At 52.3% G+C, this 57,671-nt stretch carries 51 protein-coding genes (1 of these 51 running past the window's edge); 37 read left to right on the top strand and 14 right to left on the bottom strand.

Translation table 11 applies throughout. The features are described 5' to 3' along the window. The 5 genes from rbsB to kup all read right to left on the bottom strand — a co-directional run. On the bottom strand, positions 1 to 712 hold the 5' portion of the coding sequence (rbsB, locus tag ACLW56_RS20615; protein ID WP_330985569.1) for a ribose ABC transporter substrate-binding protein RbsB. Its footprint begins 179 nt before the window's first position; only the first 712 of its 891 coding nucleotides appear in the window; the start codon lies at positions 710 to 712; its stop codon lies beyond the left edge, outside the window. A gap of 27 nt (positions 713 to 739) precedes the next feature. Then, a complete protein-coding gene (gene rbsC, locus ACLW56_RS20610; RefSeq protein WP_330985568.1) occupies positions 740 to 1,705 on the bottom strand; it encodes a ribose ABC transporter permease in 966 nt (321 codons plus the stop codon). A gap of 5 nt (positions 1,706 to 1,710) precedes the next feature. Further along, positions 1,711 to 3,216: a ribose ABC transporter ATP-binding protein RbsA gene (gene rbsA, locus ACLW56_RS20605; protein WP_330985576.1), complete on the bottom strand. Its 1,506-nt coding sequence runs from the start codon at positions 3,214 to 3,216 to the stop codon at positions 1,711 to 1,713. 7 nt (positions 3,217 to 3,223) lie between these two features. Next, positions 3,224 to 3,643, bottom strand: coding sequence for a D-ribose pyranase (rbsD, locus tag ACLW56_RS20600; RefSeq protein ID WP_330985567.1), 420 nt, complete (start codon positions 3,641 to 3,643; stop codon positions 3,224 to 3,226). A gap of 212 nt (positions 3,644 to 3,855) precedes the next feature. Beyond that, complete coding sequence (gene kup, locus ACLW56_RS20595) at positions 3,856 to 5,727, bottom strand: low affinity potassium transporter Kup (RefSeq protein WP_330985566.1); 1,872 nt, start codon at positions 5,725 to 5,727, stop codon at positions 3,856 to 3,858. A gap of 218 nt (positions 5,728 to 5,945) precedes the next feature. Between kup and ravA the strand changes: the two genes are divergently transcribed. Together ravA and viaA are read left to right on the top strand one after the other, a co-directional pair. Beyond that, complete coding sequence (gene ravA / locus ACLW56_RS20590; protein ID WP_330985565.1) at positions 5,946 to 7,442, top strand: ATPase RavA; 1,497 nt, start codon at positions 5,946 to 5,948, stop codon at positions 7,440 to 7,442. After that, entirely contained in the window at positions 7,442 to 8,893 is a 1,452-nt protein-coding gene (gene viaA / locus ACLW56_RS20585; RefSeq protein WP_330985563.1) for an ATPase RavA stimulator ViaA, read from the top strand. Before ravA ends, viaA begins: the two co-directional genes overlap by 1 nt. On the opposite strand, the gene asnA is transcribed toward viaA, so the two are convergent. Beyond that, positions 8,894 to 9,886, bottom strand: a complete 993-nt coding sequence (asnA, locus tag ACLW56_RS20580; RefSeq protein WP_330985562.1) for an aspartate--ammonia ligase — start codon at positions 9,884 to 9,886, stop codon at positions 8,894 to 8,896. It abuts the gene before it with no gap. 151 nt (positions 9,887 to 10,037) lie between these two features. On the opposite strand from asnA, the gene asnC reads away from it, so the two are divergent. The 28 genes from asnC to ACLW56_RS20440 all read left to right on the top strand — a co-directional run bounded on the left by asnC (position 10,038) and on the right by ACLW56_RS20440 (position 41,353). Beyond that, on the top strand, positions 10,038 to 10,496 hold the full coding sequence (gene asnC, locus ACLW56_RS20575) for a transcriptional regulator AsnC (protein WP_045853727.1): 459 nt from the start codon (positions 10,038 to 10,040) through the stop codon (positions 10,494 to 10,496). A 91-nt stretch (positions 10,497 to 10,587) separates the two neighbouring features. Continuing rightward, a complete protein-coding gene (mioC, locus tag ACLW56_RS20570; protein WP_330985561.1) occupies positions 10,588 to 11,037 on the top strand; it encodes an FMN-binding protein MioC in 450 nt (149 codons plus the stop codon). A gap of 375 nt (positions 11,038 to 11,412) precedes the next feature. Next, positions 11,413 to 13,302, top strand: coding sequence for a tRNA uridine-5-carboxymethylaminomethyl(34) synthesis enzyme MnmG (mnmG, locus tag ACLW56_RS20565; protein ID WP_330985560.1), 1,890 nt, complete (start codon positions 11,413 to 11,415; stop codon positions 13,300 to 13,302). Between the two features lie 109 nt (positions 13,303 to 13,411). Continuing rightward, positions 13,412 to 14,035 carry a 16S rRNA (guanine(527)-N(7))-methyltransferase RsmG gene (gene rsmG, locus ACLW56_RS20560; RefSeq protein WP_330985559.1) on the top strand — a complete coding sequence of 208 codons (624 nt, stop codon included), beginning with the start codon at positions 13,412 to 13,414 and terminating at the stop codon, positions 14,033 to 14,035. A 616-nt stretch (positions 14,036 to 14,651) separates the two neighbouring features. Next, on the top strand, positions 14,652 to 15,032 hold the full coding sequence (gene atpI / locus ACLW56_RS20555; protein ID WP_330985558.1) for a F0F1 ATP synthase subunit I: 381 nt from the start codon (positions 14,652 to 14,654) through the stop codon (positions 15,030 to 15,032). 8 nt (positions 15,033 to 15,040) lie between these two features. Then, positions 15,041 to 15,856, top strand: a complete 816-nt coding sequence (gene atpB / locus ACLW56_RS20550) for a F0F1 ATP synthase subunit A (protein ID WP_330985557.1) — start codon at positions 15,041 to 15,043, stop codon at positions 15,854 to 15,856. 49 nt (positions 15,857 to 15,905) lie between these two features. Beyond that, on the top strand, positions 15,906 to 16,145 hold the full coding sequence (gene atpE / locus ACLW56_RS20545) for a F0F1 ATP synthase subunit C (protein WP_000429386.1): 240 nt from the start codon (positions 15,906 to 15,908) through the stop codon (positions 16,143 to 16,145). A gap of 35 nt (positions 16,146 to 16,180) precedes the next feature. Further along, entirely contained in the window at positions 16,181 to 16,651 is a 471-nt protein-coding gene (gene atpF, locus ACLW56_RS20540; protein WP_330985556.1) for a F0F1 ATP synthase subunit B, read from the top strand. A gap of 14 nt (positions 16,652 to 16,665) precedes the next feature. Then, positions 16,666 to 17,199 carry a F0F1 ATP synthase subunit delta gene (gene atpH / locus ACLW56_RS20535; RefSeq protein WP_330985555.1) on the top strand — a complete coding sequence of 178 codons (534 nt, stop codon included), beginning with the start codon at positions 16,666 to 16,668 and terminating at the stop codon, positions 17,197 to 17,199. Positions 17,200 to 17,211: 12 nt separating this feature from the next. Then, complete coding sequence (gene atpA / locus ACLW56_RS20530) at positions 17,212 to 18,753, top strand: F0F1 ATP synthase subunit alpha (protein ID WP_330985554.1); 1,542 nt, start codon at positions 17,212 to 17,214, stop codon at positions 18,751 to 18,753. A gap of 50 nt (positions 18,754 to 18,803) precedes the next feature. Beyond that, positions 18,804 to 19,667, top strand: coding sequence for a F0F1 ATP synthase subunit gamma (atpG, locus tag ACLW56_RS20525; protein ID WP_330985553.1), 864 nt, complete (start codon positions 18,804 to 18,806; stop codon positions 19,665 to 19,667). Positions 19,668 to 19,693: 26 nt separating this feature from the next. Then, positions 19,694 to 21,076, top strand: a complete 1,383-nt coding sequence (atpD, locus tag ACLW56_RS20520; protein WP_330985552.1) for a F0F1 ATP synthase subunit beta — start codon at positions 19,694 to 19,696, stop codon at positions 21,074 to 21,076. Between the two features lie 20 nt (positions 21,077 to 21,096). After that, complete coding sequence (locus tag ACLW56_RS20515) at positions 21,097 to 21,516, top strand: F0F1 ATP synthase subunit epsilon (protein ID WP_330985551.1); 420 nt, start codon at positions 21,097 to 21,099, stop codon at positions 21,514 to 21,516. A gap of 533 nt (positions 21,517 to 22,049) precedes the next feature. Then, positions 22,050 to 23,420, top strand: coding sequence for a bifunctional UDP-N-acetylglucosamine diphosphorylase/glucosamine-1-phosphate N-acetyltransferase GlmU (gene glmU, locus ACLW56_RS20510; RefSeq protein WP_330985550.1), 1,371 nt, complete (start codon positions 22,050 to 22,052; stop codon positions 23,418 to 23,420). A gap of 227 nt (positions 23,421 to 23,647) precedes the next feature. After that, on the top strand, positions 23,648 to 25,477 hold the full coding sequence (gene glmS / locus ACLW56_RS20505) for a glutamine--fructose-6-phosphate transaminase (isomerizing) (RefSeq protein ID WP_330985549.1): 1,830 nt from the start codon (positions 23,648 to 23,650) through the stop codon (positions 25,475 to 25,477). Positions 25,478 to 25,770: 293 nt separating this feature from the next. Continuing rightward, positions 25,771 to 26,811: a phosphate ABC transporter substrate-binding protein PstS gene (pstS, locus tag ACLW56_RS20500; RefSeq protein ID WP_330985548.1), complete on the top strand. Its 1,041-nt coding sequence runs from the start codon at positions 25,771 to 25,773 to the stop codon at positions 26,809 to 26,811. A gap of 123 nt (positions 26,812 to 26,934) precedes the next feature. Beyond that, positions 26,935 to 27,894 carry a phosphate ABC transporter permease PstC gene (gene pstC / locus ACLW56_RS20495; protein WP_330985547.1) on the top strand — a complete coding sequence of 320 codons (960 nt, stop codon included), beginning with the start codon at positions 26,935 to 26,937 and terminating at the stop codon, positions 27,892 to 27,894. After that, positions 27,894 to 28,784 carry a phosphate ABC transporter permease PstA gene (gene pstA / locus ACLW56_RS20490; protein WP_330985546.1) on the top strand — a complete coding sequence of 297 codons (891 nt, stop codon included), beginning with the start codon at positions 27,894 to 27,896 and terminating at the stop codon, positions 28,782 to 28,784. Before pstC ends, pstA begins: the two co-directional genes overlap by 1 nt. 137 nt (positions 28,785 to 28,921) lie before the next feature. Further along, positions 28,922 to 29,695: a phosphate ABC transporter ATP-binding protein PstB gene (gene pstB / locus ACLW56_RS20485; protein WP_330985575.1), complete on the top strand. Its 774-nt coding sequence runs from the start codon at positions 28,922 to 28,924 to the stop codon at positions 29,693 to 29,695. A 12-nt stretch (positions 29,696 to 29,707) separates the two neighbouring features. Next, entirely contained in the window at positions 29,708 to 30,433 is a 726-nt protein-coding gene (phoU, locus tag ACLW56_RS20480) for a phosphate signaling complex protein PhoU (protein WP_097162475.1), read from the top strand. 274 nt (positions 30,434 to 30,707) lie between these two features. Further along, the gene (gene bglG, locus ACLW56_RS20475; protein WP_330985574.1) at positions 30,708 to 31,544 is read left to right on the top strand and encodes a transcriptional antiterminator BglG; all 837 of its coding nucleotides are present in this window, start codon (positions 30,708 to 30,710) and stop codon (positions 31,542 to 31,544) included. A 146-nt stretch (positions 31,545 to 31,690) separates the two neighbouring features. Next, on the top strand, positions 31,691 to 33,550 hold the full coding sequence (bglF, locus tag ACLW56_RS20470; RefSeq protein ID WP_330985545.1) for a PTS beta-glucoside transporter subunit IIABC: 1,860 nt from the start codon (positions 31,691 to 31,693) through the stop codon (positions 33,548 to 33,550). 20 nt (positions 33,551 to 33,570) lie between these two features. Beyond that, positions 33,571 to 34,971, top strand: coding sequence for a glycoside hydrolase family 1 protein (locus tag ACLW56_RS20465; protein ID WP_330985573.1), 1,401 nt, complete (start codon positions 33,571 to 33,573; stop codon positions 34,969 to 34,971). Positions 34,972 to 35,062: 91 nt separating this feature from the next. Then, positions 35,063 to 36,676 carry a carbohydrate porin gene (locus ACLW56_RS20460; protein ID WP_330985544.1) on the top strand — a complete coding sequence of 538 codons (1,614 nt, stop codon included), beginning with the start codon at positions 35,063 to 35,065 and terminating at the stop codon, positions 36,674 to 36,676. Positions 36,677 to 36,706: 30 nt separating this feature from the next. After that, positions 36,707 to 37,879, top strand: coding sequence for an esterase family protein (locus ACLW56_RS20455; protein ID WP_330985543.1), 1,173 nt, complete (start codon positions 36,707 to 36,709; stop codon positions 37,877 to 37,879). Positions 37,880 to 38,140: 261 nt separating this feature from the next. After that, the gene (locus ACLW56_RS20450; protein WP_330985542.1) at positions 38,141 to 39,049 is read left to right on the top strand and encodes a chitinase; all 909 of its coding nucleotides are present in this window, start codon (positions 38,141 to 38,143) and stop codon (positions 39,047 to 39,049) included. A gap of 235 nt (positions 39,050 to 39,284) precedes the next feature. After that, the gene (locus ACLW56_RS20445) at positions 39,285 to 40,601 is read left to right on the top strand and encodes an MFS transporter (RefSeq protein WP_330985541.1); all 1,317 of its coding nucleotides are present in this window, start codon (positions 39,285 to 39,287) and stop codon (positions 40,599 to 40,601) included. Next, the gene (locus ACLW56_RS20440; protein WP_330985540.1) at positions 40,601 to 41,353 is read left to right on the top strand and encodes a GolD/DthD family dehydrogenase; all 753 of its coding nucleotides are present in this window, start codon (positions 40,601 to 40,603) and stop codon (positions 41,351 to 41,353) included. The genes ACLW56_RS20445 and ACLW56_RS20440 overlap by 1 nt, the downstream gene beginning before the upstream one ends. A 34-nt stretch (positions 41,354 to 41,387) precedes the next feature. Here ACLW56_RS20440 and yieH read toward each other — a convergent pair whose 3' ends face one another. Continuing rightward, positions 41,388 to 42,053 (bottom strand): 6-phosphogluconate phosphatase, encoded by a 666-nt coding sequence (gene yieH / locus ACLW56_RS20435; RefSeq protein WP_330985539.1) that lies wholly within the window; start codon positions 42,051 to 42,053, stop codon positions 41,388 to 41,390. Positions 42,054 to 42,222: 169 nt separating this feature from the next. Here yieH and adeP point away from each other — a divergent pair, with 169 nt between their 5' ends. Further along, positions 42,223 to 43,557 (top strand): adenine permease AdeP, encoded by a 1,335-nt coding sequence (adeP, locus tag ACLW56_RS20430; RefSeq protein ID WP_330985538.1) that lies wholly within the window; start codon positions 42,223 to 42,225, stop codon positions 43,555 to 43,557. Between the two features lie 100 nt (positions 43,558 to 43,657). Here the strand turns inward: adeP and ACLW56_RS20425 are convergent, their stop codons facing one another. Both ACLW56_RS20425 and ACLW56_RS20420 read right to left on the bottom strand, forming a co-directional pair. Further along, positions 43,658 to 44,224, bottom strand: a complete 567-nt coding sequence (locus ACLW56_RS20425) for an NADPH-dependent FMN reductase (protein WP_415378030.1) — start codon at positions 44,222 to 44,224, stop codon at positions 43,658 to 43,660. 30 nt (positions 44,225 to 44,254) lie between these two features. Then, positions 44,255 to 45,004, bottom strand: a complete 750-nt coding sequence (locus ACLW56_RS20420) for a hypothetical protein (protein WP_330985537.1) — start codon at positions 45,002 to 45,004, stop codon at positions 44,255 to 44,257. 546 nt (positions 45,005 to 45,550) lie between these two features. Between ACLW56_RS20420 and ACLW56_RS20415 the strand changes: the two genes are divergently transcribed. After that, complete coding sequence (locus tag ACLW56_RS20415) at positions 45,551 to 45,934, top strand: DUF6232 family protein (protein ID WP_330985536.1); 384 nt, start codon at positions 45,551 to 45,553, stop codon at positions 45,932 to 45,934. A gap of 76 nt (positions 45,935 to 46,010) precedes the next feature. On the opposite strand, the gene mnmE is transcribed toward ACLW56_RS20415, so the two are convergent. From mnmE to rpmH, 5 genes are all read right to left on the bottom strand, one after another. Continuing rightward, positions 46,011 to 47,375, bottom strand: a complete 1,365-nt coding sequence (gene mnmE, locus ACLW56_RS20410; RefSeq protein WP_330985535.1) for a tRNA uridine-5-carboxymethylaminomethyl(34) synthesis GTPase MnmE — start codon at positions 47,373 to 47,375, stop codon at positions 46,011 to 46,013. 97 nt (positions 47,376 to 47,472) lie between these two features. Beyond that, positions 47,473 to 49,116, bottom strand: a complete 1,644-nt coding sequence (gene yidC / locus ACLW56_RS20405; RefSeq protein WP_330985534.1) for a membrane protein insertase YidC — start codon at positions 49,114 to 49,116, stop codon at positions 47,473 to 47,475. 2 nt (positions 49,117 to 49,118) lie between these two features. Continuing rightward, positions 49,119 to 49,376 carry a membrane protein insertion efficiency factor YidD gene (gene yidD, locus ACLW56_RS20400; protein WP_330985533.1) on the bottom strand — a complete coding sequence of 86 codons (258 nt, stop codon included), beginning with the start codon at positions 49,374 to 49,376 and terminating at the stop codon, positions 49,119 to 49,121. Then, on the bottom strand, positions 49,340 to 49,699 hold the full coding sequence (gene rnpA / locus ACLW56_RS20395) for a ribonuclease P protein component (protein WP_330985532.1): 360 nt from the start codon (positions 49,697 to 49,699) through the stop codon (positions 49,340 to 49,342). The genes yidD and rnpA overlap by 37 nt, the downstream gene beginning before the upstream one ends. 17 nt (positions 49,700 to 49,716) lie before the next feature. After that, positions 49,717 to 49,857 carry a 50S ribosomal protein L34 gene (gene rpmH / locus ACLW56_RS20390; protein ID WP_003849659.1) on the bottom strand — a complete coding sequence of 47 codons (141 nt, stop codon included), beginning with the start codon at positions 49,855 to 49,857 and terminating at the stop codon, positions 49,717 to 49,719. A 606-nt stretch (positions 49,858 to 50,463) separates the two neighbouring features. On the opposite strand from rpmH, the gene dnaA reads away from it, so the two are divergent. The 5 genes from dnaA (at position 50,464) to ACLW56_RS20365 (ending at position 57,635) form a co-directional block, all read left to right on the top strand. Then, positions 50,464 to 51,864: a chromosomal replication initiator protein DnaA gene (dnaA, locus tag ACLW56_RS20385; protein WP_330985531.1), complete on the top strand. Its 1,401-nt coding sequence runs from the start codon at positions 50,464 to 50,466 to the stop codon at positions 51,862 to 51,864. A gap of 4 nt (positions 51,865 to 51,868) precedes the next feature. Further along, a complete protein-coding gene (gene dnaN, locus ACLW56_RS20380) occupies positions 51,869 to 52,969 on the top strand; it encodes a DNA polymerase III subunit beta (RefSeq protein ID WP_330985530.1) in 1,101 nt (366 codons plus the stop codon). After that, positions 52,969 to 54,042 (top strand): DNA replication/repair protein RecF, encoded by a 1,074-nt coding sequence (recF, locus tag ACLW56_RS20375; protein WP_330985529.1) that lies wholly within the window; start codon positions 52,969 to 52,971, stop codon positions 54,040 to 54,042. Before dnaN ends, recF begins: the two co-directional genes overlap by 1 nt. Positions 54,043 to 54,070: 28 nt before the next feature. After that, positions 54,071 to 56,485, top strand: a complete 2,415-nt coding sequence (gyrB, locus tag ACLW56_RS20370) for a DNA topoisomerase (ATP-hydrolyzing) subunit B (RefSeq protein ID WP_330985528.1) — start codon at positions 54,071 to 54,073, stop codon at positions 56,483 to 56,485. A 214-nt stretch (positions 56,486 to 56,699) separates the two neighbouring features. Continuing rightward, positions 56,700 to 57,635, top strand: a complete 936-nt coding sequence (locus tag ACLW56_RS20365) for an IS110 family transposase (RefSeq protein ID WP_330984163.1) — start codon at positions 56,700 to 56,702, stop codon at positions 57,633 to 57,635. The last annotated feature ends 36 nt before the right edge of the window (positions 57,636 to 57,671 follow it).

Here is a 57,671-nt window from a genome sequence, read left to right as displayed (position 1 = left end):
CGACGACCATCACATCTGACTTACCGGCTGTCTGCAATGCACGCAGTGCGCCAAGCGCCATTTCATCGTTCTGAGCGAAGACCGCTTTCACGTCAGGGTGCGCGGTCAGCAGGTTCTGCATGACGTTCAGACCTTTGGTGCGGTCGAAGTCTGCCGGCTGGCTCGCCAGAACATCAAATTTGTGAGCAGCAACAGCCTGCTGGAAGCCTTCACCACGTTCACGGGCAGCGGAAGTCCCGGCAATGCCCTGCAGCTCGATAACCTTCGCGCCTTCACCTGCTTTCTTGGCGATGTAATCACCCGCGATTTTGCCGCCCAGCACGTTATCAGAAGCGATATGGCTGACCACTTCACCTTTGGCCGCCTGGCGGTCGAGCGTGATAACAGGAATTTTCGCCTGGTTTGCCATCTTCACGGCATTACCTACAGCGTCAGAGTCGGTTGGGTTGATCAGCAGGATTTTGGTGCCGCGTACGGTCAGGTCCTGTACGTTCGCCAGCTCTTTCGCCGGGTTGTTCTGGGAATCCAGCACCACCAGGTTGTAGCCCAGTTTGTCCGCTTCTTTCTGCGCGCCCTCTTTCAGGGAAACGAAGAACGGGTTGTTCAGGGTAGAGATAACCAACGCAATGGTGTCTTTCGCCATCGCGTTAGCACTGACGGTAGCGCTCAGTGCCACGGCGGAAACGAGGGTAGCCAGTTTTTTCATGTTCATATCTGAGAGGTCCTGTTATGTCAGTTATTACTGCTTTTTGTTGTCTACCAGCACCGCCAGCAATATCACCACCGCTTTGACGATCATCTGGTAATAGGAGGAAACACCTAACAAATTCAAACCATTATTGAGGAAACCGAGGATTAATGCGCCGATCAGCGTCCCAACTATGCGACCTTTACCGCCCGCAAGACTGGTGCCGCCAAGCACGACGGCCGCAATCGCATCCAGCTCGTAGCCTGTTCCCGCAGTAGGCTGCGCAGAAGAGAGGCGCGCCACTTCGATAATGCCCGCGAGAGAAGCCAGCAGACCACAAAGTGAATAGACGATGATTTTGACTTTGTTGACGCTGATGCCCGACAGACGTGTCGCCGCTTCGTTACCGCCAAGAGCATAGATATATCGGCCCAGACGAGTGTGATGCAGCATGTACCAGGCCGCGATAAACACAATCGCCATGATCCACACAGGCGTTGGAATACCCAGCGGGCGGCCAATACCAAACCAGCCGAACACATCTGCGTTGTCAGTAAAGCCGGTATTCACCGGGCTGCCGTTGGTGTAGACCATCGTCACACCGCGTAGCAGAAGCATCATCACCAGCGTGGCGATAAACGCCTGCACTCGGCCCTTTGCCACAATCACGCCAGTCACTGCGCCAATCGCCGCACCTAAGGCAAGTGCCGCCGCAACAGCCACCAGCGCATTCACTTCGATACCCACAATCGAGGCGGCCACCGCACCAGTCAGCGCCAGCAGCGATCCCACAGACAAATCGATACCGGAGGTGAGGATAACCAGCGTCATCCCGACCGCCATAATGGCGTTCACGGAAGTCTGTTGCAGGATATTGAACAGGTTATTGACGGTAAAAAAGTTCGGGCTCAGGGTGGAGACAATCGCTATCAGCACCAGCAGCGCGATCAGCGATTTTTGCTCCAGCAGCCACGCTTTGGTGAAATAGCGGCGACCAGAAACAGCCTGGGTAGTCATCTTTTTTACTCCTGATTCACACGATTAAGCTTGCCCACAGCGGCAGCCATCAATACTTCCTGAGTGGCCTGCTCGCGCGTGAATTCACCGCCGAGATGCCCTTCATGCATCACCATGATGCGATCGCTCATGCCCAGCACTTCCGGCATCTCAGACGAGACAAGGATGATGCTCAGGCCATCGGCTTTAAACTGGTTGATAAGCTGGTAGATCTCTTTTTTCGCCCCGACGTCAACGCCGCGCGTTGGCTCATCGAGGATCAGCACTTTCGGGCGCGTCATCAGCCCACGGGCAATGGCGACCTTTTGCTGATTGCCGCCGGAAAGCAGACCAATCGCCTGTTCCATGGACGGGGTTTTGACGTTAAACAGACGGATAAAATCACTCACCGTCTGCTGTTCATCTTTGTGTTTCAGGCTGCCGCCGCTGTGGCTGAAATAGCGCAACGCGGTCAGCGACATGTTCTCTTTAACTGACATGCCAAGCACTAAGCCATCGCGTTTACGGTCTTCAGAGATATAAACGATGCCGTTAGCCAGACCATCCTGTGGTGATTTGGTCACCACTTCATGGCCATCAAGTGTCACATACCCGCTGCTACGCGGTAGCGCGCCGTAAAGCACTTTCATCAGCTCGGTACGCCCGGCGCCCATCAACCCGGCCACGCCGAGGATCTCGCCTTTACGCAGCGTAAAGCTGACGTTTTCCACGCCTGGCCCACAAAGGTTATCCACCTTCAGGAGAACGTCGCCCGGCGCTTTATCGAGACGCGGATACTGATCTTCAAGTTTGCGCCCGACCATCATCTCAATCAGCGTGTCTTCGGTGAGGCTGGACACTTCACGCTCGGCGATAAACTGCCCGTCGCGGAAAACTGTCACGTCATCGCAGATTTCGAAGATCTCTTTCATGCGATGGGAAATATAGACAATGCCGCGCCCTTGCGATTTCAGCTCGCGAATGACGCGGAATAAGGACTCGGTTTCAGTGTCGGTGAGCGCATCCGTCGGTTCATCCATGATGATGACCTTCGACTCAAAGCTCAGGACCTTGGCAATTTCGACCATCTGCTGATCGCCAATCGACAGTTCACCCACCAGCCTGTCACTTTTAAAGCGCAGGTTGAGTTTCGCCAGCAGCTTGTCAGCTTCGGCGTACATGGTTTTCCAGTCGATTTTGCCGAAGCGGTTAACGAACTCGCGGCCTAAGAAAATGTTCTCAGCGATGGAAAGCTGCGGGATCAGGTTCAGTTCCTGATGAATGATGCCAATTCCGGCTTCCTGCGATGACTTCGGCCCGGTAAAGGTGGTTTCCTTTCCCAGCCACAACAGTGAACCGGCATCTTTGCTGTAGATCCCGGTCAGCACTTTCATCATCGTGGATTTGCCAGCGCCGTTCTCACCGACCAGCGCCATCACGCGGCCAGCGTACACATTCAGTGAAGCGCCGGAGAGGGCTTTTACGCCCGGGAAGGATTTGTCGATCCCTTTGAGTTGCAGTAATGCGTCCATGATGGCCTCAGAAGGTGACGCCAGCACAGAGAATGATATTCGCATACGGGGAACACTCCCCGCTGCGAATCACCGCCTGGCTTTCTGCGGTTTGTCGTTTGAACTGCTCGTGTGTGGTGTAACGAATGTCAATGGTGTTTCCCTGGTGTTGCTGCAGTTGCTCCAGGTGACGGAGCAACGTTTCGTGGAGCTGCGGATTATGGGTTTTGATTTCCGCGGCGAGAATTGCCGTCTCAACCTGCATCTCTGATGTCACCACCTCCAGCACCTGCATAAAACCAGGCACTCCCTGGGTTAAAGCCATATCAATGCGCTGCGTGCTGTGAGGGATCGGCAGACCCGCATCACACACCACCAGCGTATCAGTATGCCCAAGGCGAGAAATGACCGAGGAGAGTTCAGCGTTGAGTACAGTACCTTTCTTCATGTTTTGCTCCACTAGCGAAACGTTTCGCTGGAGTAAGTTTACTCTGAAGAAAGCTCAGAAAACCACCATCAGGTTATAGAAATGTGATCGGCATCGAAACGTTTCGAGGTAGAGTGCAAAACCTTCTCTTTGGAGAAGGTTTTTAGTATTTGCTCCCTCTCCCCGTGGGAGAGGGTCGGGGAGAGGGCATCAGACCGCACCAGATAAAGACGTTAAATCTCAACCTGCGTCCCAAGCTCAATCACACGGTTTGGCGGGATCTCAAACTGATCTGGCGCACGGAGAGCGTTGCGTTGCAGCAGCAGGTAGAGCTTGCCACGCAGGCGCAGATACCACGGACGATCGTTGCCGATAATCAGCGACTCATGCGACATGAAGAACGAGGTTTCCATCATCCGGCAGCTTAAACCTTCCAGACCACAGCGATGGAACACTTCTTCCACGTTCGGCGTTTCACGCCAGCCGTAGCTTGCGACCACTCGCCAGAATGACGGCGACAGCTGTTCAATCTGCACACGACGCACGTTGTGAACGTATGGTGCATCTTCAGTTCGCAGCGTCAGCAGGATCACACGCTCATGCAGCACTTTGTTGTGCTTGAGATTATGCAGCATCGCAAAGGGAATGACGTTCAGGGCGCGAGACATATACACCGCAGTGCCAGGCACGCGAACAGGTGGCGATTTCTCAAGGGAAGCAATCATCGCTTCAAGCGAGTTACCATGCTCATGCATGCGACGCAGCAGGCGGAAACGCTCGCTCTTCCAGGTGGTCATCACCATGAACATCACCAGGCCGAGGGTCAGCGGCAGCCAGCCACCGGACATCAGTTTGTCGAGGTTCGCCGAGAACAGCGGCACGTCAATACACAGGAACGCAATCAGAATCAGGCCGACGAAGTACTTGTTCCAGTGCCAGTTTCGGTAAGCCACGGTCGTGGAGAGAATCGAGGTCAGTACCATGGTACCGGTGACAGCGATACCGTATGCCGCCGCCAGGTTGCTGGAGTGCTCGAAGCTCACGATAACCAGCACCACCGAGACATACAGCAGCCAGTTAATGAACGGGATATAAATTTGCCCGGACTCCATTTCTGAAGTGTGGATGATGCGCATCGGCGAGAGATAACCCAAACGCACGGCCTGACGGGTTAATGAGAACACGCCAGAAATCACCGCCTGAGAGGCGATGACGGTCGCCAGGGTGGCGATAATCAGCATCGGGATCAGCGCCCACTCAGGAGCCAGCAGGAAGAACGGGTTTTTTATCGCTTCCGGGTGTTTCAGCAGTAGCGCGCCCTGACCGAAGTAGTTCAGCACCAGCGAGGGCAGCACCACGCTAAACCAGGCGATACGAATGGGCAGTTTGCCGAAGTGCCCCATATCCGCATACAGCGCCTCAACACCGGTAATGGAAAGCACCACTGCACCCAGCGCCACAAACGACACGGTTTTGTATTCAAGGAAGAAATGGACGGCCCAATAAGGATTCAGAGCCTGCAACACTTCCGGGTTCGCAATGATGCTGCGTGCACCCAGCACAGCCAGCAGCAGGAACCAGATAAGCATGATCGGCGCGAACAGTTTCCCCACCAGCGCAGTCCCGTGCTTCTGGATCATGAACAGCAGGGTTAATACGGCGATAGAAATGGGGACTATCCAGCTATCAAGCTGAGGGGCGATGATTTCAAGCCCTTCAATAGCCGACATCACCGAGATGGCCGGGGTTATCACCACCTCGCCATAGAAGAAGCTGCCGCCAATAAGGCCGAGGATCACCAGCACAGACGTCATTCTTGCCGAGGTATTTCGCCCGGCCAATGACATCAACGTCAAAATACCGCCTTCACCGGCGTTATCTGCGCGCATCACGAAGGTGATGTATTTCAGGGAAACTGTAAAAATCAGCAGCCAGAAAATCAGCGACAGGAAGCCGAACACGGCATCACGTTCTACACCAAATCCAAACTGGCCTGAGAGACATTCTCTCAATGTATAAAGTGGGCTGGTACCGATATCACCGTAGACCACGCCGATTGCCGCCAGCGTGATGGCCGGCAATGAATGCTTATTATCAGTGCTCATAGACTCGTCTTTCGTTTATAAGACAAATGTGTACCCTGATCCCTGGCTCACAAAAGGCGCACAGTATGCACGATTAATCACAAAATCGTACTCCAAATTGACCCCACGTTATCCCTGCTCAAAGAAAAAACTGCGGTTTTTCCCACGATGACCCATTGCCCACAACCCGCTATAATCGCCTGATAGCTGGATAATTAGCGGAAGGATACCCCTCTATTATGGCGCAATCACACTTATTAGCAGAAAGAATTTCCCGCCTCAGTGGAGCCCTCGAAAAAGGGCTTTTTGAGCGCAGTCACGCCATCCGGTTGTGCCTGTTAGCCGCACTGAGCGGCGAAAGTGTCTTTCTGCTGGGGCCGCCCGGCATTGCCAAAAGCCTGATCGCCCGCCGCCTTAAATTCGCCTTCCAACACGCTCGCGCCTTTGAATACCTGATGACCCGTTTCTCCACACCCGAAGAGGTGTTTGGCCCGTTATCCATTCAGGCGTTGAAAGATGAAGGTCGCTATGAGCGCTTAACCACAGGCTATCTGCCAGAAGCTGAAATCGTGTTTCTGGATGAGATCTGGAAAGCGGGTCCGGCAATCCTGAACACCCTGCTCACCGCCATAAACGAACGCAGTTTCCGAAACGGCGCCAGCGAAGAAAAAATCCCGATGCGCCTGCTAGTAGCGGCCTCCAACGAATTGCCAGAAGCAGACAGCAGCCTGGAAGCGCTTTATGACCGCATGCTGATTCGCCTGTGGCTGGACAAGGTACAGGACAAAGGCAACTTCCGCTCGCTGCTGATAAACCAGCAGGATGAAAGCATTAACCCCGTGCCTGAAAGCCTTCAGGTCACAGACGAAGAATTCATCCAGTGGCAGAAGGACATCGGCAACGTTAAGCTGCCCGACGCTATTTTTGAACTGGTCTATCACCTGCGTCAGCAGCTGGATACTCTGCCAAACGCGCCTTATGTTTCTGACAGACGCTGGAAAAAAGCGATCCGCCTACTGCAGGCCTGTGCCTTTTTCAGTGGCCGCGAGGCGATCGCGCCCATTGATTTGATCCTGCTGAAAGATTGCCTGTGGCACGATGCGGAAAGCCGCCAGCTCATGAAACAGCAACTGGATAATTTGATGACCGGGCACGCCTGGCAACAGCAGGCCATGTTGCTCAAACTCGGAGCTATTACCCAACGGCGTTTGCAAATCCAGCAACAGCAGAGTGACAAAACAGCGCTGAAAGTCACTCGCCTGGGCGGCATGTTCAGCCGCAAACCGCACTATGAGCTGCCTGGTGATTTGCAGGACGCAACGCTCACGCTGTTACTTCAGCAGCCGCTGAAACTGCACGATATGAATGTGGTGCACATCACCGTCGAGCGTCAGGCGCTAGCTCATTGGCTGGAAAAAGGCGGTGAGATCCGCGGCAAGCTCAACGGCATTGGTTTCGCTCAGGTGTTGAATATGGAAGTCGACACCAGCCTGCATCTGCTGCTGCGTGACGTCAGCCTGCAGGGTTCGCGGCTTGCGCTCCCTGGAACCAGCACTCCGGAGAACATGCCGGGTGAAATAAAACAACAACTGGATACACTGGACGACGAATGGCATCAGCAGCACACCCGCTTTAGCGAACAGCAAAAATGCCTGTTCGTTCACGGCGAGTGGCTGGGCAGAATTGAGGCAAGCCTTCAGGATGTCGGCGATCAGATCAAACAGGCTCGCCAGTAATGCTCACCCTCGACACACTGAACGTGATGCTGGCCGTCAGCGAAGAAAGCATGATCGAAGAGATGATCATCGCCCTGCTGGCTGCCCCTCAGTTGGCGATTTTTTTTGAGAAGTTTCCACGGCTGAAAAATGCCCTGACCGAAGATATCCCCCGTTGGCGGGAGTCACTGAAAAGTCGACTGAAGGAAACGCATATTCCTCAGGAACTGAGTGACGAGGTGATGTGCTATCAGCAAAGCCAGACGCTTTCTACGGCGCAATTTATTGTGCAGCTCCCGCAAATCCTCGCCCTTTTACACAAGCTCCAGTCGCCGTTTGCCGCTCAGGCACAACAGCTGGTGGACAATAACGCCACGTTCACCTCAGCGCTACATACACTGTTTTTGCAGCGTTGGCGGCTCAGCCTGGTCGTTCAGGCGACAACACTCAACCAGCAACTACTGGAAGACGAGCGTGAACAACTGCTCAGCGAAGTGCAGGAAAAGATGACCCTCAGCGGACAACTCGAGCCGATTTTAGTTGAAAATGATGCCGCAGCAGGCCGCCTGTGGGACATGAGCGAAGGGCAACTGAAGCGCGGCGACTGGCAGCTGATTGTCCGATACGGTGATTTTCTGACGGAACAGCCGGAGCTGATGCGCCTGGCCGAACAACTGGGCCGTTCGCGCGAAGCCAAATCCGTGCCACGCAAAGATGCGCCAATGGAAACGTTTCGTACACTCGTGCGTGAACCAGCCACAGTGCCGGAACAGGTTGATGGTTTGCAGCAGAGCGACGATATCCTGCGCCTGCTTCCACCCGAACTGGCAACGCTTGGGATAACCGAACTGGAATACGAGTTTTACCGGCGGCTGGTGGAGAAGCAATTGCTCACTTACCGTCTGCACGGTGACGCCTGGCGAGAGAAAATCAGCGAGCGTCCTGTTGTTCATCAGGACTTTGATGAGCAGCCGCGCGGGCCATTTATTGTTTGCGTGGATACCTCAGGTTCAATGGGAGGCTTTAACGAACAATGTGCAAAAGCCTTCTGTCTGGCATTGATGCGCGTGGCGCTGGCGGACAATCGCCGCTGCTACATCATGCTGTTTTCCAGTGAAGTGGTGCGCTACGAACTGACCGGGCCGCAGGGGCTGGAACAGGCGATTCGCTTTCTGAGCCAGCGCTTTCGCGGCGGCACGGATATCGCCAGCTGCTTCCGCGCGATTATCGAACGGATGCAGGGTCCGGAATGGACGGATGCCGATGCGGTGGTGATTTCAGACTTTATCGCCCAGCGATTACCGGACGACGTGGTGAATAAGGTGAGCGAATTGCAGCGTGTGCATCAACATCGCTTTCATGCCGTCGCGATGTCACAACATGGAAAACCCGGCATCATGCGCATCTTTGATCACATCTGGCGCTTTGATACCGGGTTACGGAGCCGCCTGCTGCGGCGCTGGCAACGCTAATTAAAGAAGAGAACCCACGCTTTCACGAACCTGCTGCGGCCACACACCACACTGCACCTGGCCGATGTGCGGCAGTTGCAGCAGCAGCATGGTCAAACGAGACTGGCCAATCCCCCCGCCGACGGTCTGCGGCATCTCACCGCGAAGCAGCGCCTGGTGCCACTCTAACTGCAGGCGATCGTCATCCCCAGTAAGTGCTAACTGACGTTTCAGCGCTTCGGCATCCACACGAATCCCCATCGAGGAAAGCTCAAACGCATCTTCCAGTACCGGGTTCCACACCAGAATATCGCCATTCAGACCAGCCAAACCGGTTTCACCTTGGGTGCTCCAGTCATCATAATCCGGGGCGCGGACGTCGTGACGCTGACCGTCAGACAAGTTGCCGCCGATGCCAATCAGGAAAACAGCACCCAGCTCTTTCGCAATGGCGCGTTCACGCCCTTTGGCATCCAGACCCGGGTAACGGCTCAGTAATTCCTGGCTGTGCACAAAGTGGATCTGCTCTGGCAGGAACGGTACCAGACCAAACTCTTTGCTCACCGCGGCTTCCGTCGCTTTGATCCCAGCGTAAATCGCTTCTACTGTTGCTTTCAGCGTGCCGGTATGACGTTCACCGTCGCCCATTACGCGTTCCCAGTCCCACTGGTCAACATAGACTGAATGGATGGGGGTAAGACGGTCTTCATCGGGGCGAAGGGCTTTCATGTGCGTGTAGAGCCCTTCGCCCGCGCTGAAGTCGTGTTGGCCGAGCGTCTGACGTTTCCATTTCGCGAGGGAATGCACCACCTCGAACTGGGCGTCAGGCAAGGTTTTCACTTTTACCTGTACCGCTTTCTCGCAACCAGACAGGTTGTCCTGGGTACCATCTCCCACCCGACTTAAGATCGGTGCCTGAACTTCAATGAGTCCAAGTCTGTCTTCGAGCTCACGTGAAAAATGGGACTTAACGAAACTGATCTGGCGTTGTTTTGCGATGTAAGCGGTTTTCATTTTTATACTCTCCTGCGTCCTGTGCCTTTGATTAAGCAACAGAAAGCAGGCGTAATTCAATAATCATCAATCAAAAAGCCACCTTCGATTTTGATTCGCTAAAATCAGGCGCTAAAATAGAAGGAATCATCAATTATCATAAGAATATCCTATGGAAAATTATCAGATCGACAATCTGGATCGCGGCATCCTTGAAGCCCTGATGGCCAATGCGCGCACAGCCTATGCAGAACTCGCCAAGCAATTTGGCGTAAGCCCGGGCACCATTCACGTCCGCGTAGAGAAAATGAAGCAGGCGGGCATCATTACCGGGGCGCGTATTGACGTGAACCCGAAGCAGCTCGGTTACGACGTTTGTTGCTTTATTGGCATCATCCTCAAAAGCGCCAAGGACTACCCCTCAGCGCTTGCACGGCTCGAAAGCCTGGATGAGGTCACGGAGGCGTATTACACCACCGGCCACTACAGCATCTTTATTAAAGTGATGTGTCGCTCGATCGACGCCCTTCAGCAGGTACTTATCAACAAGATCCAAACAATCGATGAAATTCAGTCCACCGAGACGCTCATCTCCCTGCAGAACCCGATCATGCGTACCATTCGCCCATGATCGGGCTTTTTAATCCCACATCTTTCCACAGGTAGATCCCAGCTCACACACAGCGTACAATGTGCCACTCAGGAATAATGGGTGGACTTTCATGGCAGACATTACACTTATCAGTGGCAGTACGCTCGGCGGTGCCGAATACGTTGCGGAACATCTGGCTGAAAAGCTGGAAGACGCCGGTTTCTCCACTGAAACGCTGCACGGCCCTCTGCTTGAGGAGCTGAATGCAAGGGGTGTCTGGCTGGTGGTGAGCTCCACGCACGGTGCGGGAGATATTCCCGATAACCTTCTTCCTTTATATGAAGCATTGCAGGAACAGAAACCAGATCTCTCCGCCGTACGTTTTGGTTCTGTCGGTATCGGCAGCCGTGAGTACGACACCTTTTGTGGGGCGATCGATAAAATCGATGCCGCTTTGATCGCCTGTGGCGCGAAGCAGGTGGGTGAAACACTGAAGATCAACATCCTTGATCATGACATTCCGGAAGATCCGGCCGAGATTTGGCTCGATGAATGGAAGAATGTGATCGGAGAATTGTAAAGATCGCGTTTTTTTGTGTGGATAACTCTGGTTAAAAGCACTGATCAACCGGTAGTTATCCAAAGTATAAGGTTTGGCTAGTTTTCGCCCTGTGCATAACCCTTCATTTTGATCCCAGCTTATACGGACCAGGATCACCGATCATTCACAGCCAGTGATCCTTCTTAAGCGTTTGATCTAAAAAGCCGGATCCACCTTATCCACAGAAGGTGGCGATCCTAATAAGAGATCATAGTAAAACAGATCTCTAAATAAAAAGATCTTCTTTTAATTACCCAGGATCCCGGGTGCTTTCTCCGACACGCAAAGTTGAGTAGAATCCACGGCCCGGGCTTCAATCACTTTTCAAACCGCTTAAATGCGAGGCAGAACACCATGTTTTATCAGGATCCTTTTGACGTCATCATCATTGGCGGGGGTCATGCAGGTACTGAGGCCGCGATGGCCGCAGCACGTATGGGTCAGCAAACCCTGCTGTTGACACACAATATCGACACGCTGGGGCAGATGAGCTGCAACCCGGCTATTGGCGGCATTGGGAAAGGACACCTGGTAAAAGAAGTGGATGCGCTTGGCGGCTTAATGGCCACGGCAATCGATCAGGCCGGTATCCAGTTTAGGATACTAAACGCCAGCAAAGGTCCTGCCGTTCGTGCCACCCGTGCTCAGGCCGATCGCGTGTTGTATCGTCAGGCGGTACGCACTGCGCTGGAAAACCAGCCTAACCTGATGATCTTCCAGCAGGCTGTCGAAGATCTGATTGTGGAAAACGATCAGGTTGTCGGTGCCGTGACCCAGATGGGTCTGAAGTTCCGTGCGAAAGCCGTGGTGCTGACTGTCGGCACTTTCCTTGACGGAAAAATTCATATTGGACTGGATAACTACAGCGGTGGCCGTGCTGGCGATCCGCCTTCCATTCCACTGTCTCGCCGTTTGCGTGAGTTGCCGCTACGCGTTAGCCGCTTAAAAACAGGGACGCCGCCGCGTATTGATGTGCGCACCATCGATTTCAGTGTGTTGGCTCAACAGCATGGCGATAACCCGATGCCGGTGTTCTCGTTCATGGGCAATGTTGCGCAACATCCTCGCCAGGTTCCGTGCTATATCACGCATACCAACGAGAAAACGCACGACGTTATTCGCAATAACCTCGATCGCAGCCCGATGTATGCTGGCGTGATTGAAGGGATTGGTCCGCGTTACTGCCCGTCGATTGAAGACAAGGTGATGCGTTTTGCCGATCGTAACCAGCACCAGATTTTCCTTGAGCCAGAAGGCCTGACGTCTAACGAAATCTACCCGAACGGGATTTCCACCAGCCTGCCGTTTGACGTGCAGATGCAGATCGTTCGTTCAATGGAAGGGATGGAAAACGCGAAGATCGTCCGTCCAGGCTACGCTATTGAGTACGACTTCTTCGATCCACGCGATCTGAAACCGACGCTGGAGAGTAAATTCATTCAGGGTCTGTTCTTTGCCGGGCAGATTAACGGCACCACTGGTTACGAAGAAGCTGCTGCACAAGGCTTGCTGGCGGGTCTTAATGCCGCTCGTTTCTCTGCTGACAAAGAAGGTTGGGCGCCACGCCGCGATCAGGCTTACCTTGGCGTGCTGGTCGACGACCTGTGCACACTGGGCACCAAAGAACCGTACCGCATGTTTACCTCTCGCGCGGAATATCGCTTGATGCTGCGTGAAGACAACGCCGATTTACGTCTGACAGAACAAGGCCGCGAGCTGGGTCTGGTTGATGACGAACGTTGGGCGCGTTTCAACGAGAAACTGGAAAGCATCGAACGTGAGCGTCAGCGCCTGAAATCCACCTGGGTGACGCCAACCTCTGAAGCTGCGGCTGAAGTGAATGCTCAATTGAGCGCACCGCTTTCTCGCGAAGCCAGTGGGGAAGATTTGCTGCGTCGTCCGGGCGTAACCTACGAGCAACTGGTTCAGTTGACGCCGTTTGCCCCGGGTCTTGAAGATCCACAGGCTGCTGAGCAAGTGGAGATTCAGGTTAAGTACGAAGGTTACATCGCGCGTCAGCAGGATGAGATTGATCGTCACCAGCGCAATGAGAATACGCTTCTGCCGGCCACGCTGGATTACCGTCAGGTTTCCGGCCTGTCCAATGAAGTTATCGCCAAGCTCAACGATCATAAACCGTCCTCCATCGGTCAGGCATCACGTATTTCCGGCGTTACGCCTGCAGCCATTTCGATTCTGTTGGTCTGGCTGAAGAAGCAGGGCATGCTGCGTCGCAGTGCTTAACATATTTCGTTGTATTCTGGCGGGGGCGCGTTGCTAACCCGCCCTACAGATTAGTAGGCCCGATCAGCGTAAGCGCCATCGGGCAAAATATTCAGGCAGGGATCTCTCAGTGCTTAACAAACTTTCTCGTCTGCTCGCTGAAGCAGGCATTTCGTTGTCCGCAAACCAGCAGCAACAGCTGGTGGCCTACGTCGAACTGCTCCACAAATGGAACAAAGCGTACAACCTGACTTCTGTACGCGATCCGAACGAGATGTTGGTGCGTCATATTCTCGACAGTATCATCGTCGCCCCTCATCTGAAGGGCTGCCGCTTTATTGATGTGGGCACAGGCCCAGGCCTGCCAGGTATTCCGCTGGCCATTGTTCTGCCGGAGGCGCATTTCACGCTGCTGGACAGCCTTGGTAAGCGCGTACGTTTCCTGCGTCAGGTTCAGCATGAGTTGAAACTCGACAACGTAGAGCCAGTGCAGAGCCGCGTTGAAGAATTTCCGGCTGAGCCGCCGTTTGACGGGGTGATCAGTCGGGCGTTTGCCTCGCTCAATGACATGGTGAGCTGGTGTCATCACTTACCGGGCGAGCAGGGGCGTTTTTATGCGTTGAAAGGGTTGGTGCCTGATGATGAAATCGGTCAGCTGCCGGCAGGGTTTACGGTAGAAGATATCGTAAAACTCCAGGTTCCACAGCTTGATGGCGAGCGCCATTTGGTTACGATTAAGCCAACTACAATTTAATTTTTATCAAAAAATGTGAACTTTAATCGTACAGGTAAGTGTTAAATTTGTACGGGGAAAGCAGTGATACGTTCAGTTACATTTAACGAGTCGGTCACTGCTTTTTTGCTTTTTGTTAACCCTGGAGGGTTTGGTTAACCCTAAAAATAGTCAGCACCGAAAATATCAGGCTGCTAAAAGTCGGCAAACTGAATCGTTGTCTCATGTTAAATTTTTATTATGAATGTCAATGAATGGTTTTCGGTCTGTATAGGGCTGTTTTAAAAAGAGTCAGGATAATTTGTTTTGTATTTCAAAAAGATGACTTACAGGAATTTTTTCTGTGCGCATTTTCTATTACGGTGAAAATGTTTTTTTTGTGATCGAATGCACGCTTTGGTGTGAGGTTTTTCGCGTCATTTGCAGTTTTAATCGATTGTTCACCGTTTAATGAAAAATTGAAAAAGAGTCGCGTCGAAAAAAATTTAAACATTTATTCACCTTTTCGCTACTTATTGTTTGAATTCACGGGGCGTCACCGTATAATTTGTCCGCTTTTTGAAGCTTGACTCAGAGCCTCAAAGGACGTTTTATACGACACGCGGCATACCTCGAAGGGAGCAGGAGTAAAAACGTGATGTCTGTGTCGCTCTTGAGTAGAAACGTTGCTCGTAAGCTTCTGTTCATTCAGCTTCTGGCAGTAATGGCAAGTGGATTGCTGTTTAGCCTCAAAGACCCCTTCTGGGGCATCTCCGCCGCATGCGGAGGTTTGGCGGTTGTCGTGCCAAACGCATTGTTTATGATTTTTGCCTGGCGTCATCAGGCGCATACACCTGCCAAAGGCCGCGTGGCCTGGTCTTTCGCCTTCGGCGAAGTGTTCAAGGTGTTGCTGACCTTTGCCCTCCTGGTGGTGGCGCTGGCGGTCTTTAAGGTGGTATTTTTGCCGCTGATAGTGACGTGGGTTTTGGTGCTGGTGGTACAAATTCTGGCTCCAGCTGTAATCAACAACAAAGGGTAAAAGGCATCATGGCTTCAGAAAATATGACGCCGCAGGAATACATAGGTCACCATCTGAATAACCTTCAGATGGACCTGCGTACTTTCTCGCTGGTGGATCCGCATAACCCCCCGGCCACCTTCTGGACGATCAACATTGACTCCATGTTCTTCTCGGTGGTGCTGGGTCTGTTGTTCCTTGCCATGTTCCGCAGCGTTGCGAAAAAAGCGACCAGCGGCGTACCAGGGAAATTCCAGACGGCTATCGAAATGGTCATCGGCTTCGTCCATGGCAGTGTCAAAGACATGTACCACGGCAAGAGCAAGCTGATTGCGCCACTGGCACTGACCGTCTTCGTCTGGGTCTTCCTGATGAACCTGATGGACCTGCTGCCAATCGACCTGATTCCGTGGTTTGGCGAGAATGTTCTTGGCTTGCCTGCTCTGCGCGTGGTGCCGTCTGCGGACGTGAACATCACCCTCTCTATGGCGCTGGGCGTATTTATCCTGATTCTTTTCTACAGCATCAAAATGAAAGGCGTTGGCGGCTTTGTTAAAGAGCTTACCCTGCAGCCGTTCAATCACTGGGCGTTCATTCCGGTCAACCTGATCCTGGAAGGCGTCAGCCTGCTGTCCAAACCGGTTTCTCTTGGTCTGCGACTGTTCGGCAACATGTACGCAGGTGAGCTGATTTTCATTCTGATCGCGGGCCTTCTGCCGTGGTGGTCACAGTGGCTTCTTAATGTGCCTTGGGCCATTTTCCACATCCTGATTATCACGCTGCAAGCCTTTATTTTCATGGTTCTGACGATCGTCTATCTGTCGATGGCATCTGAAGAGCACTGATTTTTTACCAACACTACTACGTTTTAACTGAAACAAACTGGAGACTGTCATGGAAAACCTGAATATGGATCTGCTGTACATGGCTGCCGCTGTGATGATGGGTCTGGCGGCAATCGGTGCTGCGATCGGTATCGGCATCCTCGGGGGGAAATTCCTGGAAGGCGCAGCGCGTCAGCCGGATCTGATTCCTCTGCTGCGTACTCAGTTCTTTATCGTTATGGGTCTGGTGGATGCTATCCCAATGATCGCGGTAGGTCTGGGTCTGTACGTGATGTTTGCTGTCGCGTAGTAAGTCGCCGTTAATTTTTTAAGAGGTATTGTGCTGTGAACATGAACGCAACAATCCTCGGCCAGGCCATCGCGTTTATTCTCTTTGTCTGGTTCTGCATGAAGTACGTATGGCCGCCATTAATGGCAGCCATCGAAAAACGTCAGAAAGAAATTTCCGACGGTCTGGCTTCCGCAGAACGCGCTAAGAAAGATTTGGACCTTGCACAGGCCAACGCGACCGACCAGCTGAAAAAAGCGAAAGCAGAAGCCCAGGTGATTATTGAACAGGCTAACAAACGCCGTTCTCAGATCATGGACGAAGCGAAAGCTGAAGCAGAACAGGAACGTAGCAAAATCGTTGCCCAGGCGCAGGCTGAGATCGACGCCGAGCGCAAACGTGCTCGCGAAGAACTTCGCAAGCAGGTCGCGATTCTGGCTGTTGCTGGTGCCGAGAAGATCATCGAACGTTCCGTGGATGAAGCTGCTAACAGCGACATCGTGGATAAACTTGTCGCTGAACTGTAAGGAGGGAGGGGCTGATGTCTGAATTTGTAACGGTAGCTCGCCCCTACGCCAAAGCAGCTTTTGACTTTGCGGTCGAAAACCAAAGCGTAGACAGCTGGCAGAATATGCTGGGGTTTGCCGCCGAGGTCACGAAAAACGACCAAATCGCGGAGTTACTTTCTGGCGCTCTGGCGCCGGAAACGCTCGCAGATGCGTTTATCGCTATTTGCGGTGAGCAGCTCGACGCTAACGGCCAGAACCTGATTCGGGTGATGGCGGAAAACGGTCGTCTGAAAGCGCTCCCGGATGTTCTTGAGCAGTTCGCGCATTTACGCGCGCTGAGTGAAGCTACCGCTGAAGTCGAAGTGACTTCTGCCTCCGCCCTCAGTGACGAACAGCTTGCGAAAATCACCGCCGCGATGGAAAAACGTCTGTCACGCAAAGTTAAGCTGAATTGCAAAATCGATAAGTCTGTAATGGCAGGTGTCATCATCCGTTCGGGTGATACAGTGATTGATGGTAGCGTACGCGGCCGTCTTGATCGCCTTGCAGACGTCTTGCAGTCTTAAGGGGACTGGAGCATGCAACTGAATTCCACCGAAATCAGCGAACTGATCAAGCAGCGCATTGCTCAGTTCAATGTTGTGAGTGAAGCTCACAACGAAGGTACTATTGTTTCTGTAAGTGACGGTGTTATCCGCATCCACGGCCTGGCCGACTGTATGCAGGGTGAAATGATTTCCCTTCCGGGTAACCGTTACGCTATCGCACTGAACCTGGAGCGCGACTCCGTCGGTGCTGTTGTGATGGGCCCGTACGCTGACCTTGCCGAAGGCATGAAAGTGAAGTGTACGGGTCGTATTCTTGAAGTGCCAGTCGGCCGTGGCCTGCTGGGCCGCGTGGTGAACACCCTGGGTGCGCCAATCGACGGTAAAGGTCCGCTTGAACACGATGGCTTCTCGCCAATCGAAGTGATTGCACCGGGCGTTATCGATCGTCAGTCCGTAGACCAGCCTGTTCAGACCGGTTATAAGTCTGTTGATGCCATGATCCCAATCGGCCGTGGCCAGCGAGAGCTGATCATCGGTGACCGTCAGACCGGTAAAACCGCGATGGCAATCGATGCGATCATCAACCAGCGCGACTCCGGCATCAAATGTGTGTACGTGGCTATCGGCCAGAAAGCGTCCACCATTTCCAACGTGGTTCGTAAACTGGAAGAGCACAACGCCCTGGCTAACACCATCGTTGTTGTGGCAACCGCTTCTGAATCTGCTGCACTGCAATACCTGGCGCCCTATGCCGGTTGTGCAATGGGTGAATACTTCCGTGACCGCGGTGAAGATGCGCTGATCGTTTACGATGACCTGTCCAAACAGGCTGTTGCTTACCGTCAGGTTTCCCTGCTGCTCCGTCGTCCACCAGGACGTGAAGCCTTCCCGGGCGACGTGTTCTACCTCCACTCCCGTCTGCTGGAGCGCGCATCCCGCGTTAACGCGGAATACGTTGAGAACTTCACTAAAGGTGAAGTGAAAGGTAAAACCGGCTCCCTGACTGCGCTGCCGATTATCGAAACGCAGGCAGGCGACGTTTCCGCGTTCGTTCCGACCAACGTCATTTCCATTACCGATGGTCAGATCTTCCTGGAAACCAACCTGTTCAACTCCGGTATTCGTCCGGCGGTTAACCCGGGTATCTCCGTATCCCGTGTGGGTGGTGCTGCTCAGACCAAAATCATCAAGAAACTGTCCGGTGGTATTCGTACCGCGCTGGCACAGTATCGTGAACTGGCGGCATTCTCTCAGTTTGCATCCGATCTGGACGAAGCAACCCGTAAACAGCTGAGCCACGGTCAGAAAGTGACCGAGCTTCTGAAGCAGAAACAGTATGCCCCTATGTCTGTAGCACAGCAGGGTCTGGTTCTGTTCGCGGCTGAACGCGGTTACCTCGAAGATGTGGAACTGGCGAAAATCGGTAGCTTCGAAGCCGCTCTGCTGGCTTACGTCGACCGTGACCATGCTCCGCTGATGCAAGAAATCAACCAGACTGGTAACTATAACGACGAAATCGAAGGCAAGCTGAAAGGCATCCTCGATTCCTTCAAAGCAACCCAGTCCTGGTAACGTCTGGCGGCTTGTCTTAGGGCAGGCCGCAAGGCATTGAGGAGAAGCTCATGGCCGGCGCAAAAGAGATACGTAGTAAGATCGCAAGCGTCCAGAACACGCAGAAGATCACTAAAGCGATGGAAATGGTCGCCGCGTCCAAAATGCGTAAATCGCAGGAACGCATGGCAGCCAGCCGTCCTTATGCTGATACCATGCGCAAAGTGATTGGTCACCTTGCCACCGGTAATCTGGAATATAAGCACCCATACCTGGAAGAACGCGACGTTAAGCGCGTGGGCTACCTGGTGGTGTCCACTGACCGTGGTCTGTGCGGCGGTTTGAACATTAACCTGTTCAAAAAAGTGCTGGCAGATATGAAAGCATGGTCCGATAAAGGCGTTCAGAGCGAACTCGCGATGATCGGCTCCAAGGGCGTGTCTTTCTTTAATTCCGTTGGCGGTAACGTGGTTGCTCAGGTCACAGGCATGGGGGATAACCCTTCCCTGTCTGAACTGATCGGCCCGGTAAAAGTGATGTTGCAGGCCTATGATGAAGGCCGTCTGGACAAGCTTTACGTTGTCAGCAACAAATTTATTAACACCATGTCTCAGGTTCCGACCATTACTCAGCTGCTGCCGCTGCCGGCATCAGAAGACGAGGAACTGAAGCGTAAATCCTGGGATTACCTGTACGAACCTGATCCGAAGGCGCTGCTGGACACCCTGCTGCGTCGTTATGTCGAGTCTCAGGTTTATCAGGGCGTGGTAGAAAACCTGGCCAGCGAGCAGGCCGCACGTATGGTGGCGATGAAAGCCGCGACCGACAATGGCGGCAGCCTGATTAAAGAGCTGCAGTTGGTATACAACAAAGCTCGTCAGGCCAGCATTACTCAGGAACTCACCGAAATCGTCGGTGGTGCATCCGCGGTATAACCAGGTTAATTCGTAGAGGATTCAAGATGGCTACTGGAAAAATTGTCCAGGTAATCGGCGCCGTGGTTGACGTCGAATTCCCTCAGGATGCCGTACCGCGCGTGTACGATGCTCTTGAGGTACAAAATGGTAACGAGAGCCTGGTGCTGGAAGTTCAGCAGCAGCTCGGTGGTGGTATCGTTCGTACCATCGCAATGGGTTCTTCCGACGGTCTGCGTCGTGGTCTGGAAGTGAAAGACCTCGCTCACCCGATCGAAGTCCCGGTAGGTAAAGCAACGCTCGGTCGTATCATGAACGTCCTGGGCCAGCCTATCGATATGAAAGGCGACATCGGTGAAGAAGAGCGTTGGGCTATCCACCGCGCGGCACCTTCCTACGAAGAGCTCTCAAGCTCTCAGGAACTGCTGGAAACCGGTATCAAAGTAATGGACCTGATTTGCCCGTTCGCTAAGGGTGGTAAAGTCGGTCTGTTCGGTGGTGCGGGTGTAGGTAAAACCGTAAACATGATGGAGCTTATCCGTAACATCGCGATCGAGCACTCCGGTTACTCTGTGTTTGCGGGCGTGGGTGAACGTACTCGTGAGGGTAACGACTTCTACCACGAAATGACCGACTCCAACGTTCTGGATAAAGTATCCCTGGTTTACGGCCAGATGAACGAGCCACCAGGAAACCGTCTGCGCGTAGCGCTGACCGGCCTGACCATGGCTGAGAAATTCCGTGATGAAGGTCGTGACGTCCTGCTGTTCGTCGACAACATCTACCGTTATACCCTGGCCGGTACTGAAGTCTCCGCACTGCTGGGTCGTATGCCTTCAGCGGTAGGTTATCAGCCGACCCTGGCGGAAGAGATGGGGGTTCTGCAGGAACGTATCACCTCCACCAAAACCGGTTCTATCACCTCCGTTCAGGCGGTATACGTACCAGCGGATGACTTGACTGACCCATCCCCAGCCACCACCTTTGCTCACTTAGATGCAACCGTGGTACTGAGCCGTCAGATCGCGTCTCTGGGTATCTACCCGGCCGTTGACCCGCTGGATTCCACCAGCCGTCAGCTGGACCCACTGGTGGTTGGTCAGGAACACTACGACACCGCGCGTGGCGTTCAGTCCATCCTGCAGCGTTACCAGGAACTGAAAGACATCATCGCGATCCTGGGTATGGACGAACTGTCCGAAGAAGACAAACTGGTGGTAGCACGTGCGCGTAAAATTCAGCGCTTCCTGTCCCAGCCATTCTTCGTAGCAGAAGTCTTTACCGGTTCCCCAGGTAAATTCGTCTCGCTGAAAGACACCATCCGTGGCTTTAAAGGCATCATGGACGGCGAATACGACCACCTGCCGGAGCAGGCGTTCTATATGGTTGGCACCATCGACGAAGCTGTTGAGAAAGCCAAAAAACTTTAACGCCTTAATCGGAGGGTGATATGGCAATGACTTACCACCTGGATGTCGTCAGCGCAGAGCAACAGATGTTCTCTGGTCTGGTCGAGAAAATTCAGGTAACGGGTAGCGAAGGTGAACTGGGGATTTACCCGGGTCACGCCCCGCTGCTCACCGCCATTAAGCCTGGTATGATTCGCATCGTGAAGCAGCACGGACACGAAGAGTTTATCTACCTGTCCGGCGGCGTTCTTGAAGTGCAGCCAGGTACGGTCACCGTACTGGTTGATACCGCGATTCGCGGTCAGGATCTCGACGAAGCGCGAGCCCTGGAAGCGAAACGTAAAGCGGAAGAGCACATTAAGAGCTCACACGGCGACGTGGATTACGCTCAGGCGTCCGCGGAACTGGCCAAAGCGATCGCCAAACTGCGCGTTATCGAGTTGACCAAAAAAGCGATGTAACACCGGCTTGAAAGCACAAAGGCCAGTCTGGTTTCCAGGCTGGCTTTTTTATTGGATGTAACCATTAAGTGTGAGTTATGTCACATAGATGTTGATCTGTACGAAAACCCGGCGTAGACTCTTTTTTGTGATCTAAATCACAAATTAATTGTGCTATGCAGGAATTACAATGAAACGCTTTCATAAAATCATCGCGCTGTTCAGCAACCTGAGCCTCTAAGCCTCTGTATTGCTAGACAAAAAGAATAAGAGAAGGTCGCCGAAAGGCGGCCTTTTTGTTTTCTGGCGTCCAGCCACTAGCTTGATTCAGGCTTCGAAAGAACAACGAAAGCAGAGACATAGGGGCTAAACTTCGGATTATGGGTCTTTTTTTCGAGACAAAGGGCGTTACGATCACCGAAAATACCCCAATAAATCCGTTTTTCACTTTCGTATTGACGGTTTTCTCTGCATTCCGTTTTATGATGAAAAATATGTAGAAATTTCAATGCGAAAGGTTTTAACTTCTCACTCAAACACCTGTCAGGATGCGTATGTCAAACAGTGCGATGAGCGTAGTAATCCTTGCCGCTGGCAAAGGTACTCGCATGTATTCCGATCTCCCAAAAGTGCTGCACACGTTGGCAGGCAAGCCGATGGTGCAACATGTTATTGATGCAGCTGATGATTTAGGCGCTTCGCAGGTTCACCTGGTTTATGGTCACGGCGGCGATTTACTGAAGCAGACCCTGACAGAAGGCAATCTGAACTGGGTCCTTCAGGCTGAACAGCTCGGTACGGGCCATGCTATGCAGCAGGCAGCTCCGTTCTTCGCCGACGATGAAGACATCATGATGCTGTACGGCGACGTACCGCTGATCTCCGTTGAAACGCTCGAACGCCTGCGTGCAGCCAAACCGCAGGGCGGTATCGGTTTGCTAACGGTTAAACTGGATGACCCGACCGGATATGGCCGTATCACCCGTGAAAACGGCAAAGTGACGGGCATCGTTGAGCATAAAGATGCGACTGACGAACAGCGCCAGATTCAGGAAATCAACACCGGTATCCTGATTGCTGGTGGAGCAGACCTGAAGCGCTGGCTCGGCAAGCTGGATAACAACAACGCGCAGGGCGAATTCTATATTACGGACATCATCGCGATGGCGTACCAGGAAGGGCGTGAGATTGCCGCCGTTCATCCGGATCGTCTGAGCGAAGTTGAAGGTGTGAACAACCGTCTTCAGCTTTCCCGTCTGGAGCGTGTGTATCAGAGCGAGCAAGCAGACAAACTGCTGCTGGCGGGCGTAATGCTGCGCGATCCAGCGCGTTTTGATTTGCGTGGTAACCTGACACACGGGCGTGACGTCGAAATTGATACTAACGTTATCGTTGAAGGTAACGTCACACTCGGCCACCGCGTAAAAATTGGTACTGGCTGTGTGATTAAAAACAGTGTGATTGGCGATGACTGCGAAATCAGCCCGTATTCCGTGGTGGAAGATGCTCATCTCGAAGCAGCCTGTACGATTGGACCGTTTGCTCGTCTGCGTCCTGGCGCTGAACTGCTGGAAGGCGCGCACGTCGGCAACTTCGTTGAGATGAAAAAAGCGCGTCTCGGTAAAGGTTCTAAAGCTGGCCATTTGAGCTATCTCGGTGATGCTGAAATTGGCGATAACGTGAATATCGGCGCAGGCACTATTACCTGCAACTACGATGGCGCGAACAAATTCAAAACCATCATTGGTGATGATGTGTTTGTTGGCTCGGATTCACAGCTGGTGGCACCGGTCACCATCGGTAAAGGCGTAACCATTGCTGCGGGCACAACGGTGACACGCAACGTTGCGGATAATGAACTGGTTTTAAGCCGTGTGCCGCAGGTTCATAAGCAGGGCTGGCAGCGTCCGGTGAAGAAGAAGTAAAAATGTGGCGGGTGGCGCTTCGCTGACCCGCCCTACAGATTTGTAGGCCTGATAAGGCGTAGCCGTCATCGGGCAAACAGGGTGAGGGGGTAACATAATCCTCCGCCCCAAATAGCACTACCCATAAAAATAACCCCACTCTCTACAAGGCTCGGGGCTCCGGAAAAAACCGGAAAACACAGGTCAGCGACAACGCATGGCATTATGCCAATTCAGGAAATCTAACTATGTGTGGAATTGTTGGCGCAGTCGCGCAGCGTGATATTGCTGAAATCCTTCTCGAAGGGCTTCGTCGTCTGGAATACCGTGGTTATGACTCTGCCGGTCTGGCGGTGGTCGACAACGAAGGGCACATGACCCGTCTGCGTCGCCTCGGTAAAGTACAAATGTTGTCCGCAGCGGCAGAGGAACAGCCTCTCCACGGCGGCACCGGTATTGCGCACACGCGCTGGGCAACCCATGGCGAGCCGTCTGAAGGTAACGCCCATCCTCATGTTTCCGACCACATTGTTGTGGTGCATAACGGCATCATCGAAAACCACGAACCGCTGCGCGAACTGCTGCAGTCCTGTGGTTATGTGTTTGCCTCCGAAACTGACACCGAAGTGATTGCTCACCTGGTTCACTGGGAGCTGGAGCAGGGTGGAACGCTGCGTGAAGCTGTACTGCGCGCGATCCCACAGCTGCGTGGCGCTTACGGAACCGTGGTGATGGACACCCGCCATCCGGACACCCTGCTGGCCGCTCGTTCAGGCAGCCCGTTGGTGATTGGTTTAGGGATGGGTGAAAACTTTATCGCTTCCGATCAGCTGGCATTGTTGCCCGTTACGCGTCGCTTTATCTTCCTGGAAGAGGGCGATATTGCTGAAGTGACTCGCCGCAGCGTGACCGTGTTTGCCAAATCCGGCGAACAGGTAAAACGCCCGGACATCGAATCGAATCTGCAGTATGACGCGGGTGACAAAGGCATCTACCGTCACTACATGCAGAAAGAGATCTACGAACAGCCGAATGCGATCAAAAACACCCTGAGCGGGCGTATCAGCCACGGCCTGGTCGATCTCAGCGAGCTTGGCGCGAACGCCAATGAAATGCTGTCAAAAGTTGAGCATATTCAGATTGTTGCCTGCGGGACGTCCTACAACTCCGGGATGGTTTCTCGTTACTGGTTTGAATCGCTGGCTGGCGTACCGTGCGATGTCGAAATCGCATCCGAATTCCGCTACCGCAAATCTGCCGTGCGTCGCAACAGCCTGATGATCACCCTTTCGCAGTCTGGCGAAACGGCAGATACGCTGGCGGCTCTGCGTTTGTCTAAAGAGCTCGGATACCTTGGATCACTGGCGATTTGTAACGTGCCGGGCTCCTCGCTGGTGCGTGAATCCGATCTGGCGCTGATGACCAAAGCAGGCACTGAAATCGGTGTCGCCTCAACCAAAGCGTTCACCACACAATTAACCGTGTTGCTGATGCTGGTGGCGAAACTGGCCAACCTGAAAGGTCAGGATGCGTCGATTGAGCAGGACATCGTTCACGGTCTGCAGGCTCTGCCAAATCGTATCGAGCAGATGCTCTCGCAGGATAAACGCATTGAAGCGCTGGCGGAGGATTTCTCCGACAAGCATCACGCGCTGTTCCTTGGCCGTGGCGATCAGTATCCGATTGCCCTTGAAGGCGCGCTGAAGCTCAAAGAGATCTCCTACATTCACGCGGAAGCGTATGCCGCAGGTGAACTCAAACATGGTCCACTGGCGTTGATTGATGCCGACATGCCGGTGATTGTGGTGGCGCCAAATAACGAGCTGTTAGAAAAACTGAAATCCAACATTGAAGAAGTCCGCGCCCGTGGCGGCGTGCTGTATGTCTTCGCCGATCAGGATGCCGGTTTTACCAGCAGCGACAACATGCACATCATTGAGATGCCGCATGTTGAGGAAGTCATCGCCCCAATCTTCTACACCGTGCCGCTGCAATTGCTGGCCTATCACGTCGCGCTGATTAAAGGCACTGACGTAGACCAGCCGCGCAACCTGGCAAAATCGGTCACCGTTGAGTAATACAACACCGCCTCATCCTCTCGGATGGGGCGATTTTTTTTCCCTTCCCTTTATGACAATCTGTCATTTTCAGCTAACGTTTGCAGTGTCACAAAAAGAAAATTTAACTGAAATCTTATCGTCATAATGCTTTATAAATTAATGATATTGTTTGATTATTTTGATTTTATTTACCCTAAACTTTCCATGTCATAAAACTGTCATAATTCGTACATTTAACTGTCACCTGTTTGTCCTATTTTGCTCAACGTAGCCACTTAAACAACGATTTACGAAATCCTGCAGGAGACATTATGAACGTTATGCGTACCACTGTCGCAACTGTTGTCGCCGCGACCTTATCGATGAGCGCTTTCTCTGCCTTCGCAGCGGCAAGCCTGACGGGCGCTGGTGCAACCTTCCCTGCGCCGGTGTATGCCAAATGGGCAGATACCTACCAGAAAGAGACCGGTAACAAGGTCAACTATCAGGGTATCGGCTCCTCCGGCGGCGTTAAGCAGATTACCGCTAAAACGGTGGATTTCGGCGCTTCTGATGCCCCGCTGTCTGACGACAAGCTGGCTCAGGAAGGTCTGTTCCAGTTCCCAACCGTCATCGGCGGTGTGGTGCTGGCGGTTAACCTGCCGGGCTTCAAATTCGGTGAGCTGGTGCTGGACGGTAAAACCCTGGGTGACATCTATCTGGGCAAAATCAAGAAGTGGGATGACGAAGCGATTACTAAGCTGAACCCAGGCAAGAAACTGCCTTCTCAGAACATCGCCGTTGTGCGTCGTGCTGATGGTTCCGGTACTTCCTTCGTGTTCACCAGCTACCTGGCTAAAGTCAACGAAGAGTGGAAATCCAAAATCGGCGCGGGCTCAACTGTGAACTGGCCGACGGGTCTGGGCGGTAAAGGTAACGATGGCATCGCGGCCTTCGTACAGCGTTTGCCGGGTTCCATCGGTTATGTTGAATACGCTTACGCTAAGCAGAACAACCTGGCTTATACCAGGCTGGTTTCTGCCGACGGCAAAGCCGTTAGCCCAACGGAAGAAAGCTTCGCTAACGCGGCGAAAGGCGCGGACTGGAGCAAATCTTTCGCTCAGGACCTGACTAACCAGAAAGGCGATGGCGTGTGGCCAATCACTTCCACCACCTTCATCCTGGTCCACAAAGAGCAGGCTAAGCCTGAGCAGGGTACCGAAGTGCTGAAGTTCTTCGACTGGGCCTATAAAAACGGCGCCAAAGAAGCGAACGCACTGGATTACGCTTCGCTGCCAGACAGCGTGGTTGAGCAGGTTCGTGCTGCATGGAAGACCAACGTGAAAGACAGCAGCGGTAAAGCGTTGTATTGATTTAGCATACTGACGAAAATGGCGGGTGGCGTAAGCTAACCCGCCCTATGGTTTGACTGTAGGCCGGATAAGCGTTAGCGCCATCCGGCAATTTCGTAAACGTCTTAACGGAAAGAGTAATTTATGGCTGCAACCAAGCCTGCATTTAACCCACCGGGTAAAAAGGGTGACCTCATTTTCGGCGCGCTGGTAAAACTGGCTGCGCTGATTGTGTTATTGATGCTGGGTGGCATCATCGTTTCCCTGATTGTTTCCTCCTGGCCGAGCATTCAAAAGTTTGGTTTTTCCTTCCTCTGGACCAAAGAGTGGGATGCGCCGAATGACATCTACGGTGCCCTTGTCCCGATTTATGGCACGCTCGTCACCTCCATTATTGCCCTGCTGATTGCGGTTCCTGTCAGTTTTGGTATTGCCCTGTTCCTGACGGAACTGGCACCAAATTGGCTGAAGCGTCCGCTGGGTATTGCGATTGAACTGCTGGCTGCTATCCCGAGTATCGTGTACGGGATGTGGGGTTTGTTCATTTTCGCGCCGTTATTTGCGACTTACTTCCAGGAACCGGTGGGCAACGTGCTCTCCGCTATTCCGTTTGTCGGAGCCCTTTTCTCCGGCCCGGCGTTTGGTATCGGTCTGCTGGCGGCAGGCGTTATCCTCGCTATCATGATTATTCCTTACATCGCCGCAGTGATGCGCGATGTGTTCGAACAAACCCCGGTGATGATGAAAGAGTCGGCCTACGGCATCGGCTGTACCACCTGGGAAGTTATCTGGCGTATCGTTCTGCCGTTCACCAAAAATGGGGTGATTGGCGGCGTCATGCTGGGCTTAGGTCGTGCATTGGGTGAAACCATGGCGGTGACCTTTATCATCGGTAACACCTACCAGCTCGACAGCGCTTCGCTGTACATGCCGGGCAACAGCATTACCTCGGCGCTGGCAAATGAGTTTGCCGAAGCGGAATCCGGCCTTCACGTCGCGGCGCTGATGGAACTGGGTCTGATCCTGTTTGTGATCACCTTTATCGTTCTGGCTATCTCCAGGCTGATGATTAAACGCCTCGCGAAAAACGAGGGGGCACGCTAATGGCTACGCTTGAAATGCAAACCACTCCTGAGCTGATCGAATCCCGCCGCAAAATGCAGGCGCGCCGTCGCATGAAAAACCGCATCGCCCTGACGCTGTCGATGGCGACCATGGCGTTCGGCCTGTTCTGGCTGGTGTGGATCCTGTTTTCGACCGTCACGCGCGGTATCGACGGTATGTCGCTGGCGCTGTTTACCGAAATGACGCCGCCGCCGAACACCGCGGGCGGTGGCCTGGCAAACGCCCTGGCCGGTAGCGGCCTGCTGATCCTCTGGTCGACCGTTATCGGGACGCCGTTGGGGATTATGGCCGGGATTTATCTGGCGGAATATGGCCGCAAATCGTGGGTTGCGGAAGTGATTCGTTTCATCAACGATATCCTGCTTTCCGCGCCGTCTATCGTCGTTGGCCTGTTCGTCTACACCATCGTGGTGGCGAAGATGCAGCACTTCTCCGGCTGGGCGGGCGTGATTGCGCTGGCGCTGCTGCAGGTGCCGATTGTTATTCGTACCACTGAGAACATGCTCAAGCTGGTGCCGGACAATCTGCGTGAAGCGGCATATGCCCTGGGCACGCCGAAGTGGAAAATGATTTCCGCCATCACGCTGAAAGCTTCCATTTCCGGGATCATGACCGGTGTGCTGCTGGCGGTGGCGCGTATCGCCGGTGAAACCGCTCCGCTGTTGTTTACCGCGCTCTCCAACCAGTTCTGGAGCACCGACATGATGCAGCCGATTGCCAACCTGCCGGTGACCATTTTCAAATTTGCCATGAGCCCGTTTGCCGAATGGCAACAGCTGGCCTGGGCCGGGGTGCTGATCATTACCCTGTGCGTCCTGTTGCTGAACATTCTGGCACGCGTCATTTTCGCGAAGCAGAAACACGGTTAAAAACTGCCGGATGGCGGCATAACTGCCTTATCCGGCCTGCAACACCGTAGGCCTGATAAGCGTAGCGCCATCAGGCATGATGAATGATTCATTTTTACAGCGTGGCGGATGCGGCGCTGAATGAGGAAGAGATTGAGATGAGTATGGTTGAGACGACCCCGGGTAAGCTTTCAGTTCGCGATTTGAACTTCTACTACGGCAAGTTCCATGCCCTGAAGAACATCAACCTGGATATCGCCAGGAACCAGGTGACGGCGTTTATCGGTCCGTCGGGTTGTGGTAAATCCACGCTGCTGCGTACGTTCAACAAAATGTTTGAGCTGTACCCGGATCAGCGTGCTGAGGGTGAAATTCTGCTGGATGGCGACAACATTCTGACCAACACTCAGGATATCGCCCTGCTGCGTGCCAGGGTCGGGATGGTGTTCCAGAAGCCGACGCCGTTCCCGATGTCGATTTATGACAACATCGCTTTTGGCGTACGCCTGTTTGAAAAGCTGTCCCGTGCGGACATGGACGAGCGCGTGCAGTGGGCGTTGACCAAGGCCGCATTATGGAACGAAACTAAAGATAAGCTGCATCAGAGCGGGTATTCTCTCTCCGGCGGTCAGCAGCAGCGTCTGTGCATCGCGCGCGGGATTGCGATTCGCCCGGAAGTGTTGCTACTGGATGAGCCCTGTTCAGCGCTGGACCCGATTTCCACAGGGCGTATCGAAGAGCTGATCACTGAGCTGAAACAGGATTACACCGTGGTTATCGTGACCCACAACATGCAGCAGGCGGCGCGTTGCTCCGACCATACCGCGTTTATGTATCTCGGCGAACTGATTGAATTTAGCGATACTGATTCGCTGTTCACCAGGCCTGCGAAGAAACAAACTGAAGACTACATTACTGGCCGCTACGGTTGATCGGAGTTAACCATGGATAATCTTAACCTCAACAAACACATTTCTGGCCAGTTCAACGCAGAGCTGGAGCATATCCGCACTCAGGTGATGACCATGGGCGGGCTGGTGGAGCAGCAGCTTTCTGATGCGATCACCGCCATGCACAACCAGGATCAGGAACTGGCGAAGCGAGTTATCGACGGCGACAAGCAGGTCAACATGATGGAAGTGGCGATTGATGAAGCCTGCGTGCGCATCATCGCTAAACGTCAGCCAACCGCGAGCGATTTGCGTCTGGTAATGGCCATCATCAAAACTATTGCTGAGCTGGAACGTATTGGTGACGTTGCGGACAAAATCTGCCGCACCGCGCTGGAGAAATTCTCCCAGCAGCACCAGCCGTTACTGGTTAGCCTGGAATCGCTGGGCCGCCACACCGTACAGATGCTGCATGACGTGCTGGATGCGTTTGCGCGTATGGATCTTGACGAAGCGGTGCGTATTTACCGCGAAGACAAGAAAGTGGATCAGGAGTATGAAGGCATTGTCCGTCAGCTGATGACCTACATGATGGAAGACTCCCGCACCATTCCAAGCGTGCTGACCGCGCTGTTCTGCGCCCGCTCTATCGAGCGTATCGGTGACCGCTGCCAGAACATCTGCGAATACATCTTCTACTTCGTGAAAGGGCAGGATTTCCGTCATGTTGGCGGCGATGAGCTGGATAAGCTGCTGGCAGGGAAAGACCCGAAAGAGTGATTGATAAAACATAACCCCAATTAATAAATCATTGGGGTTATGTATATTTCAGTACTATTCTGAAAATCGTCACCAAAAAGCATAAAAGCGAAGATAATCACACTCCGTAAACTCACTCATTGATTTCCCCTTCTGTATGCATACACTCCCTATAGTTTAATTTTATTCTCACCGTTAAATGACTGGATTGTTACTGCTTTTGCAGGCAAAACCTGGTTGAGTCAGTCGTTATCTGGCGCAACCGGATTATTTGTTTTCAGAAGAGGTCCTGCTCATCATGATGTTAATCACAAAAGTATTAAACAATAATGTTCTGGTGATTGTGGACCACAATCACTGTGAAAAAGTCGTGATGGGGCGAGGTCTGGGTTTTCAAAAACAGTCTGGTGGCTATGTTGATGCCGGGAAAATTGAAAAAGAATATGTGTTAAGCAGTCATGAACTGACAGGGAAATTAAGTGAGCTGCTTAGTCGAATTCCTCTGGAAGTCATGACTACCTGCGACAAAATTATCTCACTGGCGAAAACCCGGCTGGGAAAACTCCAGGACAGTATCTATATCTCTCTTACCGATCACTGTCAGTTTGCCCTTGAGCGCCATGCTAAGAATATCGCACTGCCCAACGCATTGATCTGGGATATCCAACGGCTGTACCCTAAAGAGTTTCAGTTGGGGGAGGAAGCGTTAGATATTATTGAATGCCGGTTAGGTGTCCGGCTGCCAAAAGATGAAGTGGGTTTTATTGCGATGCATTTTGTGAGTGCACAAATGTCCGGGAGTATGGATATTGTTACCGGGATCTCACAGCTTATGCGCGATATATTACAGTTCATTAAGTTTCATTTTAAACTTGAATATGATGAAAGCAGTTTGAGCTATCAACGGCTAGTGACACACCTTAAATTTTTTTCTTATCGCATTCTCGAATTTAATGCCATTGCCAACGATGATGTTATTTTGCAGCAGGCCGTGAAAAGCCGCTATTTTGATGCATGGCAATGTGCAGAGCGCGTAGCTATTTTTATTGGTTTGCACCACAACCGGAAAGTCACTACTGAAGAAATTATGTTCCTGGCTATCAATATTGAACGTGTCCGAAAGGAGCGTTGAGCCATATTAGTCGGTTAGTGAAGCATTCATCATAAAGGATTGTTACCGCATGACGCGGGCAAAACCTGAAGGAAATTGTCTTAGGCACAGGCAATTTCCCTCAGGTTTTTTTTTGGTCATTGCCGTGGAACGGTTGAGGAAAAGGTATGAAGGAATTAGCCAGAAAAATTGTGGCTGGTGTCGGTGGGCAGGACAATATCATTAGCTTAGTCCACTGTGCGACGCGGCTGCGTTTTAAGCTCAGGGATCAGGACAAGGCGCAGGCGGAAACGTTAAAAAGCACCGCTGGCATTATCATGGTTGTGGAAAGTGGCGGTCAGTTTCAGGTCGTGATTGGAAACCATGTCGCGGATGTCTTCTCTGCTGTGAGGGCGATTACAGGAGGAAGACAAAGCGAGACCCAACAGGGAAAAACGAAAGAGAACTTCTTTAATCAATTTATCGACACCATCTCAGGGATTTTTACCCCTTTTATCGGGCTGATGGCCGCTACAGGGATCTTAAAGGGCATGCTGGCGCTGGCGCTAACGTGTCAGTGGACAACAGAAAACAGTGGAACCTATCTGCTGCTGTTCAGCGCCAGCGATGCGCTGTTCTATTTTTTCCCGATCATTTTAGGCTATACCGCGGGCAAAAAATTTGGCGGTAATCCTTTCATCACCATGGTGATTGGCGGCGCATTGACACACCCGCTGGTTTTGCGTGCCTTTGAACATGCACAAAATCCGGATGCGGCGGTGCTGCATTTTCTCGGTATTCCGATAACCTTCATCAATTACACCTCCTCGGTGATCCCTGTCATTTTTTCCGCCTGGGTCTGCTGTTTCCTCGAGAAAAAACTCAACGCCTGGCTACCCGCAGCGATTAAAAATTTCCTTACGCCCTTACTTTGCCTGGTGATCATCACACCACTCACTTTTCTGGCGGTTGGGCCTTTATCGATGGGGCTAAGCGAATTGCTGGCGCTGGCTTATCAATATCTCTACAGCGCTTCTCCCTGGATTGCTGGCGGTGTAATGGGAGGGATGTGGCAGATTTTCGTGATGTTTGGTCTCCATTGGGGATTGGTACCCTTAATCATCAATAATTTCAGTGTGTTGGGTTACGACACCATGATGCCGCTCTTACTGCCTGCCGTGCTTGCGCAGGCGGGTGCTGCAATGGGGGTATTTCTTTGTGAACGCGATGCACAGAAAAAAGTGGTGGCAGGTTCCGCGGCACTTACAGGGCTTTTTGGCATTACCGAACCGGCCGTTTATGGCGTCAATTTGCCGCGTAAATATCCTTTTGCCATCGCTTGTCTGAGTGGGGCTGTGGGGGGGGTCGTAACCGGGCTAGCGCAGACCAAAATGTACTCCTTTGGCATGCCGAGTATTTTCACGTTCATGCAAACTATTCCTCCCGCCGGGATCGACTCTACGGTGTGGGCCAGTGTGATCGGATGTGCCATTGCGGTGGGGTTTTCGTTCACAGGAACGATGGCATTTCATTTTTTCAAAAAAGAACCTGTGGTTGCGGCCACTATCCCTTTAGTTGAAAACCAGGGGATTAAAGAAATCACGGTATATGCCCCCATCACCGGGACCCTCAAACCCTTATCAGAAACAGCAGATGCGACGTTTGCCAGTGGCTTACTGGGCAAAGGGATTGCCATTGTACCGACCGAAGGAAAAGTGCTTTCGCCCGTGAAGGGCCGAATCGCGTCTTTGTTTGAAACCCGGCATGCCATCGGTATTCAGTCAGACGAAGGTATTGAAGTTCTCATCCATGTGGGCATCGATACGATCAAACTCAAAGGTCAGTATTTCCAGGCACATATCCAGGCCGGTGATGAGGTCGACGTCGGCGCTCTCCTGCTGACTTTTGATATCCCGGCCATTACCGCCGCAGGCTTTGATTTAACAACGCCCGTGTTGATAAGCAACAGCGACGACTTCACGGATGTATTGGTGGTGGGCTACGAGCCTGTAAAAGCCACAGATCGAGTGTTAACCATTATCCCGTAAATCAGATGAGGCAGACCATGATGAAAGCATTTCCTGAAGCATTTCTTTGGGGCGGAGCAACCGCCGCTAACCAGATTGAAGGGGGGTGGCAGAGCGATAATAAGGGGATTTCAACCTCTGACGTTCAGCCCAACGGTGTTATGGGGAAAATGGAGGAGCGTATTCCTGGCAAAGAAAATCTAAAAGATACCGCGATTGATTTTTATCATCGCTACCCCGACGACATAGCGCTGTTTGCTGAAATGGGATTTACCTGCCTGCGCGTCTCGATTGCGTGGACACGAATCTTTCCTTCCGGGGATGAAAGCGAGGCAAACGAATCGGGTTTAGCGTTTTACGATCGGCTGTTTGATGAACTGGCCGCAGCCAATATTCAGCCGCTGGTGACGCTCTCCCACTACGAAATGCCCTATGACCTGGTGAAACGCTACGGCGGATGGGGAAGCCGAAAGGTTATTGAGCACTTTGAGCACTATGCGAAAACGGTGTTTACGCGTTATCAGCACAAGGTCAAATTGTGGCTGACGTTCAACGAAATCAATATGTCCCTGCACGCCCCTTTTACTGGCGTCGGCCTGCCTGAACAGAGTGAAAAAGCCGACATTTATCAGGCGATCCATCACCAGTTGGTGGCAAGCGCGCGAGCGGTTGCGGTCTGTCACGAGATAATCCCTGATGCCAGAATCGGCAATATGTTGTTAGGTGGCCTGGTTTACCCGCTGAGTTGCCATCCTGGCGATATATTGCAGGCTATGCAGGAAAATCGCAGCTGGTTGTTTTTTGGTGATGTTCAGGCGCGTGGTTCGTATCCTGGTTATATGCTGCGTTTTTTCCGCGAGCATAATATTCAGATTGATATGACCGAGCAGGACCAAAAGGATTTATCGCACACTGTCGATTTTATTTCTTTTAGCTATTACCTGACGGGATGCGTTTCGCATGATGAAACCATCAATAATAAAATTCAGGGCAATATTCTCAATATGCTACCGAATCCTCATCTGGAGAGTTCTGAATGGGGCTGGCAAATTGATCCAACGGGATTACGAATCCTGCTTAATGAGCTATGGGATCGTTATCAAAAACCTCTGTTCATTGTGGAAAATGGATTAGGCGCAAAAGACCGGGTTGATGCGAATGGCAAAGTTCATGATGATTATCGAATTCATTATTTGAACGATCATCTGGTACAAGTCCGGGAAGCGATTGAAGATGGCGTTGATATTCTCGGCTATACGAGCTGGGGACCTATTGATCTCGTCAGTGCCTCTCACGCGCAAATGTCTAAACGTTATGGCTACATTTATGTCGACCGTGATGATGATGGCAACGGTTCTTTATCCCGCATTCGTAAAGACAGTTTTTACTGGTATGCCGAAGTGATTCGTACAAGGGGGTTGTCGCTACAACAACTGAAATAATAAAAACCAATCCTGACTATTTTACAAAACCGCATAAGCGCTGATTTATGCGGTCGGGTTTCCTTTATCTTTTAAATACTATAGGGATATTATGTTCAGAAAAAATATCATAACTTCTGCTCTGTTTTTGATGGCGCCGTTTTCTTTTTCTGTGAATGCTGAGCCCATGACGGTGGAACAGCGATTTGAAATGCTGGAAAAAGAGCTCAGGCAAACTCAGCTGGAACTTAAAAAATATAAAGAAGAAGAGAGTAAAAGGAGGTCGTTCTGGGTTCACGAGGCGTCAGCGCAAGTTTCAGCGAAAACCAACGCAACGGAGGCTGCCAGCCAGCCAAAAGCCTCACAGAAACCAGAAGCGCTTGTCGTAAAAAATACAGAAAAAAGTGCTGGCGGTAATGAAGTGGTCTATTCCTCCATGACCCTGAAAGACATCAGCAAGTTTATCAAAGATGAGATTGGCTTTAGCTACAACGGCTATTATCGCTCAGGCTGGGGAACGGCCTCACATGGTTCACCCAAATCCTGGGCCATCGGTTCGCTTGGCCGCCTGGGGAATGAATACTCGGGATGGTTCGATTTGCAGTTCAAACAGCGCGTGTATGACGATGGTGAAAAACGTGTTGATGCTGTCGTCATGCTTGATGGCAACGTTGGGCAGCAGTATTCCACGGGGTGGTTTGGCGATAATGCGAATAACGAGAACTACATGCAGTTCTCTGATCTCTATGTCACCACGAAGGGATTCTTGCCTTTCGCACCCGATGCGGATTTCTGGGTCGGTAAACATGGTGCACCGAAAATTGAAATCCAGATGCTGGACTGGAAAACGCAGCGTACCGATGCCGCGGCGGGCGTGGGCATCGAAAACTGGAAAGTGGGACCGGGTAAATTTGATATCGCCCTGGTGCGCGAAGACGTCGATGACTATGACCGCAGTCTGGAAAACAAACAGCAAATTAATACCAACACCCTTGATATCCGCTACAAAGATATCCCATTGTGGGATAAAGCGTCGCTGATGGTCTCCGGGCGTTATGTCGCCGGTAATGAAAGTTCATCTGAAAAATATAACCAGGATAACAACGGTTATTATCAATGGAAAGATACCTGGATGGTGGGTGCTGCGCTGACGCAGAAATTTGATGCGGGCGGATTCAACGAATTTTCCTTCCTGATGGCAAACAACTCGATTGCCAGTAACTTTGGTCGATATGCCGGTGCCAGCCCGTTCACGACATTTAATGGGCGCTATTATGGCGATCATACTGACGGTACGGCTGTGCGCTTAACCTCTCAGGGTGAAGCGTATGTTGGGGACCACTTTATCGTGGCGAATGCGTTGGTTTATTCTTTTGGGAACGACATCTACAGCTATGAAACCGGCTCGCATTCAGACTTTGAATCCATTCGTGCAGTGGTTCGTCCGGCCTATATCTGGAACAAATATAACCAGACAGGTGTCGAGCTGGGCTACTTTACCCAACAAAATAAAGATGTGAAAGGTGATAAATACAACGAGTCCGGGTTTAAAACGACGTTGTTCCACACCTTTAAAGTGAACACCAGTATGTTGACGTCGCGCCCGGAAATTCGTTTCTACGCCACTTACATTAAAGCGCTGGAAAATGAATTAGATCAGTTTGCCTTTGAAGATGAAAAAGACGATCAGTTTGCGGTTGGTGCGCAAGCTGAGATCTGGTGGTAACCCACTGATAATTTTAAAAAGGACTTAACGATGAATCGTAAAACTGCTTATCTGTCTCTGTTTATAGCCACTATTTTTATGGGTCAACATGCGTTGGCGGCCGCATTACCCGCCAGTCCCGATCCCTCCGTGCCTGTAAACCAGTATGTTTCACGGGTGAATGAAGACAATAGCGTGACTTACCGTTTCTTTGCGCCCGAGGCTAAAAACGTTTCGGTGGTGACGGGTGCCATTCCTGTGCCTGAAGCCGTTCATGCAATGACAAAAGATGCGTCCGGAGTCTGGAGCTGGCGTGGCCCGGTATTGAAACCCAATCTCTATGAATACTATTTCAATGTCGATGGCGTGCGTAGCATTGATACCGGCACGGCGATGACCAAGCCGCAACGCCAGGTGAACACCAGTATGATTCTGGTTCCGGGTAGTCTGCTTGATACCCGAGCCGTGCCTCATGGTGATTTGATTACCCTCACGTACCACTCAAAAGCATTGGCCTCTGAACGTCAGATATTCGTCTGGACGCCGCCGGGATACACCCCGAAAAGCGAAGCCTTGCCCGTGCTCTATTTCTACCATGGCTTTGGCGATACCGGGCGCTCCGCTATCGATCAAGGGCGTATCCCTCAAGTGATGGACAACTTACTGGCTGAAGGAAAAATCAAACCGATGCTGGTCGTCGTGCCTGATACCGAAGCCGATATTCCGGCAGCAATCCCCGAAAATTTTGCGCCTAAAGACCGACGAAAAGCGTTTTATGCGCTGAATGCCAAAGCGGTGGATCGGGAATTGATGAATGACATTATCCCTTTGATCAACAAAAAATTTACTGTGCGAAAAGATGCTGATGGGCGGGCGTTAGCGGGTCTGTCACAAGGGGGCTATCAGGCGCTGGTTTCAGGGATGAATCACCTTGAGAGCTTCGGCTGGTTAGCCACCTTTAGTGGTGTAACCACCACCACGGTTCAGGATAACGGGGTGGCGGCACAGTTTAACAATCCGCAGGCCATCAACCAGCAGCTTCGTAATTTCACCGTTGTGGTTGGCGAAAAGGATGTGGTGACTGGCAAAGATATTGCCGGCCTGAAGGCTGAGTTGGAGCAAAAACATATCCGTTTCGATTACGCTGAATACCCGGATCTTAATCACGAAATGGATGTCTGGCGTCCAGCCTATGCCAGCTTTGTGCAGAAGATATTTAAATAAATCACACTGGGCCAGTTCTCTGGCCCCTTCTTCTTATCAATATTTATAATTTTTATCACATCCACCACCTGACATAATGATAATCACTCATCAACAACATTATTCATATAAGAAGTCAGGTTAAATTATTAGACAAAATAACAGTGTGATGTTTATCTGATTTGGTTTTCTCGCTCAAGGATACGATTAGCAACCATCAACGGACATCATGCCGTTGAGCAAGTGAATGTCTTATTCTAAATGCTATTGCGAGGAAACAACATGAATACGAAGATTATGCCCTTTATCGATGTCACCGTGAATGCCGAATGGTCAGACTGGCAGAATTATCCTAATGGAAGACCAAATCCGTTATATTCGAAAGAGGCTGCAGAATGGGGGGTGGATGGCCTGATTTTTAGCTTTATTACGCTCTCGCCAGGGAAGAAGCCGTGCTGGGCTGGACAAGACAGTATGCCAAAAGAGTGGGCGCTACCATTAGCGAATGAATTAAAAGCGAAAGGCCTTTCTTCCGTTATTTCTTTTGGGGGAGCAGTAAACAGCGATATTTCAACATTCTTTAGTGTGCTGGAATTAGTTGATATCTATCAAGACTTTATTGATATGTATTCAGCCTCCGGTCTGGATTTTGATCTGGAAAATGGCTTATATAATCTGAGTAATATCATGCAGGCATTGGTGACTATTCAGCAAAAAAATCCTGCGCTGACACTTTCTTTTACTCTTCCAACGTTGCCTACAGGATTAACCAGCACGGGTCTGGATATTGTTGAACGAGCAAAACATGCCGGATTAACCTTCATCGTAAATGGTATGGCGATGGATTATTATGATCCAAATTATCGCAATAAGATGGGGGAAGCGGCTGTTGACGCTGCAACCAGTATCGAAGCACAAATGCAATCACTGCATATTACTGGTGGATTCGCTAACGTCGCCATCACCCCAATGATCGGGTTAAATGATGACAACAGTATGTTTGGGTTGAATGATACTGATACCGTCGCGGCATTTGCCCGGGAAAAAGGGATGGGTTTTCTGGCCATGTGGGATTTCAACCGTGATAACCCCTCTTCCTATCAATATGTGGATTTAACCACCAGCAGTAATCCAGCACAAAGAACCCCGGGTGAGTATACCCGCCGCTTTGTTTCTGGGGTGAAAGCGTAATAGCACGCATTAATCCATCCCCACAACGCCAGCATTTGCTGGCGTTGTTGAATTCAGTCGGGTGAATTTTAGGCTGCAAATGATTTATTTGTGAACAAAAGTGGGTTCATTCTTTTATGGCTGCCAGTATTTAGCTTTAGGTGACCATCATACAAAGGTATCGCCTTGCTCGTTTTTTATACTGCGATTTGCGTTACTCCTTCTAAGTAATTCTTACGATCAGGAATCAACGGAAATGACAATACAAACATCCATCGTCACGGAGTCGTCGACCGAGCTTTCAAGCGTTGTTTTTGGCATGCCGGTTAAACTTTTCTGGGGTTATATCGCTATCGCCATTTTTATGACGGGCGACGGCGTCGAGTTAGCTTTCCTCTCTAAATACATCATTGATATCGGTTTTGATGTTTCTCAAAGTGCCATGATTTTCACGGTGTACGCCGTCACAGCTGCTATAGCCAGTTGGTTGTCCGGGGGGATCAGTGAAATTTACGGCCCTAAGAAGATTATGGCGTTGGGCGTGGTCTGGTGGGCTGTTTTCCACGTGTTGTTTATTCACTTTGGTCTGGCCGCCAAAAATTATCCGCTTATTCTCGTTTTCTACGCACTTCGTGGTTTTGCTTATCCGCTGTTCTTTTATGCGTTTTACGTGCTGGTGGTGCAGCGCACACCTTCGCATCGTCTGGCTTCTGCCACTGGCTGGATCTGGTCGATGTTCACGATTGGCTACGGAATTGTGGCTTCCTTCTTACCCAGCGTCACCATTCCGCTGATTGGATTTATTGCCACACTCTGGATGTCGCTCGCATGGGTTATTGTTGGCGGGCTAGTCGCGTTATTTACGCTTAAAGAATTACCTTCGCAAAATAAATCAGCCATTCCGATGGCCGAAAAATTGCTGGAAATTAGCCGCGGCGTCACGCTTATTTTTCAAGATAAGAGCATGTTTTTGGCGCTGGTTATTCGTATTTTGTGCAATCTGGCGTTGTTTGGCTTCCCTATTTTCATGCCGCTGCATTACACCTCGGCGGGAGTCGGTTTTACCTCGGAACAGTGGATGCGAATCTGGGGAATATTTTTCCTCGTGCAGCCCGTCACTAACGTGTTGTGGGGCATTATTGGCGACAGAATTGGCTGGCTATTCCAGATGCGCTGGGTCGGGTTCTTCGGCTGTACGATGACCACGCTGCTGTTTTATTTTATGCCGCTCTATTTCCCGGCCAATCTGGGAATGGCTATCTTTTTTGCCTTGCTGCTGGCTTTTACTATCACCTCATTTGTCCCGATGGGGGCCATTTTCCCGATGCTCGCACCCGACCACAAAGGGGCGGCTATCTCCGTGCAAAACCTGGGCGGAGGCATCGGCAACTTCATCGGCCCAGCCATTGCAACCCTGCTGTTTAGCGCCTCTTTTGACATCAAAACCGTGGTGATTTGTTACTCCGCGTTGTACTTCCTGGGTGGCGTGCTGACCTGGTTTATCCGCAATCCTCAACAAAACCTCAGGCAGGTTGAATCTCAACTCGCCGCAGACTCTCTTAAGGATGAATAATGAACATTAATGAATTTTTTGGCATTAACGGGAAAGTGGTCATGGTGACGGGCGCGTCTGCGGGCATTGGGCTCGCCATTACCGAACTGATGTGTGAATTTGGCGCAACCGTGGTGATGGTGGATAAAAACCCGCAGGTGGTTGAGCAGGCAAAAGCGATGGCCGGGGAAACGTTCGGCATTTCTGCCGATCTCGCTGATATCGACGCGATCCCGTCGTTAGTCAAACAGGTTGTTGAACGCTTTGGCCGTATCGACGTGCTGGTGAATAACGCCGGGATTGGCATTCTGGAGGCAGCGTCTGAGGTGAAGAAAGAGAGTTGGGATGCGACGTTGCAAGTCAATCTTACCGCTCCGTACTTCCTGGCGCAGGCCGCAGGGCACCACATGATTGCCCAGGGCAGCGGTCGTATTATCAGCATCTCATCACAGGCCAGCGTGATTGCCCTGGAAAACCATGCGGCCTATTGCACCAGTAAAGCCGGCCTGGTGATTGCGTCGAAAGTGATGGCCGCAGAATGGGGAAAACACGGCATCACGGTGAATACCATTTCGCCGACCGTGGTGGAAACCGAGTTGGGTAAACGCTACTGGCAAGGGGAGAGAGCCACTGACATGAAAGCCAAAATTCCAGCCGGGCGCTTTGCTATGCCGGATGAAATTGCGGCGGCAGTGGCTTATCTGGCCAGCGATAAGGCCGCGATGATCACCGGTGAAAACCTGATAATCGATGGCGGTTACACCATCGTATAAGTGACAAAGCCCGGCTGAATACCGGGCTGTTTTGTTATTGTGTGACCTGCCAGCCGCGAGCTTTCCACAGCGCTGGCAGTTCATCCAGTGAGGTAAAGGTTGTCACTTTTGGGTGGTCGATCGGCTGGTTGTGCGGATCGGCACAGAAGTAAAAGACTTCCATTCCCGCCGCCACGCCGGACATGGCTCCAGCGCTGGAATCATCCACCAGCACGCAGTTTTCCGGGGCGACATTCATCGCTTTTGCGGCGTGATACATCAGTGCCGGATCGGGTTTCCAGCGCTGGATATCGTAGCCACTGAACAGCTTTTCCGGGAAGTGGTGCAACATGCCGGTTTTACCGAGCGAATGCTGCATCTTACTGACCGGGCCGTTTGAGACCACGCACATCGGTACGGTGACTGAATCCAGCAGGGCGTTCGCGCCTGCAATCACTTCCAGTTCGGTATCAAACAAACGAGCCACTTCTGCGCGATAGACCGGCTCAAGCTTGTCTTTCGGCAAATCAACACCGTACTCCACATTGATGGTGTCGATAATCTCGTACAGCTTCACGCCTTTGAAGCGCTTGAAAATCTCCTCAAGCTCAAGGGTGATGCCAAATTCCTGGAACATGTGAACATAGGCCCGGGAACAAATCACTTCACTGTCGACCAGGGTGCCATCGCAGTCGAAAAAAATCGCCTCAATACTGGACATGCCGTTTCCTGTCATAACAAGTTTAACGTTTACGTAATCATTTTTGCCCGACGCAATCGTTGCCGTATAAGCAAAATCAATGAAAAAAAGTGTGTCTTACACCTGCCTATTGTCGCATTTTGGTATAGGATAGCGACGAATTTTCCCCTCCTTTGTTTGGAACCAGAAGATGAGCCAACAACAATCAACCCAGACGTCGGGTCAGGGTCTGCTTGAGCGCGTGTTTAAACTGCGTGAGCATGGAACTTCGGCACGCACCGAGGTTATCGCCGGTTTTACCACCTTCCTGACGATGGTTTACATCGTTTTTGTGAACCCGCAAATTCTGGGCGTGGCTGGCATGGATACCAGCGCCGTCTTCGTCACCACCTGCCTGATTGCCGCTTTTGGCAGCATCATGATGGGTCTGTTTGCTAACTTGCCGGTTGCTCTGGCCCCTGCGATGGGCCTCAACGCCTTCTTCGCGTTTGTGGTTGTGCAGGCGATGGGTCTGCCATGGCAAGTGGGCATGGGCGCGATTTTCTGGGGCGCCGTGGGTCTGCTGCTGCTGACCATTTTCCGTGTGCGTTACTGGATGATTGCCAACATTCCGGTCAGCCTGCGCGTCGGCATCACCAGCGGTATTGGGCTGTTCATCGGCATGATGGGCCTGAAGAATGCCGGGGTGATTGTTGCCAACAAAGAGACGCTGGTGGCTATCGGCAACCTGACCTCCCACAGCGTGCTGCTGGGCGTGCTGGGCTTCTTTATCATTGCGATTCTGGCTTCTCGCAATATTCACGCTGCGGTGCTGGTGTCTATCGTGGTAACCACACTGCTGGGCTGGATGCTGGGTGATGTTCACTACTCAGGTATCGTGTCTACGCCGCCGGATGTCACCTCTGTCATTGGTCACGTTGATCTGGCGGGCTCCTTCAATCTGGGCCTGGCTGGGGTGATTTTCTCCTTCATGCTGGTGAACCTGTTTGACTCTTCCGGCACCCTGATTGGTGTAACGGATAAAGCTGGCCTGACTGACGAGAAAGGCAAGTTCCCGCGCATGAAGCAGGCACTGTATGTCGACAGTATCTCTTCCGTAGCCGGTTCTTTCATCGGAACCTCCTCCGTTACCGCGTACATCGAATCCTCTTCCGGCGTGTCCGTTGGTGGCCGCACCGGCCTGACGGCAGTAGTTGTCGGTATTCTGTTCCTGCTGGTGATTTTCCTGTCGCCGCTGGCGGGCATGGTGCCTCCGTATGCCGCCGCTGGCGCGCTTATCTACGTGGGCGTGCTGATGACGTCCAGCCTGTCTCGCGTGAAGTGGGATGACCTGACAGAAGCGGTACCTGCCTTTATCACCGCGGTGATGATGCCGTTCAGCTTCTCTATCACCGAAGGTATCGCGCTGGGCTTCATCTCTTACTGCGTGATGAAAATCGGTACCGGTCGTTTCCGCGACCTCAGCCCTTGCGTGATTGTCGTAGCGCTGCTGTTTGTGCTGAAGATTGTTTTTATTGATGCGTAATAAACAGCAAGGCCTTCTTTAGGGAAGGCCTTGCTGTTTGCTCCCTCTCCCTGTGGGAGAGGGTTGGGGAGAGGGCACCAGACCGCACTCCCCTTCTGTTTTACCCTTTCACGCGCTGAATATACTCCCCAAACGCGGTCAACTGACCGGTCAGATGATCGAGCGTGCTCTGATCAACCACTTCCGCCGTCTGCGGGTCGACCTTGTTCTGAATCACACCGCCCATAAACTCCGGCTTGTTCATCACCATCGCATCCAGGAACACCAGAATCTGACGCAGGTGATACTGGCAGCGTGCGCCGCCAATCGCGCCCATAGAACTGGTCTGGATAAGCACAGGTTTTCCTGCCAGCGGCTGTTCAGGCAGGCGAGAAAGCCAGTCGATGGCGTTCTTCAGACCACCCGGCACTGAGTAGTTGTATTCAGGCGTGACAATCACTACGCCATCTGCCTCGCGAATGGCCGCAGCCAGCGCTTCTACGCTCGCCGGGAAACCTTCTTCTTGCTGAATATCGGCATCGTACAGCGGAATATTACCGATGGACGGCAGGGCGGTGATTTCCATCCCTGCCGGGGCAATTTGTGGCAGGGTACGCGCAACCATACCGTTAAATGAACCTTTGCGCAGACTTCCCAGTAACGTAACAACTTTCAACGCTTCAGACATGATTACTCCTTTAGTTTTCATCATGATGGGTCAGTTCAGTATAAGGGCTTTTTCCGCAGGCAGGCTGGTAAATCGCATCAGGCGGGCCGCGGGTTCGCTGGCACGGACTTGCATATCCGGTAAGCCGCGCCAGCCGGTTTTGCTGTCATATTCCCAGACTTTCAGGCGCTCAATGGCAGGGGTTGCGGCAATCGACCACACCAGCACATCTTCCGCATCGCAAATGGCTTCTATCTTCATTACCCGAGCGGCTCTCAGACGGCCTGAACCGGGCAATAGCTGAAGCTGCTGCTGGGAGTGGTATTGAGTTTCACCGGTGAGTTTTAGCACGCTCTGGCGCAGGGCCATGAGCTGGGCGCGGGCTTCGTTCGGATCGTTTTGATTTTTGATCCACAGATTTTCATTGTTGCTGAAAGGATAGGATTCAACTGCTGTCGGGCTATGGAAACCACGAGTGGCGCGCTGAAGCTCCATATCCAGACCGCATTCCCCTTCTGTGCTTAACGCGACGCCGACGACATTCCCGGCATACGCGATGGAAAAACGAGGGTAATTGCTGTCGCGAAAAGCCGGTTTGCCGTCTGGGCGAGTGATGATATCGGGTAGCTCGCTGATGCCGTAAAGCATAAACAGCAGCTCGGCAAGCAAAGAGCGCGAAGCCAGGAACCGAGAACGGCGATGTTGGGGAAGCTGGCGGGCTTCATTGTGGCAACTGGGTGAGAGTCGTGCTGAGTGCAAATGCCCATCGTTAAGGATCCCTCTTGCAAAATGCATAGCCATTATGTCGCTCCATGATTAATGGTCTGAGTGAAAACAATAGCGTCATTATCGCTTAAACTGTTGAGGTTTTAATGTGGAAAATCCCTGTTGAACAGGCCTCAGTCAGAACATTTACATTTCCTTAGCCGCAATAGTCTGTGGGTTCACGAAATTACGCGGCTAGCGGCCAATTTCCTGTTGAAAAGACCCGTTGTCATTCACCCTACAGGCACATGAGTTGCCATTTGGGCAACAGCAATTTCCAGACCGGAAAGGGGGGATAACGATATGTTGTTTTGAAAAAAGAGAAATACATCCTTTTTCTGATGAGTATTCTTAGGGGAATATAGATAATCCCCAAAATTGATGCGGCAATGCAGTTATTCTTACTGTAGGGAACTTATGTTTATTAAGGAAGTGTGCTGCTGTTATTTGCTACAGAATCAGAAAAGAGCTAAAAAAATAACGTTAGGTTTTTCTATAAACCGTAAATATTTAGGCCGTCATGCCGAAAATAGCCACTGTTGAATTACCTTACTACTTACAGCTCTCCTCATGGGATGAAAAATGGAAGAAAAAGAGTTTTACAGAAACGGTAATGTTAGCATCACTAATGCCAGATTTCTTGTTGGTTCAACCACTTATGCGATGAATGGTGTGACGTCGGTCAAGAGAGGTCAAACGGATCCCTCTAAGATGGGGCCCATCATTATGGCTATCATTGGCGTCATTATGGTTTTTGTCGCAGCATCAATACTGGCTAAACTATTTGGTGTTGCCATTGCTGTCATTGCTGTCATTGCGGTTGTGTGGTTTAGAGCCATTAAGCCTGACTACATGGTTTATCTTAATAGTGCATCAGGTGAATCTCAGGCACTGGCTAGCAAAAATAAGCACTATATTGATGATGTCATCAATTCATTAAATAACGCAATAGTTCATCGCGGTTAGCGTTTTAGCTAGCTAAACATTCAGTTGTTAAGGTGTTCTGTTTGTTTAGCTGGTTTTTCAGATAGTAAGCCAGCAATCACTTCCCGATACAGAAGCTCGAGAAGATGCGGCCGAGCAGATCGTCGGAGGTGAACTCCCCGGTGATTTCGCTCAACGCCTGCTGTGCGAGGCGCAGCTCCTCTGCCAGCAGCTCACCGGCCCAGGCACCGAGCAGTTGCTCTTTACCTTGCTGCAGATGATTGGCGGCATCTTCCAGCGCTTGCAGGTGACGACGGCGGGCAAGGAAACCGCCTTCCATGTTGGTGTCAAAGCCCATGCTCTGCTTCAGATGGTTGCGCAGAGTGTCCACACCTTCACCCTGACGCGCTGAGAGGCGAATAAGTGAGTGACCATTTACATCGCTCAGACCCACCTGTTCGCCGGTGATATCCGCTTTGTTACGCACCACGGTAATCGGCAAATTCTGAGGCAGTCGGGCGATGAAATCCGGCCAGATTTCTGCCGGATCGACGGCGCTGGTGGTGGTGCTGTCGACCATAAACAGCACCCGGTCGGCTTGCTCAATTTCCTGCCAGGCACGTTCAATACCGATGCGTTCGACTTCATCACTGGCATCGCGCAATCCTGCGGTGTCGATGATGTGCAGCGGCATGCCGTCAATGTGAATATGCTCGCGCAGCACGTCACGTGTGGTGCCGGCGATATCGGTGACAATGGCGGCTTCACGGCCAGCCAGCGCGTTTAGCAGGCTGGATTTGCCCGCATTCGGGCGCCCGGCAATGACCACTTTCATCCCTTCACGCAACAGGCTGCCCTGGCGTGCTTCGGCACGAACGGCATCCAGATCGCCGATCACGTTATTGAGCTGCGCTTCGATTTTACCGTCCGAGAGGAAGTCGATTTCTTCATCCGGGAAGTCGATGGCCGCTTCCACATAGATGCGCAGGTGAGTGAGTGCTTCCACTAAATGGTTCACTCGGGTGGAAAACGCGCCCTGTAAGGAGTTCATCGCTGAACGAGCGGCTTGCTCGGAGCTGGCGTCAATCAAATCGGCAATCGCTTCGGCCTGTGCCAGATCGAGCTTATCGTTAAGGAACGCGCGCTCTGAAAACTCGCCCGGGTTGGCGATACGCACACCCGGCAGCGTCAGAATGCGTTTCAGAAGAAGATCGAGAATGACCGGGCCGCCGTGGCCTTGCAGCTCAAGGACGTCTTCACCGGTAAAGGAATTCGGGCCCGGGAACCATAACGCAATGCCCTGATCCAGCGTAGCGCCTTGCGCATCACGAAACGGCAGATAATCGGCATAGCGAGGCTTCGGTAATTTTCCGAGCACCGCCTGCGCCACATCACGCGCTTTCAGGCCGGATATACGCAGAATGCCTACGCCGCCGCGTCCTGGCGGGGTGGCCTGGGCGACGATGGTGTCGTTATGGCTCATGGTTTATCTCGTTTTATAGCAATAGAAAAGGCGGTCATCAGACCGCCCTGTCATTCCTGTTCTGATGGCCGGGTATTTCGTTTACCCGGCTACGGAATCAGGATTTTTTCTTCTCGCGGCTATGCAGGCCACGTTTTTCCAGACCACGGTAAATCAACTGCTGCTGGATGATGGTCACCAGGTTGCTGACGATATAGTACAGCACCAGACCTGACGGGAACCACAGGAAGAACACGGTGAAGATGACCGGCATAAAGGTCATGATCTTCTGCTGCATCGGGTCAGTCACGGTGGTCGGCGACATCTTCTGAATGAAGAACATCGTCACGCCCATCAGGATTGGCAGGATGTAGTACGGGTCCTGTGCAGACAAGTCGTGGATCCACAGAGCGAACGGCGCATGGCGCAGCTCAACGGAGCCCATCAGCATGTAATACAGTGCCAGGAAGATTGGCATCTGAATAATCAGCGGGAAGCAGCCACCCAGCGGGTTCACTTTCTCTGCTTTATACAGGGCCATCATTTCCTGGCTCTGACGCTGTTTGTCATCGCCCAGACGCTCGCGCATCGCCGCAATTTTCGGCTGCAGCATACGCATCTTCGCCATGGAGGTGTACTGCGCTTTGGTCAGCGGGTACATGATGCCACGAACGATAAAGGTGATAACGATGATGGAGAAGCCCCAGTTACCCAGGAAGCTGTGGATAAATTTCAGCAGTTTAAACAGCGGCTGAGAAATGAACCACAACCAACCGTAGTCAACGGTCAGATCCAGGTGCGGCGCCACGGCAGCCATTTTATCCTGAATTTCCGGGCCGACCCACAGGGTGCTGCCTACGGTCGCGTTCTGGCCTGGCTGAATCAGCGTCGGCTGAGACTTATAGCCAATCGCGGCAACGCCGTTACCCAGGTCGGTGGTGTAGAAGTTATTGCTGCCGTCGTGACGAGGCACCCACGCGGTGGCGAAATACTGTTGCAGCATCGCGACCCAACCATCTTTAGAACTGATGTTCAGGTTTTCGTTGTCGGCGATTTTGTCGAATTTGTATTTCTCATACTTCGCGTCTGGCGTGGAGTACGCCGCGCCGCGGAAAGTATGCAGCGCGAAGTTGTTGCTGCCAGTGTCGCGATGCGTCGGCAGATTGATGGACTGCTTCAGCTGACCGAACGTGGACACTTCCAGTGGTTTCTCGCCGGTGTTCTTCACGTTGTAATCCACATTGACTGCATATTCACCGCGCTTGAGGACAAACGTTTTGGTGAAGGTGTTACCGGCTTTGTCGGTAAAGGTCATTGGGATAGACAGTTCGTTCTGTCCGTCAGCCAGTACAAACGCATCTTTATCAACGTTATACAGTGGGCGCGGGCCGTTAGCCGGGTTATCCGGGCCATCACGACCGGTCAGGCCGCTTTGTGCCTGATAGATAAACTGCGGCGTTGTTTCCAGCAACTGGAATGGTTCATTTGAACCCAGCTCTTTCGGGTAAGCCAACAGTTGTGCCTGCTCAACATCACCACCACGGGTATTGATGGTCAGCTCAAGCACGTCGGTTTTCACCGTAATCAGTTTCCCCTGGCCACTGGCCGGTACGCCCTGGTCGGCGGCGCTACCCGCTGCGGTGGTCGTAGTCTGCGTGATCTGCTGCTGGGGCTGAGGATTTTTATCCTGTTCCCATGCCTGCCAGATCATGAAAGACACGAACAACAAAGCGATGATAAGAAGATTGCGTTGCGAATCCATCGTTAGTGTTCTCTGGTGTTTGTTGGTCCTGGTGGGACGGGGTCGTCACCACCAGGGTGTAAAGGGTGGCATTTTAATACGCGTTTCACCGTCAACCAACTGCCTTTTATCACTCCAAACCTGCGCAATGCCTCAATTCCGTATTGCGAACAGGTGGGAGTAAAACGGCAGTGCGGCCCGAGTAGCGGACTAATCAGGCGTTGATAGACCCGGATAAGGGCTATCAGGACCCGCGAGCCAGGCGACAGTGACGGCGCCATAATTTTTCCAACGCTTCCGTGAGTGCCCGGTTGTCGAGGTCGGCAACCCCTTTTTTCGCTACGACCACAAAATCCATCGCAGGAAGTTCATGCTGACGTAAACGGAAACTCTCACGCGTCAGACGTTTAATCCGATTGCGTTCATGAGCGCGTTTAACGTTTTTCTTAGCGACAGTGAGACCGATGCGGGGATGCCCCAGCGAATTCAGGCGGCCGAGGATGGTGATTTGCGGCGTGCCAGCCCGTTGCGGCTGCTGGAAGACGAATGTGAAATGAGTGGGAGTTAACAAACGTAACTCCCTGGGAAAAGCTAGCTTAACCACTCAGGGGTTAGCTTTTATTACTTGGAAACGGTCAGACGTGAACGGCCTTTAGCACGACGACGTGCCAGAACCTGACGACCATTTTTAGTAGCCATACGAGCACGGAAGCCGTGAGAACGGTTGCGCTTCAGTACAGACGGTTGAAAAGTGCGTTTCATGGCGATTTCTACCTAAACTTGAATAAATTCACTGACTTTTGCGTGTACCCGAACGAGTTTCGAACGACTTCCGCTTCAGTGTGGGTGATTAAAGAGGCCGGATTGTAATAATTGTACACTCCGGAGTCAATTCTCTTTACCTTGTTTCCCGCCTGTTTTCGCACGATTTCGCGGAGAAATTGAGCGGGGAACGGTACCTGTTAGCGAGTAGCACGCACCGGGTGGGGGATTATAAAGCCTGCCCGTTAAAGCGCAAGGATCGCTCAGGATCTTTATTCGATCGATTAAGCAAAAATTTGTCGCGACTCATTAATTTTTCCAATATGCGGGAGAAATCGCCCTTCACCTCAACCAGGATCGTTTACACTTAGCCGGTCTCGATCCTTCCTGTGGATAAATCGGGAAGAATCTGTGAGAAACAGAAGATCTCTGGTTCAGTTTAGGCTATGATCCGCGGTTCCGATCGTGATCCTTAATCCTGAACGGAGTAAAAACCGCAGATAGCGGTTCGCACGTTCCCTCACGCTGTGTCTGAGGGCTTTTCTGGCGTGTGCCAACAATCATTAATTTTTCAGTTTCACCCTTTTTGTTCGAGTGGAGTCCGCCGTGTCACTTTCGCTTTGGCAGCAGTGTCTTGCCCGATTGCAGGATGAGTTACCAGCCACAGAATTCAGCATGTGGATCCGCCCGTTGCAGGCGGAACTGAGCGATAATACGCTGGCTTTGTATGCGCCAAACCGCTTTGTGCTCGATTGGGTAAGGGATAAGTACCTCAATAATATCAACGGACTGTTGAATGATTTCTGCGGTACCGACGCGCCACAGCTGCGCTTTGAAGTCGGTGCTCGCCCTGTCACTCAGGTTGTTAAAGAAACCGCTCAGGTCGCCGTTCAGGCTCATGCGCAGCAGGTACAAGCCCCGCGCGTTGCGATTCCTGCGGCACGTCAGGGTTGGGATAACGTTCCAGCCCCGGCAGAACCGACCTACCGTTCTAACGTCAACGTGAAACATACGTTTGATAACTTCGTCGAAGGTAAATCTAACCAGCTGGCGCGCGCGGCGGCTCGTCAGGTGGCGGATAACCCTGGCGGCGCCTATAACCCGTTGTTTCTTTATGGCGGCACGGGCCTCGGTAAAACTCACCTTTTACATGCGGTGGGTAACGGCATTATTGCCCGTAAACCGAACGCCAAAGTGGTGTACATGCACTCCGAGCGTTTTGTTCAGGACATGGTGAAAGCCCTGCAGAACAACGCCATTGAAGAGTTCAAACGTTACTACCGCTCTGTTGATGCGCTGCTGATCGATGACATTCAATTCTTTGCTAACAAAGAACGATCCCAGGAAGAGTTTTTCCACACCTTCAACGCACTGCTTGAAGGTAACCAACAGATCATTCTGACCTCGGATCGCTATCCGAAAGAGATCAACGGCGTTGAAGATCGCCTGAAATCCCGCTTCGGCTGGGGTTTAACCGTGGCCATCGAGCCACCAGAGCTTGAAACACGTGTGGCGATCCTGATGAAAAAGGCGGATGAAAACGACATTCGTCTGCCGGGTGAAGTGGCGTTCTTCATTGCCAAGCGTCTGCGCTCCAATGTGCGTGAGCTTGAAGGGGCACTGAACCGCGTTATCGCCAATGCCAACTTTACCGGCCGGGCGATTACTATCGATTTCGTGCGTGAAGCGCTGCGCGATCTGTTGGCGCTGCAGGAAAAACTGGTCACCATCGACAATATTCAAAAGACGGTGGCGGAGTACTATAAGATCAAAGTGGCCGACCTGCTGTCCAAGCGTCGTTCCCGCTCTGTGGCGCGTCCGCGTCAGATGGCGATGGCGCTGGCCAAAGAACTCACCAACCACAGCCTGCCGGAAATCGGCGATGCGTTTGGGGGCCGTGACCATACGACCGTGCTGCATGCTTGCCGCAAGATCGAACAGTTACGTGAAGAAAGCCATGATATCAAAGAAGATTTCTCCAATTTAATCAGAACATTATCTTCGTGACGCTATGAAATTTACCGTTGAACGTGAACATTTATTAAAACCGCTGCAACAGGTAAGTGGTCCATTAGGTGGCCGCCCTACGTTGCCCATTCTTGGCAACCTGCTGCTGCAGGTCGCAGAGGGCTCCCTGTCGCTGACCGGGACTGACCTTGAAATGGAGATGGTCGCACGCGTCGCGCTGATACAGCCGCATGAACCGGGTGCAACCACCGTCCCTGCGCGTAAGTTCTTTGATATTTGCCGTGGCCTGCCGGAAGGTGCGGAAATTGCTGTGCAGCTGGAAGGCGACCGCATGCTGGTCCGTTCTGGCCGTAGCCGTTTCTCGCTGTCCACATTGCCAGCCGCAGATTTCCCAAATCTGGACGACTGGCAGAGTGAGGTGGAATTCACCTTGCCGCAGGCGACCATGAAACGCCTGATTGAAGCCACGCAGTTTTCGATGGCGCATCAGGACGTGCGTTACTACTTAAACGGCATGCTGTTTGAAACCGAAGGTGAAGAACTGCGCACTGTCGCCACTGACGGTCACCGTCTGGCGGTGTGTTCCATGCCGATTGGTCAGTCTTTGCCGAACCATTCGGTGATCGTGCCGCGTAAAGGCGTGATTGAGTTGATGCGTATGCTCGACGGTGGCGACAATCCGCTGCGCGTGCAGATTGGCAGCAACAACATCCGTGCGCACGTGGGCGACTTCATCTTTACCTCAAAACTGGTGGATGGCCGCTTCCCGGATTACCGTCGCGTGCTGCCGAAAAATCCGGATAAGCATCTGGATGCCGGTTGCGACATTCTCAAGCAGGCGTTTGCCCGCGCCGCCATTCTCTCGAACGAGAAATTCCGCGGTGTGCGTCTTTACGTCAGCGAGAATCAGCTGAAAATTACCGCCAACAACCCGGAACAGGAAGAAGCAGAAGAAATTCTGGATGTCACCTATGCCGGGACTGAGATGGAAATCGGCTTTAACGTTAGCTACGTACTGGACGTGCTGAATGCACTGAAATGCGAAAACGTCCGCATTTTGCTGACCGATTCTGTTTCCAGTGTGCAGATTGAAGATGCTGCCAGCCAGAGTGCGGCTTACGTCGTTATGCCAATGAGATTGTAATGGCGCTAACCCGCTTGTTGATCCGCGACTTTCGCAACATTGAAAGCGCGGATCTTGCTCTATCCCCTGGCTTTAACTTCCTGGTGGGTGCTAACGGCAGCGGTAAAACCAGCGTGCTGGAAGCTATCTATACCCTGGGACACGGTCGGGCGTTCCGCAGTTTGCAGATTGGTCGTGTGATTCGCCACGAGCAAGAGTCCTTTGTGTTACATGGGCGCTTGCAGGGGAAAGAACGTGAAATTTCTCTCGGTCTGACCAAAGATAAACAGGGTGACAGCAAAGTCCGCATCGACGGCACCGACGGCCACAAAGTGGCTGAACTGGCGCTGCTGATGCCGATGCAGCTCATCACGCCCGAGGGGTTTACTTTACTCAACGGCGGCCCCAAATACAGAAGAGCGTTCCTCGATTGGGGATGCTTTCACAACGAAGCCGGTTTCTTTACTGCCTGGAGCAATCTCAAGCGTTTGCTGAAACAGCGAAACGCTGCGCTGCGCCAGGTGACCCGCTACGCGCAACTGCGCCCGTGGGATACCGAACTCATTCCACTGGCAGAACAACTCAGCCGCTGGCGCGCAGAGTACAGCGCAGGCATCGCCGAAGATATGGCGGATACCTGCAAACAGTTCCTGCCTGAGTTCAACCTGAGCTTCTCTTTCCAGCGCGGCTGGGAAAAAGAGACTGACTATTCTGAGGTGCTCGAACGGAATTTTGAGCGCGATCGTATGCTGACCTACACCGCCCACGGGCCGCACAAAGCGGATTTCCGCATTCGTGCGGACGGTGCACCGGTTGAGGACACGTTATCGCGCGGGCAGCTCAAACTGCTAATGTGCGCCTTACGTCTGGCGCAAGGTGAGTTTCTGACTCGCGAAAGCGGGCGACGCTGCCTGTACCTCATAGATGATTTTGCCTCGGAACTTGATGACGAGCGTCGTGGTCTGTTAGCAAGCAGGCTGAAAGCGACCGAGTCGCAGGTTTTCGTCAGTGCGATCAGCGCTGAACACGTTATGGACATGTCGGACAAAAATTCGAAGATGTTCAGCGTGGAAAAAGGTAAAATAACGGATTAACCCAAGTTTAAATGAGCGAGAAACGTTGATGTCGAATTCTTATGACTCCTCCAGTATCAAAGTCCTGAAAGGGCTGGATGCGGTGCGTAAGCGCCCGGGTATGTATATCGGCGACACGGATGACGGCACCGGTCTGCACCACATGGTATTCGAGGTCGTGGATAACGCTATCGACGAAGCGCTCGCGGGTCACTGTAAAGACATCGTGGTGACGATTCACTCCGATAACTCTGTCTCCGTAACGGATGATGGCCGTGGCATTCCAACCGGTATTCACCCGGAAGAAGGTGTCTCTGCCGCGGAAGTTATCATGACCGTTCTGCACGCAGGCGGTAAATTCGATGATAACTCTTATAAAGTGTCCGGTGGTCTGCACGGCGTGGGTGTTTCGGTTGTAAACGCCCTGTCGCAGAAGCTGGAACTGGTGATTCGCCGCGAAGGCAAAGTTCACCAGCAGATTTACGTACACGGCGTGCCACAGGCTCCGCTGGCAGTAACAGGTGAAACCGAAGCGACCGGGACTCAGGTTCGTTTCTGGCCGAGCTATGAAACCTTCACCAACGTTATTGAGTTTGAATACGAGATTCTGGCGAAACGTCTGCGCGAACTGTCGTTCCTGAACTCCGGCGTGTCTATTCGTCTGCGCGACAAACGCGATAACAAAGAAGACCATTTCCACTACGAAGGCGGTATCAAAGCGTTCGTGGAATACCTGAATAAAAACAAAACCCCGATTCACCCGCACATCTTCTATTTCTCCACAGAGAAAGACGGTATCGGCGTGGAAGTGGCGCTGCAGTGGAACGACGGTTTCCAGGAAAACATCTACTGCTTCACCAACAACATTCCACAGCGTGACGGGGGGACTCACCTTGCAGGCTTCCGTGCGGCGATGACCCGTACCCTGAACGCCTACATGGACAAAGAAGGCTACAGCAAAAAAGCCAAAGTCAGCGCCACCGGTGACGATGCCCGTGAAGGACTGATTGCCGTGGTGTCTGTGAAAGTGCCGGACCCGAAATTCTCCTCACAGACCAAAGATAAACTGGTTTCTTCTGAGGTGAAAACGGCGGTAGAACAGCAGATGAACGAACTGCTGAGCGAATACCTGCTGGAAAACCCGTCTGACGCGAAAATCGTGGTTGGCAAAATTATCGATGCGGCGCGTGCCCGTGAAGCGGCGCGTAAAGCCCGTGAAATGACTCGTCGTAAAGGCGCGCTGGATTTGGCGGGTCTGCCAGGCAAACTGGCGGACTGTCAGGAACGTGACCCGGCGCTGTCCGAACTGTACCTCGTGGAAGGGGACTCCGCGGGCGGTTCTGCGAAGCAGGGCCGTAACCGTAAGAACCAGGCGATCCTGCCGCTGAAGGGTAAAATCCTTAACGTTGAGAAAGCGCGCTTCGACAAGATGCTCTCTTCTCAGGAAGTGGCGACGCTGATTACCGCGCTCGGGTGCGGCATCGGTCGCGACGAGTACAACCCGGATAAACTGCGTTATCACAGCATCATCATCATGACCGATGCGGACGTCGACGGCTCGCACATTCGTACGCTGCTGTTGACCTTCTTCTACCGTCAGATGCCAGAAATCGTTGAACGTGGCCACGTTTATATTGCTCAGCCGCCACTGTACAAAGTGAAGAAAGGCAAGCAGGAACAGTACATCAAAGACGACGAAGCGATGGATCAGTATCAAATCGCTATTGCCCTTGATGGCGCGACCCTGCACGCCAATGCTTCTGCTCCGGCACTGGCAGGCGAAGCACTGGAAAAACTGGTGGCGGAATTCAACGCGACTCAGAAGATGATTGGCCGCATGGAGCGTCGCTTCCCACGCACGCTGCTCAAAGAGCTGGTTTATCAGCCGACTCTGGCAGAAGCAGAGCTTAACAACGAACAGACCGTGACCCGCTGGGTGAACCAACTGGTGACCGTGCTGAACGAAAACGAGCAGCATGGCAGCATGTGGAAGTTTGATATTCGTGAGAATAAAGAACTGGGCCTGTTTGAGCCGATTATCCGTGTCCGTACTCATGGCGTGGATACCGACTATCCGCTGGATCAGGAATTCATTACCGGTGGTGAATACCGTCGCATCTGCACGCTCGGCGAGAAGCTGCGCGGTCTGATTGAAGACGATGCCTTCATCGAACGTGGCGAACGCCGTCAGCCAGTAGCCAGCTTCGAGCAGGCGCTGGAGTGGCTGGTGAAAGAGTCACGTCGTGGCCTGTCTATCCAGCGTTATAAAGGTCTGGGTGAAATGAACCCTGACCAGCTGTGGGAAACCACGATGGACCCAGAAAGCCGCCGTATGCTGCGCGTAACGGTGAAAGATGCTATCGCTGCCGATCAGCTGTTCACCACCCTGATGGGTGATGCGGTTGAACCGCGTCGTGCATTTATCGAAGAGAACGCCCTGAAAGCGGCGAACATCGATATTTAAACACAACCCCTTGTATGTTTAAAGTCACTTCAGTTACCCGTCATCAGGCGGGTACACTGTCACTGTGTTTGACCTGATGTCACAGCCTGTCCACCCTCTGGGCCTGTAAGCCCGCGGGAGAGCTTCTGGCGTGACATCAGCTTTCCTGTAAACCCGAACAGCTGCCAGGGCGGCCGATGCCAGCCCGTATCTTACAAGGCCGGGAGACATGAAAATGACCGAATATTCTTTCGTCGGCGTCGATATCGCCAAAGAGACTTTTGACGTATTTATCAGCCCGTCAGGCCAGTTCCTGCATCTGGAAAACACGCCTGCCGGACATCAGCAACTTCTTGCGCAACTGACGCCGCTGAACATCAAACTTGTCGTGATGGAAGCCACCAGTCGCTACCACAACCTGCTGGCTGTCACCCTTGAACTCGCGGGTGTCCCGGTTGCTGTTGTGAACCCCAGACAGGTTAAAAACTTCGCCCGGGCCCTCGGGACGCTGTACAAAACAGACCCGAATGATGCGCGAGTCATCTGCGAGTTCGGCCGCCGGATGGAGCCGGATATCCGGCCAGCACCGGATGAGCAGACTCAGCGCCTGGCCATGATGGTGGCACGTCGCCGCCAGTTAGTGGATAACCGGACAATGGAGCAAAACCGCTATGGTACCTGCGATGATGAGCTTATCCGGATGGGCATCAGGCGGCACATAGACTGGCTCAACGGAGAGATAAAAGGCACGGATGACGACATAGACAGGCAGATACGGGTCATGCCGCTGTGGCGGGAGAAAGTGAAGTTACTGGAAGAGGTCAAGGGAATAGGGAAGACAACGATGGCGGTACTGTTGTCGATGCTGCCGGAGCTGGGGCAACTGAGCCGTCGAAAAATCAGTGCACTGGTGGGCGTGTGTCCGTACGCGCATGACAGCGGAAAGATGAAAGGAAAGCGATGTATCTGGGGCGGTCGAAGTGCAGTGAGGGCAGCGCTGTATATGGCGACGCTGTCAGCGGTGCGTCACAACCCGGTGATAAAGGCGTTCTTTGAGAGACTGAGAGCGAAAGGGAAAGCGTTTAAAGTCGCGATGACGGCATGTGTGAGGAAACTGGTGACAATCCTGAACGCAATGCTGAGAGATAATGCAAAATGGGTGGCAGGTTAGCTGCCACCGGTTGACTTTAAACACAGCTGCTCTCCC

Origin of the sequence: Pantoea sp. sgz302252 (assembly GCF_047713085.1) — a bacterium.
Lineage (GTDB): Bacteria > Pseudomonadota > Gammaproteobacteria > Enterobacterales > Enterobacteriaceae > Scandinavium.
The sequence above is the reverse complement of the archived record's forward strand: the minus strand, read 5'-3'. Positions and strand labels throughout refer to the sequence as shown.

What these genes read in the sequence shown, in the direction of transcription:
- rbsC (WP_330985568.1), bottom strand. Translation starts at nt 1,705, where the DNA reads ATGACTACCCAGGCTGTTTCTGGTCGCCGCTATTTCACCAAAGCGTGG.
- rbsA (WP_330985576.1), bottom strand. Translation starts at nt 3,216, where the DNA reads ATGGACGCATTACTGCAACTCAAAGGGATCGACAAATCCTTCCCGGGC.
- rbsD (WP_330985567.1), bottom strand. Translation starts at nt 3,643, where the DNA reads ATGAAGAAAGGTACTGTACTCAACGCTGAACTCTCCTCGGTCATTTCT.
- kup (WP_330985566.1), bottom strand. Translation starts at nt 5,727, where the DNA reads ATGAGCACTGATAATAAGCATTCATTGCCGGCCATCACGCTGGCGGCA.
- ravA (WP_330985565.1), top strand. Translation starts at nt 5,946, where the DNA reads ATGGCGCAATCACACTTATTAGCAGAAAGAATTTCCCGCCTCAGTGGA.
- viaA (WP_330985563.1), top strand. Translation starts at nt 7,442, where the DNA reads ATGCTCACCCTCGACACACTGAACGTGATGCTGGCCGTCAGCGAAGAA.
- asnA (WP_330985562.1), bottom strand. Translation starts at nt 9,886, where the DNA reads ATGAAAACCGCTTACATCGCAAAACAACGCCAGATCAGTTTCGTTAAG.
- asnC (WP_045853727.1), top strand. Translation starts at nt 10,038, where the DNA reads ATGGAAAATTATCAGATCGACAATCTGGATCGCGGCATCCTTGAAGCC.
- mioC (WP_330985561.1), top strand. Translation starts at nt 10,588, where the DNA reads ATGGCAGACATTACACTTATCAGTGGCAGTACGCTCGGCGGTGCCGAA.
- mnmG (WP_330985560.1), top strand. Translation starts at nt 11,413, where the DNA reads ATGTTTTATCAGGATCCTTTTGACGTCATCATCATTGGCGGGGGTCAT.
- atpI (WP_330985558.1), top strand. Translation starts at nt 14,652, where the DNA reads ATGTCTGTGTCGCTCTTGAGTAGAAACGTTGCTCGTAAGCTTCTGTTC.
- atpB (WP_330985557.1), top strand. Translation starts at nt 15,041, where the DNA reads ATGGCTTCAGAAAATATGACGCCGCAGGAATACATAGGTCACCATCTG.
- atpE (WP_000429386.1), top strand. Translation starts at nt 15,906, where the DNA reads ATGGAAAACCTGAATATGGATCTGCTGTACATGGCTGCCGCTGTGATG.
- atpH (WP_330985555.1), top strand. Translation starts at nt 16,666, where the DNA reads ATGTCTGAATTTGTAACGGTAGCTCGCCCCTACGCCAAAGCAGCTTTT.
- atpA (WP_330985554.1), top strand. Translation starts at nt 17,212, where the DNA reads ATGCAACTGAATTCCACCGAAATCAGCGAACTGATCAAGCAGCGCATT.
- atpG (WP_330985553.1), top strand. Translation starts at nt 18,804, where the DNA reads ATGGCCGGCGCAAAAGAGATACGTAGTAAGATCGCAAGCGTCCAGAAC.
- atpD (WP_330985552.1), top strand. Translation starts at nt 19,694, where the DNA reads ATGGCTACTGGAAAAATTGTCCAGGTAATCGGCGCCGTGGTTGACGTC.
- ACLW56_RS20515 (WP_330985551.1), top strand. Translation starts at nt 21,097, where the DNA reads ATGGCAATGACTTACCACCTGGATGTCGTCAGCGCAGAGCAACAGATG.
- glmU (WP_330985550.1), top strand. Translation starts at nt 22,050, where the DNA reads ATGTCAAACAGTGCGATGAGCGTAGTAATCCTTGCCGCTGGCAAAGGT.
- glmS (WP_330985549.1), top strand. Translation starts at nt 23,648, where the DNA reads ATGTGTGGAATTGTTGGCGCAGTCGCGCAGCGTGATATTGCTGAAATC.
- pstS (WP_330985548.1), top strand. Translation starts at nt 25,771, where the DNA reads ATGAACGTTATGCGTACCACTGTCGCAACTGTTGTCGCCGCGACCTTA.
- pstC (WP_330985547.1), top strand. Translation starts at nt 26,935, where the DNA reads ATGGCTGCAACCAAGCCTGCATTTAACCCACCGGGTAAAAAGGGTGAC.
- pstA (WP_330985546.1), top strand. Translation starts at nt 27,894, where the DNA reads ATGGCTACGCTTGAAATGCAAACCACTCCTGAGCTGATCGAATCCCGC.
- pstB (WP_330985575.1), top strand. Translation starts at nt 28,922, where the DNA reads ATGAGTATGGTTGAGACGACCCCGGGTAAGCTTTCAGTTCGCGATTTG.
- phoU (WP_097162475.1), top strand. Translation starts at nt 29,708, where the DNA reads ATGGATAATCTTAACCTCAACAAACACATTTCTGGCCAGTTCAACGCA.
- bglF (WP_330985545.1), top strand. Translation starts at nt 31,691, where the DNA reads ATGAAGGAATTAGCCAGAAAAATTGTGGCTGGTGTCGGTGGGCAGGAC.
- ACLW56_RS20465 (WP_330985573.1), top strand. Translation starts at nt 33,571, where the DNA reads ATGAAAGCATTTCCTGAAGCATTTCTTTGGGGCGGAGCAACCGCCGCT.
- ACLW56_RS20460 (WP_330985544.1), top strand. Translation starts at nt 35,063, where the DNA reads ATGTTCAGAAAAAATATCATAACTTCTGCTCTGTTTTTGATGGCGCCG.
- ACLW56_RS20455 (WP_330985543.1), top strand. Translation starts at nt 36,707, where the DNA reads ATGAATCGTAAAACTGCTTATCTGTCTCTGTTTATAGCCACTATTTTT.
- ACLW56_RS20450 (WP_330985542.1), top strand. Translation starts at nt 38,141, where the DNA reads ATGAATACGAAGATTATGCCCTTTATCGATGTCACCGTGAATGCCGAA.
- ACLW56_RS20445 (WP_330985541.1), top strand. Translation starts at nt 39,285, where the DNA reads ATGACAATACAAACATCCATCGTCACGGAGTCGTCGACCGAGCTTTCA.
- ACLW56_RS20440 (WP_330985540.1), top strand. Translation starts at nt 40,601, where the DNA reads ATGAACATTAATGAATTTTTTGGCATTAACGGGAAAGTGGTCATGGTG.
- yieH (WP_330985539.1), bottom strand. Translation starts at nt 42,053, where the DNA reads ATGTCCAGTATTGAGGCGATTTTTTTCGACTGCGATGGCACCCTGGTC.
- adeP (WP_330985538.1), top strand. Translation starts at nt 42,223, where the DNA reads ATGAGCCAACAACAATCAACCCAGACGTCGGGTCAGGGTCTGCTTGAG.
- ACLW56_RS20425 (WP_415378030.1), bottom strand. Translation starts at nt 44,224, where the DNA reads ATGTCTGAAGCGTTGAAAGTTGTTACGTTACTGGGAAGTCTGCGCAAA.
- ACLW56_RS20420 (WP_330985537.1), bottom strand. Translation starts at nt 45,004, where the DNA reads ATGGCTATGCATTTTGCAAGAGGGATCCTTAACGATGGGCATTTGCAC.
- ACLW56_RS20415 (WP_330985536.1), top strand. Translation starts at nt 45,551, where the DNA reads ATGGAAGAAAAAGAGTTTTACAGAAACGGTAATGTTAGCATCACTAAT.
- mnmE (WP_330985535.1), bottom strand. Translation starts at nt 47,375, where the DNA reads ATGAGCCATAACGACACCATCGTCGCCCAGGCCACCCCGCCAGGACGC.
- yidC (WP_330985534.1), bottom strand. Translation starts at nt 49,116, where the DNA reads ATGGATTCGCAACGCAATCTTCTTATCATCGCTTTGTTGTTCGTGTCT.
- yidD (WP_330985533.1), bottom strand. Translation starts at nt 49,376, where the DNA reads ATGGCGCCGTCACTGTCGCCTGGCTCGCGGGTCCTGATAGCCCTTATC.
- rpmH (WP_003849659.1), bottom strand. Translation starts at nt 49,857, where the DNA reads ATGAAACGCACTTTTCAACCGTCTGTACTGAAGCGCAACCGTTCTCAC.
- dnaN (WP_330985530.1), top strand. Translation starts at nt 51,869, where the DNA reads ATGAAATTTACCGTTGAACGTGAACATTTATTAAAACCGCTGCAACAG.
- recF (WP_330985529.1), top strand. Translation starts at nt 52,969, where the DNA reads ATGGCGCTAACCCGCTTGTTGATCCGCGACTTTCGCAACATTGAAAGC.
- gyrB (WP_330985528.1), top strand. Translation starts at nt 54,071, where the DNA reads ATGTCGAATTCTTATGACTCCTCCAGTATCAAAGTCCTGAAAGGGCTG.
- ACLW56_RS20365 (WP_330984163.1), top strand. Translation starts at nt 56,700, where the DNA reads ATGACCGAATATTCTTTCGTCGGCGTCGATATCGCCAAAGAGACTTTT.